Origin of the sequence: Rhodanobacter terrae (genome assembly GCF_042657005.1) — a bacterium.
Lineage (GTDB): Bacteria > Pseudomonadota > Gammaproteobacteria > Xanthomonadales > Rhodanobacteraceae > Rhodanobacter > Rhodanobacter terrae.
Window position 1 is genome coordinate 55860 of sequence record NZ_JBHSNG010000009.1, and the last position, 55520, is coordinate 111379.

A 55520-nucleotide genomic window follows, 5' to 3' on the forward strand; every position below is an offset into this window, starting at 1 on the left:
TCGTCAGCCACAGGTGATCGCTGAGCGCATTGACTACCGACACGCCCACGCCGTGCAGGCCGCCCGATACTTTGTACGAGTTCGCGTCGAACTTGCCGCCGGCATGCAGCACTGTCATCACTACCTCGGCGGTGGAGCGGCCTTCGTCGGGATGCATGTCGACCGGGATGCCGCGGCCGTTGTCGCTGACGCTGACCGAACCATCATCGCGGATGGTGACCACCACCGTGTCGCAATAACCTGCCAGCGCCTCATCGATCGCGTTGTCGACAACTTCAAACACCATGTGATGCAGACCAGTGCCGTCATCGGTATCGCCGATGTACATGCCGGGGCGCTTGCGTACTGCTTCCAGGCCTTTCAAGACCTTGATGTTGCTTGAGTCGTAGTGCGATTCGTTCATGGATTCGTTCATGCGTTGACCGTTTCCTGGCGCCAGCGACCCCGCCCGACACGGCGCCGTGAAAGGCCGGACAAGGGATATGCATCTTTGGATGAAACAACCCTTCGATTATAGCAGGCGTGTCAGCTGACCCTGTTCCACGTGGAACACGCGGGGATTCATCGACCGCAGCGCCTGCGGCAGCTCGGTACCGGTCAGCAGTACCTGCGCGTGCGCCGTAGTCAGTTGGGCGACCACGGCTGCCTGATGGGGCTGATCCAGTTCGGAGGCGAGATCATCCAGGCATACGATCGGCCATTCTCCCCGATGCTCGGCAAACAGTTCGGCCTGGGCCAGCATGCATGCCAGCGCGGTGAGTTTCTCCTGACCACGCGACAGGTGTTCGCGCAGAGGCGCCAGTTCGAACGCGATCGACCAGTCGGCACGATGCGCGCCCAGAGTGGTGTGGCCCCGGGCCATATCCCTGCTCCGCTGTTCGCGCAGCTGCTGGGCCAGTCCCTGGTCTTCGGACCAGCCGCGGCGGTAACGCAGATCCAGCGCACCCAGTTCCGGCAGCACACCGGCCACGCTGGCGAGCAGCTTTGGACGCAATAGATCCAGATAAGCGCTGCGCTGCTCATCGATCTGATGCGCGGATTGCGCCAGCTCCCATTCCCAAGGGGCGAACTCCGCATCGGTGACTGTCGACGCGGAGCGCAGCAAGCTGTTGCGTTGCTTTAACGCACGCTGATAGCGGCGCCAGCACGCCAGGAAGTCATGTTCCACGTGAAACACACCCCAGTCTAGATAGCGTCTGCGTTCTTCGGCCCCGCCGGCGATCAGCGCATGCGAACCCGGCTCGAAACAGACGACAGCGCATTCGCGCACCAGCTGCCCGATCGCGACGTTGGTGCCATCCACTTTCGCTTCCCAGCGCGCGCCTTCCCGGCCCAGGCCCAACCGGCCTATCCGTTCGTCGGCGTGGCGCAACTCGGCGAATACCGACAACCGCATGGTACCCCGCTGCAATAGCGCATCCTTTGCGCCGCTGCGAAACGAGCGGGCGTGCGAAAGCAGGAATACGGCTTCCAGCACGCTGGTCTTGCCGGCGCCATTCGCACCGACGAAAACGTTGATGCCGGGATCCGGCGCCACGCTCACATCCGTGAGACAGCGCAGGCCCCCCACCCGCAACTGTTCCAGTTTCATCCGTCGAGCGTCCACAAACAGCAACGCCGGAGTCCCTGGAGAGAACTCCGGCGTTGCCGGTGGTTGCCGTACATGGGCAAGGCCATGTGTTGCGCGTCAGAGCCGCAGCGGCATGATCACGTGACGGGCATGTTCGTTGTCGTGTTCCTGTATCAGGCAGCTGGACTGCGCGTCCCGCAGGCTGAGCCGCGCCTTGTCGCCGCGCAGCGCAGCCAAGGCATCGAGCAGGTAACCCACGTTGAAACCCACGGCCAAATCGGACACATGCGTCTCGGCCTCGACTTCCTCGACCGCTTCTTCCTGCTCCGGGTTGTGCGCCACGATGCGCAGCTTGCCCAACGACAGCTCCAGCCGTACGCCGCGGTATTTCTCGTTCGAGAGGATCGCTGCGCGCTGCAGAGCGCCGCGCAACACTTCGCGGTCCAGCGTGGCGGTCTTGTCAGCGCCCAGCGGGATGACGGCCTCGTAATCCGGGAAACGGCCATCGATCAGTTTGGAGGTGAACACCACGTCGCCACGGCGCACGCGCAGGTGGTTGCGCCCGAATTCCAGCTCGACCTGGCCGTCGCCGGTTTCCAGCAGGCCGACCAGTTCATTGACGCCCTTGCGCGGAATGATGATCTGGCGGCGCGTGCTGACCGAACTCTGCAGCTCGGTTTCCTTCATCGCCAGCCGATGGCCGTCGGTGGCCACGCAACGCAAGGTGTGTTCCTGCAGATCCAGCAGCATGCCATTGAGGTAATAGCGCACGTCCTGGTTGGCCATCGCGAACGACGTGCGCTCCATCAGGTCGCGCAGTGCTTCCTCGGGCAGGCTGACTTTTTCCACCAGTTCGATCTCGTCGACTGTGGGAAATTCGCTGGCCGGCAGCGTGGTCAGCGTGAAGCGGCTACGGCCAGCGGCAAGCGCTACACGATCGCCATTGAGCTTGAGATCGATCCGTGCGCCGTCGGGCAGCGCCCGCACGATATCGAACAGTTTGCGTGCCGGAATGGTGATTTCGCCGTCAGAAAGTTTTTCGGCATCGGTGGTGGCGACCATCTCGACTTCCAGGTCGGTGCCGGCAAGCGATAACCTGCCGTCAGCCACTTTGACTAGCAGGTTGGCCAGGACAGGCAAAGTCTGGCGACGTTCGACCACGCCAACCACCTGCTGCAACGGCTTGAGCAGAGCTTCTCTTTGGATGCTGAATTGCATGGCTTTGCTTCCCCTATACCTGCTGTTCTGTCTTTAAAAGAAGTTTAGTGGTTGTTGTTGGCTTTGTGGACAACTTTTATATCTCGATTATTTCTTTAAAATCAAGAACCTGAAACTATATTTGGCTGTGTTCCGGGACGCTGACTCGCTGTGTGTCGTTTGTGGATAACTTCGCGTGCCGATCCATCCACCCATTATCCACAGCTTGACCCTGCGCTTATCCATAATCTTTACGCATCGACGGATTCTGACGTTTCAACCCGTCAGTGTGCGTATCAATTGTTCCCAGTCCTGGCGCATCCGCGCGTCGGTTTCGACAAACTTCCGGATCGTCTTGCAGGCGTGCATCACCGTGGTGTGGTCGCGACCGCCAAACGCCTCGCCGATTTCCGGCAGGCTGTGCTCGGTGAGTTCCTTCGACAGCGTCATCGCGATCTGGCGTGGACGCGCCAGCGAACGCACACGGCGCTTGGACAGCAGATCCTGCAGCCGCACGTTGAAATACTCGGCAGTGATCTTCTGGATGTTCGGAATGGTGATCGCCTGGGCATGCGTGGCCAGCAGATCGCGCAGGGTTTCCTCGGCGAAGTCAGTGGTGATCGGCTTGCCGTAGAAGTTCGCGCGAGCCGCCAGCGTGTTCAAGGCGCCTTCGAGGTCACGCACGTTGGAACGGATGCGCTTGGCCAGCAGCATCGCCACGTTCTCGTCGACCGCCACCCCTTTCTCGTGCGCCTTGGCCAGCAGGATCGCCGCCCGCGTTTCGAAGTCCGGTGGCTCGATCGCCACCGAAAGACCCCAGCCCAGCCGCGACTTCAGCCGTGGCTCGAGCTTGTCCACTTCCTTCGGATAGCGGTCGCAGGTCAGGATGATCTGCTGCTTGGACTCGAACAACGCGTTGAAAGTATGGAAAAATTCTTCCTGTGTCGTGTCCTTGCCAGCGAAGAACTGGATGTCGTCGATCAGCAGCGCATCGACTGAGCGGAAGCGCTGCTTGAACTGGTCCATGCTCTTGGCGCGCAACGCCTCGATCATCGAGCCGACGAACTGCTCCGAGCGCAGGTACATCACCTTGAAGTCCGGGTTGCGCTCACGCATCAGGTTGCCGGCAGCGTGCATCAGATGGGTCTTGCCCAGTCCGGTGCCGCCGTACAGCAGCAACGGGTTGTAGGCGCGGCCCGGGTTCGTCGCCACCTGCATGGCGGCGGCCTTGCCGAGCTGGTTCGACTTGCCCTCGACGAAGGTCTCGAAGGTGTAGTGCGGATCCAGGTTGTGATGGAAGGCAGCCGCCGGCGCGATGGGCGCGGCTTTCGGCGCGGCCGCCGGCTTGGCCACGGCCACCGGTCGGGTCGAATTGGAGCCAACCTCCAGCCGCACCGGCCACGCCTTCCCGATCAACAGCAACAACACCGCCTCGATCCGCGGCAGATAACGCTCGCGCACGGTATCCAGGGTGTAGGAATTGGGTGCAAACAGCTGCAGGCCGTCGGCATCGTCGCGCGCCTGCAACGGCATCAGCCAGGTGTGCAGGTCTTCGGCGCTCAAATCGCCTTCGAGGCGCTCAAGGCAGCGCCGCCACAGATCACTCATGAATAATTTCAGCCACAGCTTTGAAGCGCTTGCGCGCATGGAATGGACTAGTCTAGCAGCAGCCCCCGCGCCATCGCCGTGCACATATCCACATGTGTATCCACAGGCAGGTGTCAAGCATCGTTTGACAGCAGTGGCGAATACCCGACATACTTTCCAACCTTTTTATCCACATTCCCTTCGGAGTAAGCCATGAAGCGGACCTACCAGCCCAGCAAGCTCAAGCGCGCACGCACGCACGGTTTCCGTGCCCGTATGGCCACCGCCGACGGTCGCAAGATCCTCAATGCCCGTCGCGCCAAGGGCCGCAAGCGCCTGATCCCGTAAACGGGACTAGCGTCGTGTCCACCGCCGGGCTGCCGCGCGACGCGCGGCTACGTCGGCCAGGTGACTTCGCCGCCTTGCGGACAAGCAGCGGACGCGCAGGCGGCCGCTGTTTTCATATGCGTTATCGCGACAACGAACTGGGCCATGCCAGGCTCGGCCTGGCGATTTCCAAGCGCGTTTCCAAGCGTGCGGTCGAGCGCAACCGGATCAAGCGGCTGCTGCGCGAATCGTTTCGCCGCATCCGTCACCAATTGCCCGCGGTGGACCTGATGGTGATGGCGCGCGAACAGGCCGCCGGTGTGCCTGGTTCGCAGTTGCTGGTCGAGATCGACGGGTTGTGGAAAAAACTGCTGGCCGACCGGCCTGGAACGTCCGAACCATTGAAGCGGGCTGACGACACCTCCACAATCGTGCGTTGACCCTTTCTTTTCTCTGTCTCCGCGGCGTTCAAAGTGTCGTGGCGTTACCTGGATTTGCTACGCGATGAATCAAACGCGCACCTTCCTCCTGTTCGCCCTGCTGGCCGTGGCCTACCTGCTGTTCACCGCCTGGGAGAAAGACTACGCACCGCCGCCGCGGGTCGCGACGACCAGCGCCTCCAGCGCGGCGACTCCATCAGCCGATGGCAGCGTGCCGGGAGCGATCCCGGCCACGGCAACGCCGACCGCAGCATCCGGTACGGCCGCAGCGATCGCTACCGATGTCGCGCATGCCGGGCAGGCGCCGTCGCAGCTGATCACCATCAACACCGATGTGCTGCGCCTGAGCGTGGACACGCGCGGCGGCAGCGTGGTACACGCGGACTTGCTGGCGTATCCCGACGCGCCGCGCACGCACAAGGCGCCGAATCCGCCGCCGACCGTGTTGCTGGCCAATGACGAAGCGCATTATTTCGTGGCCCAGAGTGGCCTGGTCAGCAGCAGCGATACCGCGCCGCAGGATCAGCCCAATCATCAGGCGCTGTTTCAGAGCGCGCAGACCGCTTATAAGCTGGCCGACGGCCAGAACGAGCTGAATGTCGACCTGACGTGGCAGGACGCGGCCGGCCTCAAGGTCACCAAGACCTACAGCTTCAAGCGCGGCAGCTATGTCATCGGCGTGAGCCAGCGCATCGACAATGGTGCAGCACAGGCATGGCTGGGCAATGCCTACCAGCAGCTGCTGCGGGTCGAGCCGCCGCATACCGGCAACTGGCTGACCAACATGTCCAACCCGGAGTCGCGCAGCTTCCAGGGTGCTGCGTGGTACACCGGCGAGAAGTTCCAGAAGCTGTTGTTCAAGGATTTCAAGGAACCGAAGGATAAGCTCGACAGCCAGATCAAGGGTGGCTGGGCAGCGATGCTGCGGCTGTACTTCTTCGCCGCGTGGATTCCACCGGCTGACCAGACCGACCACTACGTCACCGAGACGATCAACCCGGACAGTGCGCAGCCGCGCTACCTGATCCGTGCAGTCGGCCCCGCGCTGAGCGTGGCGCCGGGCCAGAGCCTCACCAGCCAGACGCGCCTGTATCTCGGTCCGAATGTGCAGGGCACGCTGGACGCGGTTGCACCGGGGCTGGATCTGACCATCGACTACGGCATGTTCAAGCTGATCGCCGTGCCGATGCACGCGGTGCTGTCCTTCCTGGATGGAATCGCCCATAACTGGGGCCTGTCGATCATCCTGCTGGTGCTGCTGATCAAGGGCGCGACCTGGAAGTTGACGGCGGTGCAATACAAGTCCAGCGCGAAGATGCGCAAGCTGGCGCCGCGGATCCAGGCGTTGAAGGAGCGCTACGGCGACGACAAGGTCAAGATGCAGCAGGCCACCATGGAGCTGTACAAGAAGGAGAAAGTCAACCCGATGGGCGGCTGCCTGCCGGTGTTGATCACCATGCCGGTGTTCTATGGCCTGTATTACGTACTGACTTACAGCCTGGAGCTGCGCCACGCCGCGTTCATGTGGATTCCCGACCTGAGCGCGCCCGATCCGTTCTACATCCTGCCGATCATTTACGCGGCGGTGATGCTGGGCACGCAGTGGCTCAACCCGGTTGCCGCGGGCATGGATCCGGCGCAGGCGAAGATGATGAAGGTGATGCCGTTGCTGTTCACGGTGATGTTCGCCTTCTTCCCCGCCGGCCTGTGCCTGTACTACGCGGTCAACGGCCTGGTCGGCCTGGGCCAGCAGTGGTGGGTCACCCATCATGTCGATCGCGAAGAGTCGCCCAAGGCCGCCTGAGGCTGATCCACATCGGAATGCACACCAGTCAGCCGCGATCGGGCAACCGTCGCGGCTGACTTCGTTTAGAGTCGTTACCTCATGACCGGACACGCCACCGATACGATCGCCGCCGTCGCCAGTGCGACCGGTGCAGCCGGTGTGGGCATCGTGCGGGTGTCCGGGCCGGCGGTGCCGGCGATCGCGCGCGCCTTGCTCGGTCGTGTCGCACAGCCACGGCACGCCCACTTCGCCGCGTTTCGCGATGCCGCCGGTGAGTTGATCGATCGCGGCCTGCTGTTGCATTTTCCGGCGCCCGCTTCGTATACCGGCGAACACGTGCTGGAACTGCAAGGTCACGGCAGTACGGTGCTGCTCGATCGGCTGCTGCGTCGCGTCTGCGAACTCGGCGCACGGCTGGCGCGGCCCGGCGAATTCACCGAACGCGCCTTCCTCAACGGCAAGCTCGACCTGGCCCAGGCCGAAGCCGTCGCCGACCTGATCGCGGCGCGCTCGCAGGCAGGCGCGCGCGCCGCCCTGCAGTCGATGGAAGGCGTGTTCTCGCGCAAGGTCGAGGCGTTGCTGCAGGCGCTGATCGCGTTGCGCGTGCATATCGAGGCGGCGATCGATTTTCCCGAGGAGGAAATCGACTTCCTCGCCAACCCGGCGATCACTGCTCAACTCGAAAGCCTGCGTGTCGAACTGGCCGAGCTGCTTCGTGAGGCGCAACGAGGCCTGCGTCTGAACGATGGCCTCAAGGTGGCCATCGTGGGCCGTCCCAATGCCGGCAAGTCCAGCCTGCTCAACGCGCTGGCCGGCAGCGACCGCGCCATCGTCAACGCCGCCGCCGGCACCACGCGCGACGTATTGCGCGAAAGCCTCAGCCTCGACGGCATCGCCCTGGAACTGGCCGACACCGCAGGCCTGCGCGAGACCGACGACGAAGTCGAACGCGAAGGCGTGCGCCGCGCCCATGGCGAACTGGCGCGCGCCGACGCAGCGCTGCTGGTGACCGATGCGCAGCATGTGCAGAACGATTTGTCATTGCTCGCCGGACTGTCGCCGAACGTCAAACGGCTGGTGCTGATCAACAAGATCGATCTCGATCACGCGAGCGCTCACCACGAATCACGCGACGGCATGATCTGGCTATGGGCGTCGGCGAAAACCGGTGCCGGCGTCGACGCATTGCGCGAACACCTCAAGCAGCTGGCGGGCGCCGGTGGCGGCGAAGGCAGCTTCAGCGCGCGCCGCCGCCACGTCGTCGCGCTGCAGCAGGTCGCGGCGCATCTCGATCGCACCGCTGCCGTACTCGCGACCAGCCGCGCCGGTGAACTCGCCGCCGAGGAACTGCGCCAGGCCCAGCACGCGCTGGGCGAAATCACCGGCAGCTACAGCAGCGACGATCTGCTAGGGGCCATCTTCGGCTCGTTCTGCATCGGCAAGTGATCAGCGGGCCTGCCGAGCCAGCAACGCTTCTACTTCGCGCAACGTGGGCATGCCGCCCTGTGCGCCGAGTTTGGTCACCGACAGCGCGGCTGCAGCGCAGGCCTTGCGCACGGCTTGCGGCAGGCCTTCGTGGAGAAACACGGCCAGCGCGGCGTTGAAAGTGTCGCCGGCGCCAGTGCTGTCGACTACGTCGACCTTGAAGCCATGCTGGTGGAGCGGTTCGCCCTGCTCGCGGTACCAGGCGCCTTCTCCGCCGCGGGTGAGCACCACGGGACAGGGCGCGCGTTGCATCAGGGCGTGGAAATCTTCTGCAGGATCGGCACCGAGCAGGATCGCGAGTTCGTGCTGGTTCGGGGTGACGTAGCGGGCGAGTTTCACCCATTCGGCGGGCAGCCGCTGTGCGGGCGCCGGATTGAGAATCACCGCTACGCCGAGCCGCTGGCCGAGTCGCAAGGTCGCTTCCACGGTTTCGAGAGGAATTTCCATCTGCACCAGAACCGCGTCGGCGCGGGCCACCATGGCTTGCGCCTGTTCGACTTGTGTCGGCGTAACGCGCGCATTGGCGGCAGGGATCACGATGATCTGGTTTTCGCCGCCGGCGACGGTGATCGAGGCGGTGCCGCTGGCGCAGCCGTCGAGCTGGACCGTATGCGTGAGATCGATACCTTCCGCGGCGAGACCCTGGCGCAGTTGCTGGCCGAACGCGTCAGCGCCGGTAGCGCCGACCAGCGCCACCTCCGCGCCGAGCCGAGACGCGGCTACGGCCTGGTTCGCGCCCTTGCCGCCCGGCACGGTGAGAAAACGTTCGCCCAGGATGGTCTCGCCGGGGCGGGGAAAACGCGGCGCCTGGGTCACCAGATCCATGTTGATGCTGCCGACGACGACGATGCGTGCCATGGGCGCTCCCCGGTTGCGGACTTTCAGCGCGAATCCCGAAAGCTTACCTGCTGGCGCTGCACTCGTAGGAGCCCGCTGGCGGGCGATGCTGCTGCTCTGATGTCAGGTAGGAAAAATCAAAACAAGAGCATCGCCCGCCAGCGGGCTCCTACACACGTACACGCCTACCATATGGGGGGACGAGCTCAGGGGGACGGCGCGCGGCCGATGCCGCTGTCGCCGGGCAGCAGCGCCGGTGCGGCGCCGGCCACGGCCAGCAGCGATTGCGCGTAGCTGTCCTCGATGCTGACGGTGGACACCTCGTCCCACGAGAAGAACGAGGCCTCGCGCATCCACTCCGCATCGGGGCTGAGTTCCTGCATGTGGAAGCCGTCTTCCTCGACGCTGACCAGCCGGCCGATGTAGCAGACCTCGGCTTCGTCCTCGCTGTCCACGTGCACGCCGATCACCGGTGCCTGCGCGCCGGCGGCCTGGATCACTTCACGGATGTTGTCCAGCGGAAAGCCGCGCGGCGGACGCGGCAGGATGTGCTTCAGCGCCAGCGCCTTCTCGAAGAACACATGGTGCTTGTCCGGCGCTTCCAGTTCGGAGATGTCACGATGGCGCATCACGTACATGCCATCGTAGGTGATGCCGTCGCCCACCACCCAGAGCAGGAAGAATTCCCGCCCTACACCGCCCACGTAGCCGCAGAAGCTGCCGTGCTCGAGATCCTCGCGCCACAACCGCACCAGCGCCTGCGTCTGCTGTGCTTCGCGCAACTGGGCGCGAAGGCCGGTGTTTTTCAGTTCGATGATGTTGCTCACGGCTTCCATTTTAACAGGTCGAGGTAATTGGCTTGTTAGCATCCTGGAAAACTAGAGGATGTAACGGCTGAGATCCTCGTCCTGGACCAGGCTGCCCAGAGTTTTGTCCACATGTTCGCCGTCGATCGTATAGTTTTCGCCGGATTTGTCTGCGGCTTCGTAGGAAATTTTCTCCAGCAGCCGCTCCATCACCGTATGCAGCCGGCGCGCGCCTATGTTCTCGGTGCGCTCGTTCACCTGGAATGCCACTTCGGCCAGCCGGTCGATGCCGCTGTCGACGAACTCCAGGCTCACGCCTTCGGTGGCGAGCAGCGCCGTGTACTGCTTGGTCAGCGCGTTGTGCGGTTCGCGCAGGATGCGCTTGAAGTCGTCCACGCTTAGCGCGGACAGCTCCACGCGGATCGGCAGGCGGCCTTGCAGCTCCGGGATCAGGTCGGACGGCTTGGCCAGCGAGAACGCGCCGGAGGCGATGAACAGCATGTGGTCGGTCTTGATCGGACCGTACTTGGTGGACACCGTGGAACCTTCGACCAGCGGCAGCAGGTCGCGCTGCACACCTTCGCGGCTGACGCCGGCGTGGCCGTGGTCGCCGCGCTGCGCCACCTTGTCGATCTCGTCGATGAACACGATGCCGTTCTGCTCGGCCGCTTCCATCGCCTGCGCGCGGATCTCCTCGTCGTTGAGCAGCTTGCCGGCTTCCTCGTCGATCAGCAGCGGGCGGGCCAGCTTGATCGCCAATTTGCGCTGTTGCGTCTTCGCGCCGCCGATGTTCTGGAACATCTGGCGCAACTGCTGGCCCATCTCCTCCATGCCGGGCGGCGACATGATTTCCACGCCCACGTTCATGGCGAAATCCAGTTCGATCTCGCGCTCATCCAATGCGCCCTCGCGCAGCTGCTTGCGCAGTTTCTGGCGGGTCTCGTTGTGCTCGGTGCCGGCCGGCGCCGCGTCGTGGCTCCAGTCGGTCGGCGTCTGCCGGCGCGGCAGCAAGGCATCGAGGATGCGATCCTCGGCGCGATCCTCGGCCTGCGTACGCACTCGCTTGATCGCCTGCTCGCGGGTCAGCTTGTAGGCCACGTCGGCGAGGTCGCGGATGATCGATTCCACATCCTTGCCGACATAGCCGACCTCGGTGAACTTGGTCGCCTCAACCTTCACGAACGGCGCGTTCGCCAGCGTGGCGAGGCGGCGCGCGATCTCGGTCTTGCCCACGCCGGTGGGGCCGATCATCAAGATGTTCTTCGGCGTCACCTCCTCGCGCATACCCGGCTCCAGCTGCATGCGCCGCCAGCGGCTGCGCAGCGCCACCGCCACGGCACGCTTGGCGTCGTGCTGGCCGATGATGTAGCGGTCGAGTTCGTTGACGATTTCGCGGGGAGTGAGTTCGCTCATGACCGGAGCCGGGAATGGGGAATAGGGAATCGCAAAAAGCGTGCGGGCTGCGGGAAGGTCGGCTGTCGACCGACTCATCATTCCCGATTCACAGCTCTTCGATCGACACGTTGTGATTGGTGTAGATGCAGATGTCGCCGGCGATCTTCAGCGCCTTCTCGACGATGGTGCGCGCATCCAGCTCGGTGTTCTCGAGCAGCGCCATCGCGGCGGACTGCGCGAACGGGCCGCCGGACCCGATGGCGATCAGGCCATGTTCGGGTTCCACCACGTCGCCGTTGCCGGAGATCAACAGCGAGGTCTCCTTGTCGGCCACCGCGAGCATCGCCTCGAGCCGGCCGAAGCGGCGGTCGGTGCGCCATTCCTTGGCCATTTCCACCGCAGCGCGGGTCAGGTTGCTGTTGTGCTTCTCGAGCTTTTGCTCGAACAGTTCGAACAGCGTGAACGCATCGGCGGTGGCTCCGGCGAAGCCGGCCACGACGTCACCGCTCTTGCCCAGCCGGCGCACCTTGCGCGCATTGCCCTTCATGACCGTATTGCCTAGCGTGACCTGGCCGTCGCTGCCGATCACGACGCGGCCTTCGCGGCGCACGCAGACGATGGTAGTGGCGTGAAAGGATTCCATGATGCTGTCTTGCTCCGGGAAGGAGCTGACTAGATAAGGACCGGCCGGGCCGATTGCAAGCGATGCCCTAGCTTCGGCGCGGCATCGCTTGCAGGAACGGCGCGGCCGCCGCGGCCACTGCGGCCGGTGCGCAGTCCGCGACGCAAAGGGCTGCATCGTGCGGGCCACGCGGGCGATATCGGGTCAGGTTGCCCCGCGTGAACAGTCCCAGCGTGGGTACGCCGGCGGCACTGGCCAGATGCATCACGCCGCAGTCGGCGCTGATGTAGCCGTCGCACTGCCCCAGTATGGCCGCCATCCGGCGCACGTTGCTGGAATAGAAGGCAGGAAAGCGGAGCTGCAGCTGCGACTGGCCGTGCGCGGGAAGCATCTCGATGAAGCTCAGGTGTGGATGCGCGGCCTTCAGCGCGTCGGCGAGCTCCAGCCACCATCCGCCGCAGAGGCGCTTGTTGCCGGTGGCATTCGGGAACAGCGCGATGACTTGACGGTCACCGTCCGGCGCATGTCCGAGCAGGTCGGCCAGCAACGCGCGGCCGCATGCCTGTTCTTCCGCCCGCAGGTGGATGCGCATGGATGGCCAGAGAGTGTCCTGATCCAGGAAAGGCAGTCCCATCGCGCAGCGCAACGCGTACACGCCATCCAGCGAAAAGTGGCTGGGCGCGTGGGCCAGGGCGCTCTGCCAGGCTGAACCGCCTTCGCGTACTTCACGTTTGCTCGAGGGCAACCCGAGCAGATGGCGGGCACCGCTGAGGAACAGCAGCAAGCGGCCGGAACGCGAGCCACGGGTGCTGTCGATGGCCAGGTCGTAGCGGCTCCGCCGCAGGCGCAGCAAGGTGCGCAACAGGCGCACGGGATGATGACCTGGCCGCCGCGTCAGTTGATGGATGTGGCGCACCTGGCGAAACCCGGCGAACACGTCATCGGCTGCTTCGCAGCCGGTGACCAGGTCGATCTCGGCGCCGGGATAGCGCCGTTCCAGCTCGGTCAGCAGCGGGGTCAGCAGCAGCGTGTTGCCAAGTCGGTGGTTGGGACGCAGCAGCAGGATGCGAAAAATGTCGCGAGGTGGCAGCTCACCCACACCCAGCAGGTGCCGATGCTTCGGTGGCACGGCGTGATCGATCACCACGGGTACTGTGACCGAGAGTGGGATTTCCGAGCGGGTCACGGTGGCGGCTGCCTAGTGGGTTGTCATGCTGCATTGTCGAGGAGGACTTTTTCCGCAGGCTTATGGCGGCTTCGTCCGGAGCTTGTCGTTTAGCGCAGAGTAGCAGTTCCGTATTTATTTGCGCCGCGCGCGGGGATGTGCGGCGTCGTAGACCTTGGCCAGGTGCTGGAAATCCAGATGTGTGTAGATCTGTGTGGTGGCGATGTCGGCGTGGCCGAGCAGCTCCTGCACGGCGCGCAGGTCGCCGGAGGACTCCAGCATGTGGCTGGCGAAGGTATGCCGCAGCAGGTGCGGATGGATGTTCTTGGGGACGCTCTGTTGCAGCGCCAGGGTCTTCAGACGCAGCTGGATCGCGCGTGGACTGATCGGCGCGCCGCCACGGCCGCGAAAGATCGGACTGTCGGCTTGCCTGCCCTCTTCGGCGCCCAGTGCGCGCAGTGCGGTTATCGCATGGCGCCCGACCGGCACGATGCGGGTTTTGCTGCCCTTGCCGAGTACACGTACCTCGCCGCCATCGAGATCCAGATCGATCCAGCGCAGGCCCACCAGTTCGGACAGGCGCAGGCCGCTGGAATAGAACAGCTCCAGCATCGCACGGTCGCGCACGGCCAGTTTGCCGCCGCTGTCAGTCTCGACCAGCGTGCCGGCCTCGTCGACATCCAGCACTTGCGGCAGCTTGCGGCGCACCTTGGGGCCGCGCACGCCGAGCAGCGGATCGCCGTCCAGCAGGCCTTCGCGGTTGAGTTGGCGGAACAGGCTGCGGCAGGACGACAACAGGCGCTGCAGGCTCTTCGGCGCCAGGCCGGCGCGATGTTCGCCGGCTACGAACGTCCGCATCCGGTTCGCATCCAGCGCGTCGAACGAGGCTAGCTGCTGCGCCTGCATGAAACGCAACAGCTTGCCCAGGTCGCGGCGATAACCGGACACGGTGTGCGGCGAAGCGTGGCGCTCCCCGGCGAGGCGGGCGAGCCAGCTGTCGACCTCTTGTTCGGGCGTCATCGCGGGCTCAGGACACGTCTCGCGAACGCGCCAACGCGGCGGCGATGGTGGCCGAGATCATCTTCAGGAACAGCGTGCCCATGCCGGGCTGGAAGCGGTCCGGATCATGGCTGCCGATCGCCAGCATGCCGGAGTCGCCCAGCCGCATCATCGCGACCGAGCGGATTTCCGTGGCGACCACGTCGAACAGCCGGCCGAGTTTCTCGGCCGACAGCCGCCCGGAGACCGGTTCGTTCTGGTTGAGGAACTCGGCGAACTCCGGCAACGCTTCGGGTCCGGCCACCTGCTGCAGCCAGGTGGCGCGCGGCAGGTGCGGCTCGTCGCCGAACAGCACCAGGCGGACATGCTCGGTGTGGAAGTCCGCGCTGAGTTTGGCGACCACGCTACGCGCCGTCACTTCCATCGTGTTGGCGCGCAGCAACGCCACGGTGAGTGCGTGGACGCGCTCCATCAGCTTCTCGTTCTCGGCGGCGATTTCGATCAGCTCGGCCAGCCGGCGTTCCAGCTCGGCGTTCTTGTCGCGCAGGCTCTGCAGCTGATACACCGCCAGCGACGATACCGCGCCCTGCTCGCGCGGCATCGTCAGCTTCGCGGCCAGATCGGGATATTCGCTGAGGAACTCCGGATGGCGCTTCAGATAGGCGGCGACCACGCGGGCCTGGGTGGCGTCATCGAGCAGGGTTGCGCTCATGTGGAGGTGTCCTCGGACCGTTACGGGGCGTGCGGAAGGAGCGCGCCGTCTGGCTGGAGTGTGCGATGGACGGGGGCGCGCTTCAACCGCTGCATCAGGCTTGGTGCGCCGGAACCGGCCATTCCCCCTCGAACGCGAACGCGGCCGGCCCGGTCATCCACAGTGCGTGGCCAGGGCCGGCCCAGTCGATCCGCAGCGTGCCGCCGGGCAGTTCCACCTGCACGCGGTCGTCGACTTCGCCGCGCTGATGCAGTATGGCCATCGCCGCGCAGGCGCCGGTACCGCAGGCCTGCGTCCAGCCGGCGCCGCGCTCGTGCACGCGCAGGCGCAGGCGGCCGCGATCGAGTTGCTGCACGAATCCGGCGTTGGCGCTCTGCGCAAAGCGCTCATGGCCCGACAGCAACGGGCCCAGCCGCTGCAGCGCCGGATCGGTCAGCTCGCCCACGATCACCACCGCATGCGGATTGCCCATCGATACCGCGCCGATCTGCAGCGTGTCGGCGCCCACGCGGATTTCATAGCGATCCGCCGCCTGTTCAGCCGCGAACGGAATCCGCGCCGGCTCGAAGATGGGTTCGCCCATGTCCACGGTGACCTCATTCGGGCCCAGCAGGCGTACCGTCACCGGCCCCGACGGGCTCTCGATCCTGGCGTTGTCGCCGATCGCCAGCTCGCCGGCGCGGTGCAGCCACGCCGCCACGCAACGCACGCCATTGCCGCATTGGCCCGACGGCGAACCATCGGCGTTCCAGATGCCGTAGTAGAACGCACACGACGGATCGCGCGCGGGCTCCACGCTCAGCAACTGGTCGAAGCCCACGCCGGTGTGCCGGTCGGCCAGCGCGCGGATCTGCGCCGTGTTCAGCGGCATGCCGTGGCGCCGGCCATCGAGCACGACGAAGTCATTGCCGATGCCGTGCATCTTGGAAAAGCGCAGCTGCATGATCGCGCCGTCGCTCAGGGCTGCCGGGCCGCCGGCAGGGGGCTGCTCGCGGCAGTGGCAGGTGCTGCCGGCGCCGGCAGCATCGCCGCCGGCCTGGCCGGCGGCAACGTCAGCGGGCCCTTGTTGCCACAGCCGGCAAGCGTGGCGACAACGAGACAGAATGGCAGCAGAAGGGATCGGCGCATGGTGACGGGTTCCTGGAGACGACCTCAGTATAACGATGCCCGTGGCGTCGGCCGTTATGATGTCGGTACTAATCGCCCGCCAAGGCGATGAGGGATTCACGATGGACTGGAGCAAACTGCTGCGCCTGCCGACCACCGTGCTGCTCCTGCTGGCAGCGGTCTTCGCGCTGATCACCCTGGTTCAGCTGGTGATGTTGCGCCGGCACCTGCACCGCCGCCGCCGGCTGGCGGCCAGTGGGCGTGCGTTGCTGTGCCTGGGCGCTTTTGCGCTCACCTTGTTGCTGGCCGGCGGCGGTTTCGCGCTGCGCGGCTATCGGCTGCTCGGCGAGGAAGCGCCGGTAGTCGACATCGATGCGCGCATCCTGTCTCCGCAGCGCTGGGCACTGGTCCTGACCTGGCCCGATGGCAGCTTTCGGCAAGTCCAGCTGGACGGTGATGACTGGCGCGTGGAAGCCGTAGTGCTGAAGTGGAAATTGCCAGCGCTGCTGGCCGGCCTACCGCCGCTGTACCGGCTCGATCGCTTGTCAGGCCGCTACGACGATGCCGCGCAGGAAACCAGTGCGCCACGTACCGTGATCGACTTCGGCGAAGCCGGAGCGTTCGATCTGCGCAGCCTCAGCAAGCAATATCCGCAATGGCTACCCGAGGTCGACACGGTTTACGGCAGCGGAGCGTTTCTGCCGCTGGTGGATCAAGGCCATTACAGCGTCAGCCTGATGCGCACCGGCGCCCTGGTGGCGCGCCCGGACGAGGCGACCGCGCGCCGCATCGGGCAACCGCTGGGCGACTGAGCCGCTGGGCCACACCGTCCGCCGGCGGCGGCGGGTTCACGCGAGCAGCTTCTCGTAACGCCAGCCATCGGCGCCATCCTGGTAGTAAGCCGTCAGTGCGCCGATGCGCCGGTAGCCGAGTCGTTCGTAGAGTTTGATCGCGTTGTGGTTGTCGGTGCGCACTTCCAGCCGAAGCGCGCGGCAGCGGCGCTGGCGGGCGGCCGCTTCGGTGGCTTCGACCAGCGCCGTGCCGACGCCCTTGCCGCGCGCCTCGGGCTGGGTGGCCAGCGAGTACAGCCGTGCCACGCCGCTGCGCTTGCGGAAGAACAGCACCGCGGTGCCGAGGAAGTTTCGGTGGTTCGCGCTGGCCACCAGCACCAGCGCGGAATCGCTGTCGAGATGGCGGCGGTACTGCTCGCGGCTCATGCGGTCGCTGTCGAAGGTGCGGCCCTCCAGCGTCACCAGGTCATCGAGATCGGACGTTTCGGCGCGGCGGACGCGCACGCTGGCGGTGGCGGGAAGCGGGTGCATGCCGGAGTCGGGAATCCTGCGCCGCGCGTCGCGCGGCGTCGTGGGGCTGAGGGGCGGAGTGATCGACACGCGCGGACTCTAACAGCCGTGGCCGGCAAGAGCCCGTAGTTTTTGATGCGGTCGACTGGCGTTTATTCGAGCTTCAGCGCTTTCGCTTGTGCAACCGCGGCCCTGTGCCAAACTGCGCGACTCGTGTGTTCCGCCCTGTCGCCGCAGGGCCCTCCCCCGCCGCAGCTGAATCGCCTGAGTGGTGTCATGACCCGTCTGGTCATCGTTGTCGAAAAAGCCTCCGACTGGAGTTCGTACTACCCGTCCGTCGACGTGATGAGCGCGATGGATTACCTGCGCGAGCCGGTCGGCGGCGACGACGAGCGCACCCACGTCATCAACCTGTGCCGCAGCTACAAGTACCTGGGCACCGGCTACTACGTGTCGCTGCTGGCCGAGGCGCGCGGACACAAGGTGATGCCGTCGGTGCGCACGGTGAACGACCTGCGCCGGCGCTCGCTGTACGGCGTGGACATCGACGACCTCAACCAGAAGCTGACCCATTTCCTGCCGGCCGGCGGCCGCGACACCACCGACTTCGGCATCCTGGTCTACTTCGGCGAGACCGCCTATCCGGCGCTGCAGGATCTGGCGCGGCAGGTGTTCGAATCGTTCCCCTGCCCGCTGCTGCGCATCGAGTTCGAGCGCGACCGCGTGTGGCAGGTGAGCGCGATCAAGCCGGTCGGCCTGCAGACGCTGGACGACGCCCAGGAGGATGCGTTCGCCGAGGAGCTCGACCGCTTCTCCAAGAAGCTGTGGCGCAAGCCGCGGGCACGAAAACTCTACCGCTACGACATCGCGATGCTGGTCGATCCGGCCGAGCAGATGCCGCCGTCGAACAAGAAGGCGCTGAAGGCATTCGTCGCCGCCGGCAAGGAACTCGGCATCGAGGTCGACCCGATCGGCAAGAACGACTACCAACGCCTGGCCGAGTACGACGGCTTGTTCATCCGCGAGACCACTGCCAGCGACAACCACACCTACCGCTTCTCGCATCGCGCGGAGAAGGAAGGCATGGTGGTGATCGACGATCCGACCTCGATCCTGCGCTGTACCAACAAGATCTTCCTCAACGACTTGATGGTGTCGCGCAAGCTGGCCGTGCCGCGCACCGAGATCCTCTACCGCGACGACAGCAAGGGCATGAAGGACGTTGTCGCCAAGCTCGGCTTTCCGCTGGTGCTGAAGATACCCGACGGCTCGTTCTCGCGCGGCGTGGTCAAGGTGGAAGACGAAGAAGCGCTGGCGCAGGCGGCCAGCAGCCTGTTCCAGCACAGCGCGCTGCTATTGGCGCAGGAATACGTCTACACCGAATTCGACTGGCGCGTCGGCGTGCTCAACCGCGAACCCTTGTACGCGTGCAAGTACTACATGTCGCGCGGCCACTGGCAGATCTATAACCACGGCGCCAAAGGCACCGCAAAATCCGGCGGCTTCGAAACGATCGCGGTGAACGGCGCGCCGGCCGAGGTGGTCAAGCTGGCGCTGAAGGCGACCCAGCCGATCGGCGACGGACTCTACGGGGTCGACCTGAAACAGGTCGGCAACAAACCGCCGGTGGTGATCGAGGTCAACGACAACCCGTCGATCGATGCCGGCGTCGAGGATGCCCATCTCGGCAGTGAACTGTACCTGCGCATCATGCAGGAGTTTCTGCGCCGGATGGAGCGCAAGCGGCAAGGCGTTACCGGCTGATTCGGGCGACCGATACCGTAGCCGATCCCGGCTCAGTGCCAGACCATGCCATGACGGGCGCGCCGCCGCGGCCGGCATAGCGTCAGCAGCCGGCGCGGCAATGCCGGCTCCAGCGCGAGCAACACGACCAGCGGTGCGCCGGCCAGCCAGCACGCCGGTGTCCAGCCGAGCAGTTCGGTGTGCGGTGGAACCAGCGTGGTCAGCAGCAATGCTCCGCCGCCCAGCAGCCACAGCATGGCGGCGTCGAGCAGGCGTTGATGGTGCGGGGAAGGCAGGGTTGGTGTGTGCATGGCGGTGTCCTTGCGATGGCGATGGCCGCAAATTGCGCGGTCGTCATCTCACAGGTTGCGACTTGTTTTGCTGTTGCCCATGGTGGGAGCGACTTCAGTCGCGATGCTCTTGCTGTTTTCGCGGCGAGAGCTATCGCGGCTGAAACCGCTCCCACAGAAAGTCGGCTTTCCTTGCGTGGGCGAATCCCGCAAAAGCTTCGGCCTGTAGAATGCATGCCAGGACGCCCGTCGCGGCGCCAGTCATCCTGCAGGGAATCCCGCATGCAACCCGCCCAGTTCGCCGTATTCGGCCATCCGATCGGCCACAGCCTGTCGCCGCAAATCCACCGCGCCTTCGCGCGGCAATTCGGCATCGAGCTCGACTACCGCACGATCGATGCGGTGCCGGCGGACTTTGCCGCGGCGGTCCAACGCTTCTTCGCCGACGGCGGACGCGGCGCGAATGTGACGCTGCCGCACAAGGCCGCCGCATTTGCCTTGGCAGATACGCGCAGCGAAGCGGCCACCCGCGCCGGCAGCGCAAACGTGCTGAGCCGGCTGGCCGACGGCCGGCTGGCTGCGCACAACACCGATGGTGCCGGCATGGTGCGCGATCTGACCGAGCGCCACGACATGGATCTGCGCGGTCATACCGCATTGCTGCTCGGAGCCGGCGGCGCAGCGCATGGCGTGGCGTGGAACCTGCTGGATGCCGGCGTAGAGACGCTGACCATCGTCAACCGCTCGCCGGAAGCGGCCGATGCGCTGGCCGACGCGATCGGCGAACCGGCGCGCGCACACACCCGCTACTGGGAAGATCTGACCAGCATCGGCAGCTACGACCTGATCGTCAACGCGACCTCGGCCGGCGTGCTGGGCGTGTCGCTGCAGTTGCCATTCTCGCTTATCGGCGCCCGCGCGCTGTGCTACGACCTGTCCTATGGGGCGGCGGCCGGCGGCTTCCTGGCATGGGCGAAAACGGCCGGCGCGCGCCACGCGTTCGACGGCCTGGGCATGCTGGTGGAAACCGCGGCCGACGCGTTCGAGCTCTGGCACGGCCAGCGGCCGGATACCGAGCCGGTCTATCAAGCCCTGCGCCGCCAGCCCGCTTGAGCGGGCTGGCCTGCCGGGCCGGCTGCGGCGCCTGCTGCATCGCGCCGTCGATCAGTTCGCCGATCCCGGGCATGCCCAACGGCAAGCCGGCCGGCGTGCGTTGTGTACAGCTCACCGGGGACAACCGTTGCGCGATCTTCGGCGATCCGCGCCGGCCGGCGGTATGCGCTAGCCTGCAGCCGGAACCGGCGATGTGCGGCACCGATCGGACGCATGCGCTGGCATGGCTCGCGTGGCTGGAAACGGCGACTGCCGGCGCCTGAATCGGCGCCCAGCGCCGCCGGCGCGCATTTGGACGGCTGTTTGCCCCACGCGGAACGGAGGCGTGCTAGCGTCGAACGACAGGGGGCACATCACTTGGGGATTTACCTATGTTGCCGAAAAGGTTCACTCGTCGTGGCCTGGTTTGCGCCGGGCTGTCTTTCGTGTTTGCCGGCAGCGCGTTCAACGCAGCTGCGGTAACTGACCCGATAGGTTCCACCAACGTCACTGTCGCCGATCCCACCGTGCCGCGCCCGCCGGGCACGCCTTGCGTGGTGCAGTTGTTCAGCGGCCTGACCTTCACCGATTTCAATACGCGCCCGTACACCTACACACCGCCCACCGGCTGCGGTACACATTGGGCCAAGGTGGTGCTGGAGGCGGATTTCTCGGTCACCGTCGGACGCCAGTACGACCGTACCGCCACGTTGTGGCTGGGCGGCGTGAACCTGTATTTCGGCACTACCCAGGAGCCCTCGGCCGCGGTCGCGCCGAGCTGGCATGTGGAACGCGATCTCACCGACTACAGCGCTTTGCTGCGCCAGGCCGGCAACGGTCAGGCGGTCATCGGCAATGTCGTGAACAGCACCTATACCGGCGTGATCGGCGGCAGCGCACGGCTGCTGTTCTACCCCGCTTCGCCCGGCGCACCTGCGGCGAAGGCGCCCGATGCGATCTATCCGCTGGGCAGCGATGCGGTGGGCAATACCGTCGCGCTGGGCAACTCCGACAGCCAGCTGGCGAAGGCGCTCAGCCTGCCGCGCAACGTCGAGCGAGCCTATCTGGACGTGTTCGTGCAGAGCCAGAACGCCGATGAGTTCTGGTACACCTGCGTGCCCGATCAGTATGCCGCCCAGGTGCAGGAATGCGGCGGCGGCAATTTCCGCGAGGCAGAGGTCAGCATCGACGGCCAGCCTGCCGGTGTGGCACCGGTGTATCCGTGGATCTATACCGGCGGCATCGATCCCTATCTATGGCGGCCGACCCCCGGCGTGCAGACGCTGAATTTCATGCCGTACCGGGTCGACCTCACGCCGTTCGCGGGAGTGCTCAGCGACGGCGCGCCGCATCAGGTCGCGGTGAGCGTCGCCGGTGCCAACAACTACTTCTCCGCCACCGCCAGCCTGCTGGTGTATCTGGACCCGCACCTCAAGCAGGTCAGCGGACAGATCGAGCGCAACACGCTGGTCGATCAACCGCCGACACCGACTATCAGCGATAGCTTGGTTACCGATGCTTCCGGCAACATCACCGGCGACATCAACACCGAGCTCAGCCGGCATTTCATCATCCAGGGTTACGCCAACACGTCGCACGGCCGCGTGCATACCAAGGTCGAACAGACGGTGAGCTTTGCCGATACCCAGGGCTTCACCATCAACGCGACCACCTACCGGCAGGTGAGCGACCAGCTCACTTCGGTCGACAGTGTCAGCCAGAGCAGCGTCGGCGCCTTTGTCATCGGCAGATATAGCGAGCAGCTGAGCTACCCGCTGCATCTGGACTTCACCCAGCAGGTGGCCGCCGACGGCAGCTTCGCGCTGGCCACCGTGGTGCACCAGAATTACGCGAAGCATGGCCAGCATCAGTTGTTCGACATCACGCTCTACTCGGCCGATGTGAACAATACGGTGGACAGCGCCGATACGCTGTACTTCGACGCCAGCGGACACCTGACCAGCCATACCGGGCAGCACAGCGCGCAGGCGTTCGCGTTCAGCGATTCGCTGGGCGGTTGCTATCGCCGCAACGTCACCGCGCAGAGCGGCGTGGTGACCGGCTACGCCAGCGGCAGTGGCTGCCGCAACAACCAGAACAGCGTGTCCTGGTTCAGCCATCCGGACGGCTCGCCCGACAGCGGCAATGCCGTGCTGGGTTGGTGAGTTTGACCGGATGAAATGTCGCCGTCGCCACCCGGGCCGGTGGCGACGGCGATGTCGTGCAACATGACTGACACACGGCTTGGCTACCGTGGCGACATCCGCTGGGAGCGTGCCGAAGGCGGCAACTTCCGTGCGCGGCCGAACGTCATGCAGCAGGTGCCATGTTCCGTTTTCTCTCCGTCGCGCCGCGCCGCAGCGCGCTTGCTTTCGTTTCGCTGCTGATACTCGCCGCCGCCGGCAGCATCTTCTGGTACAGCCACGCGACCGCAGCCGCGTCGTCGAACGGCGACGCAACTTCGTCCAGCCAGACGACGGACGCGTCCGCCAACGATGCGCAAAGCGGCACCCACATCCTGCTGGGGCTGGCGCGCGACGCCATGCACGACAATCGCCTGATCGCACCGGTAGGCAGCAATGCCTGGGAGTTCTATCTCAGCGTGTTGCAGCTGGAACCGAACAACCCGACGGCCCGGGACGCGCTGCGTGAATCGTTTCCGCGCGCCGCGGTGGAAATCGAGCGCAACATCAATGAGAACGAGCTGGACGAAGCGCGTCGCGAAATCGACCTGCTGCGCGAGTTCGACCGCGACAACTTCACGCTGGCCCTGCTTGGCGGCAAGCTTTCCGCGGCACGCAACATCGAAGCGAAGCGGCATGAAGCGGAAGCCGAGCGCATCCAGCGAGCAGCCGTCGCGGGCGCGGCGCGCTGAGCCAAATCCTCAGGCGGCTGCCAGGTACTCGTCTTTCAAGCGAACGTAGTGATCGGCCGAGTAATGCAGGTGCTCGATCTGGCGGTCGCTGAGCAGGCGCACGAACTTCGCCGGGTTGCCCAGCCACAGCTCGCGTTCGCCGACCACCTTGCCCGGCGGGATCAGCGCGCCGGCGCCGACGAAGCCGTACTTCCGAACCACCGCGCCGTCCAGCACGCTGGCGTGCATGCCGATCAGACAGTAGTCGCCGATCGTGCAGGCGTGGACCACGGCGGCGTGGCCGATGGTGACGCCCTCGCCGATCAGGCACGGGAAGCCCGGGCCGTACGGTCCGGCGTGGGCGACGTGCACGATGCCGCCGTCCTGGATGCTGGTGCGGGCGCCGACGCGGATGTAATTGACGTCGCCGCGCAGCACCGTGCCGGGCCAGATCGACACGTCGTCGCCGAGTACCACGTCGCCGATCACGGTGGCGGCAGGGTCGACGTAGACCCTTTTTCCGAGGGTGGGCGCGATGCCCTTGTAGCTGCGCAGGGGATTCATCCGCACATGGTAGCGGCCGCGGCATCCCGTGTGGCGCTTTGAGCGCGGTGCCGAAACCATCCCCTGGTCGCCATCAAATGATGGTGCTTGATTTCGTCCCGCGCGGTCGCCACGCTGGCAGCCTGAAAAGGAGCGTTCATGAGTCACGACAACCCCCTGCTGGCCGACGACACCTTGCCGGCATTCACGCAAATCCGCCCCGAGCATGTCGAACCGGCGGTCGACACGATTCTTGCCGACTACCGCGTCGGCATCGATGCGCTCACGGCGCCCGGTGCGCCGCGTGATTTCGCCACGGTCATGCTCACGCAGGAACGGCTGGAACAGCGACTCGCGCGGGCCTGGGCACCGGTCAGCCACCTGCATTCGGTGGCCGATAACGAAGCGCTGCGCAAGGCCTACGCCCCGGCCGAGGAAAAGCTGACCGATCATGCGATCGAGCTGGGCCAGAACCGCGCACTGTACGCCGCGGTGCAGGCGCTGGCCGATGCGCCGGATTTCGCCGCCTTGCCACGTGCCGAACGCGCGCTGGTCGAGCATGCACTGCGCGACTTCAGGCTGTCCGGCGTCGCGCTGGAAGAACCCGCGCGTTCTCGCTTTCGCGAGATCGGGGTGGAGCTGTCGAAACTCTCCACCGAGTTTTCCAACGCCGTGCTCGATGCCAGCGAGGCATGGCACGAACACATCGGCGACGAACGCGATCTCGCCGGCATCCCCGAATCCGGTCGCGCGGTGCTGCGCCAGTATGCCGAGGACCAGGGCCTGGACGGCTATCTGGTGACCCTGAAACAGCCCAGCGTGCAAGCCGTGCTCAGCTACGCCGACAACCGTGGCCTGCGTGAGCGCGTGTACTGGGCATACCAGACACGCGCCTCCGACCAGGGCCCGAACGCGGGCAAGTTCGACAACAGCGCGCGTATCGAGAAAATCATGGCGCTGCGCCACGAGGCCGCGCAGCTGCTCGGCTTCGCCAACGCGGCGGAAGAATCGCTGGCGACCAAGATGGCCGCATCGCCGACCGAGGTGATGGAATTCCTGCACGACCTGGCCACCCGGGCGAAGCCGGTGGCGCAGCGGGAGCTGGCCACGCTGCGCGAATTTGCCCGCACCGTGCTGAAACTCGACAACCTGGAATCGTGGGACGTCGGTTACGCCTCGGAAAAACTGCGCCAGCAGCAGTACACGCTGGACGAGGAACAGCTCAAGCCGTACTTCCCGATGCCTGCGGTGATCGATGGCCTGTTCGGGCTCACCGAAAAACTGTACGGCATCACGCTGGCCCTGCGCGACGGTGTCGACGCGTGGCATCCGGACGTGCGCTACTACGATGTGTGCGATGCGGATGGCCGCGTGTTCGCCGGCGTCTATGTCGATCTGTATGCGCGCAACGGCAAGCGGGGCGGCGCATGGATGGATGTCTGCCGCGCCCGTTTCGACGACGGCGAGCATCGGCAGCTGCCGGTGGCCTTTCTCACCTGCAACTTCGCGCCACCGACCGAGGGCAAGCCGGCCCTGCTCACCCACGACGACGTGCTGACCTTGTTTCATGAGTTCGGTCACGGCCTGCATCACCTGCTCACCGAGATCGCGCTGCCCTCCATCGGCGGCATCGACGGCGTCGAATGGGACGCCGTGGAGCTGCCCAGCCAGTTCATGGAAAACTTCGGCTGGAACCGCCAGGCGCTGGATCTGTTTGCCCGCCACTACGAAACTGGCGAGCGACTGCCGGACGAGCTGTTCGAACGCATGCTCGCCGCACGCCACTTCCACGCCGGCCTGTTCCTGGTGCGCCAGCTGGAATTCGCGCTGTTCGATTTCCTGCTGCACCTCGACTACGACCCTGCGCAAGGCGCCCGCGCACTGGCCGTGCTGGAGAACGTACGCAAGCAGGTCGCCGTGCTGCATCCGCCGGCATGGCAGCGTTTCCCACACGGCTTCAGCCACATTTTCGCCGGTGGCTACGCGGCCGGTTACTACAGCTACTTGTGGGCCGAGCTGCTGAGTGCCGATGCGTTCGGCGAGTTCGAGGAACGTGTCGGAGAAAACGGAAGCGTGATCGATCGCGCTACGGGCGACCGTTTCCGCCGCGAGGTCCTCGCGGTGGGTGCCAGCCGTCCCGCGCTGGAAAGCTTCATCGCGTTCCGCGGCAGGAAGCCCGAACCGGAGGCGCTGCTGCGCAGTCACGGCCTGGCCTGATGCTATCCACCGTGTCGCGCCGTCCGGCCTGGCGGCGCAACACGGCAAGTTCCCCCGGCGAAAAGAAATCCGGGGCAAAAGAAAAGCCCGCCGAAGCGGGCTTTTCAAGATCGCTCAAATCCCGAAGGATTTAGGCAACCTGGACTTCCTCAGCCTGCAGGCCCTTCTGGCCCTTGGTGACGACGAACGTGACGCGCTGGCCTTCCTGCAGGGACTTGAAGCCCGTGCCCTGGATCGCGCGGAAATGCACGAACAGGTCGTCACCGCTTTCCGGGGTGATGAAGCCAAAACCTTTGGCGTCGTTGAACCACTTGACTGTACCGCTCTGACGATCCGACATGTAACATTACCTTTGAAGCATGGATGATTTGCGGCTTGGAGCGTGATGCACTTGACCGCAATAGAAGCAGGAAATCGGAGTTGCCTCGGACTCTTGCTTACCCAGCATACACCGGAATGCAAGGTTTCGGTGGGTTTTCCACGCAAATTCCTGTATATCGGCCCTCCCAGCCATCCCGATCCGGCCTTTCGCCGAGGCAAACGGCACCGCAGCGCCGTTCCAGCCGGCGCTGCTCGCGGTTACTCCTCGCTCGAAGCAACCCGCCTGGACGCTTCCCTTACAATGCCGACATGAAAATCGCCTCGTGGAACGTCAATTCGCTGAAGGTGCGCCTGCCGCATCTCACCCAGTGGCTGGCCGATGCACAGCCGGACATCGTGGCGCTGCAGGAAACCAAGCTGGAAGACGCGAAATTCCCTGTCGACGAGCTGGCCGCGGCCGGCTACCACGCGGTGTATTCGGGGCAAAAGACCTACAACGGCGTGGCGATCCTGGCTCGCGACGAACCGCGCGACGTGGTCACCGACATTCCCGGACTGGCTGACCCGCAGCGGCGGATTCTCTCCGCCAGCATCGGCGACCTGCGCGTGGTGGATCTGTACGTGGTCAACGGCAAGGCCGTCGGCGACGAGAAATATGCCTACAAGCTGGACTGGCTGGCCAAGGTGCGCGAATTCCTGGCCCGCGAGCTGGAGCGTTACCCCAACCTGGTGGTGCTGGGCGATTTCAACATCTGCCCGGACGATCGTGACGTGTATGACCCGGTCGCCTGGGGCGAGGACATCTTGTGCTCGCCGCCGGAGCGCGCCGGGCTCAAGGCGATCACCGATCTCGGCCTGCATGACAGCTTCCGGCTGTTCGAAGCCGGTGCTGAACACTACAGCTGGTGGGACTATCGGCAGGCGGCGTTCCGTCGCAACATGGGCTTGCGCATCGATCTGATCCTGATCGGCGAAGCACTGAAATCCGCCGCCACGGCGGCGGCGATCGACCGCGAACCGCGTCGCTGGGAGCGTCCTTCCGACCACGCGCCGGTGACGCTGGAACTGGATATAAGAGCCCGCTCATAAATGACTTCAAAAACCGAATGGCCCAGCTCGCTGGACGACAACGAACTGGATGAACTGGATCGCTACCTGCGCGCGCATACCGGCGAAGGCGACCTGCTGCTGGATGGCGTGCACGGCCTGCTGAGCGCGCTGGCGGTGGGCCCGCTGCTGGTGCTGCCGGACGAATGGCTGCCCGAGGTGTTGCACGAACCGTTCGCCGACGAGGACGAAGGCAATCGGGTGCTGGCGCTGCTGGCCAAGCTCAACGACTCGATCAGCGCCGAACTCGATGTCGAAGCCTACGAACCGATCCTGGGCGAAATCGAGATGGAAACCGGTCCGATGCTGTCCGCAGCCGGCTGGTGCGAGGGCTTCAGCCGCGGCATCGACCTGCGCGCCGCGTTGTGGGAGAACCGCCTGGCCGAAGATCCGCAGCTGATGGAATTGCTCGGCCCGGTAATGGCGCTGGCGGTGGACGAAGGCGTCCTCAGTGCCGATACCGAGTTCGAGAAGCTCAGCGACGAGGAATACGACGAATGCCTGGCGCAGGTGCCGGCCGTGCTCGGCGCGGTCAATCAGTACTGGCAGGCCAAGCCGGCGACCGAGGCGGAAGTGGAAACGATGGTGCTGCAGCAGCGCCCCGACAAGGAAGAAGACGGCAACGCGCCGCCGCGTCAGCGCAGTGGCCATTGGGTGCATTGACCTTGCTCGCGTAGGAGCCCGCTCGCGGGCGATGCGGTTGCTTTGATGTCCGGATATGAAGATTCAAAGCAAAAGCATCGCCCGCTAGCGGGCTCCTACCGCATGCCGCGCCAGCGTGCGATGGTCGAAACAGTCCGTTCCCGCGCCGGTGCTTGGATAAGCGTGGGAAGGGAGTCATCTTGGCGGTCAGTCATTTCTTACCGGAGCAAGCCATGAGCGACCGCCACATCACCCGCCGCATCCGCGGCACCGGCACGTCCGACGGCGCCGGCGTGAAGCTCAAGCGCGTCATCGGCCAGCCGGCGCTGGATATGCTCGACCCATTCCTGCTGCTGGACGAATTTCGTTCCGACAAAGCCGGCGACTACATCGCCGGCTTTCCGGAGCACCCGCATCGGGGTTTCGAGACGGTCACCTACATGCTGGCCGGGCGCATGCAGCATCAGGACAACCACGGCAACCGCGGCGATCTCACCTCGGGCAGCGTGCAGTGGATGACGGCCGGCCGCGGCATCCTGCATTCGGAAATGCCGCAGCAGGAAAACGGCTTGATGTGGGGCTTCCAGCTGTGGGTGAACCTGCCGGCGAAGGACAAGATGACCGCGCCGCGCTACCAGGACATCGGCGCCGAGCGGATCCCGGTAGTGCATCCGGCCGAGGGCGTCGAGGTGAAGGTGATCGCCGGCGAACTGGCCGGCGCGATCGGTCCGGTCGAGGGCATCGCCACCGCGCCGGTATACCTGGACATCAGCCTGCAGCCGGGCGCCACTCTGACGCTGGATCTGCCGGTCGGACACCATGGCTTTGCCTACGTGTTCGAAGGCGAAGCGGCGCTGGTCGGTGGCGAGCAGTTGCGCCGCAGCGAACTGGGCGTGCTATCCGAAGGCGGGCAACTGCAACTGGCCGCCGGCGACACGCCGTCACGTCTGCTGGTGGTCGCCGGCAAGCCGCTGAACGAAAGCGTGGCGCGCTACGGACCGTTCGTGATGAACACGCCCGAGCAAATCCATGAAGCGATCGCCGACTTTCGCGCGGGCAAGTTCTGAGGTCGCTGACCCTACCTTGCAGGAGCCCGCTCGCGGGCGACGCTGTTGCTTTGATACTGGGAAGACCTGGAGCAACAGCATCGTCCGCAAGCGGGCTCCTACAGGACGATGCGCCGGGGAGCGGTCGGCGAAGAAGAAGCCCAGAACATGGTGCATAGCTCAGCCCTTCACACTCCCCAGCAGCAACCCTTCCAGGTAATAGCGCTGCATCGCCAGGAACAGCGCCAGCACCGGCAGCACGGTGATGACCGAACCGGCCATCATCAGTTCGCTATCCTGCGCGTGCTCGCGCGCCAGCGAGGCCAGCCCGATCGGCAAGGTGTAGTGCTCCTGCCCGGTCAGCACGATCAGCGGCCACATGAAGTCGTTCCATGCGGCAAGGAAACCGAAGACAGCCAGCGTCACCATGATCGGCTTCAGCAACGGCAGCACGATCTGCCCGAAGATGCGCCACTCGCCGGCGCCATCGATGCGCGCGGCCTCCAGCAGCTCGTCGGGAATGCCGCGCGCATACTGGCGCACCAGGAAGATGCCGAACACGGTCGCCATGCCCGGCACGATCACGCCGGCGTAGCTGTTGACCAGGCCGATGTACTTCAGCAGCAGGAACAGCGGCAGCATCGCCACCTGCGCCGGGATCACCAGCGCGCCGATCAGCGCCTGGAACAGCCGCTCGCGCCCCGCGAAGCGCAGTTTGGCGAACGCGTAGCCGGCCATCAGGTTGAATGCCAGCGACAGCGCGGTGATCACACTGGACACGGCGAGGCTGTTGAGCAGGTAGCGCCCCATGCCGGCGTGCATGAACAACTCGCGGTAGTTGTCCATCGTGGGATGCGCGGGAAACAGCGGCGGCGGCAGCGAGCTGGCTTCGCCCGGCGCCATGAACGACACCGACAGCATCCACAGCAGCGGGAACAGTGCCACGATGGCCGCACCGATCAAGAGGCCGTTGATCATGGCCTTCCCCAGCCGCGGATTCACGACTCGCCTCCACGCCGCGAGACCTTCAGCATCAACGCGGTCACCGCGAACATGATGATGAACAGCAGGAACGCCACCGCCGAGGCGGAGCCCAGGTTCCACCACTTGAAGCCTTCGTCGTACATCAGGTACAGCACACTGGTGGTGCTCTGCAGCGGGCCGCCCTCGGTCATCACGTAGGGTTCGGCGAACAGCTGGAAATAGCCGGACACGGTGAGGATAGCCACCATCAGCATCGTCGGCGCCAGCATCGGCAGAGTGATGTGGCGGAACTGCCGCCACGGGGAGGCGCCGTCGATGCGTGCGGCCTCGTACAGATCGATCGGAATCGCCTGCAACCCGGCGAGGAAGATGATCATGTTGTAGCCGAAGTTCTTCCACACCGCGAACGCGATGATCGTCGGCATCGCCCAGTGCGGATCGCCCAGCCAGTCGATCGGGTGGATGCCCAGATGGCCGAGCGCGGCGTTCGCCATGCCGTACTTGGTATTGAACAGATAGCGCCAGACCACCGCCACCGCCACCACCGTGGTCACCACCGGTGCGAACAGCGCGGTGCGGAAGAGCGGCTTGGCCCGCGCCAGCGGCGAGTTCAGCAGCAGCGCCGCACCCAGCGAAGCGCCGATCGACAGCGGCACGCCGACCGCCACGAAATACACGGTGTGCCCCAGCGCCGACCAGAACAGCGGCCGCTGCAGCAGCGCCCAGTAGTTGCCCAGCGCCACGAAGCGCAGGTTGCGGATGTCGGCCAGCGCATAGAGGTCGTAGTCGGTGAGGCTGAGCGCCAGCGCGGCGAGCACCGGCAGCAGGAAGAACACCCCAAGCACCAGCAGCGCCGGCGCGAGGAACAGCCAGGCCGCATGTTGCCGATTCATTTCCCGTCCTCCGCCGATGGCTGTGGATGATCGAGCACCCAGCGGCGCTTTTCCAGGATGAGGTCGGTGCGGCGGTCGATCTCGGCGGCAGCCTGGTCGATGGTGAGCTGGCCGGCGATCGCCCGCGCGGCAACCAGCTGCATCTCGTTGGCGATGCGCTCCCATTCGGGCACCGGCGGCGTCGGCTTGACGCGTTCCAGCTGGTCGCGGAACGCGCGTGCCTTCGGATCGTCGCGCAGCGCGCCGCCGGCCCACGACGCGCGCCGTGGCGGCATGTCGCCGAGCAGGTCGTAGAAGCGCTGCTGCACCGCCGGTTGCGACAAGTACTCGATCAGTGTCCAAGCGGCCCGCTGGTGCGACGAGTTGCGGAAGATCACCAGGCTGGAGCCGCCGGCCACCGCCGCACCGGGGCCATCGGGTCCGGGCAGCGGGGCGGTGGCCCAGTCGTCCTGCTGCGCAGCCGGCAGACGCGAGCGGAACTCGCCGATGTTCCATGGGCCGGACAGGTAGAACGCGTAGACCCCGTGGCCGAATTCCGACCACGGATTGCCGGCTTCCACGTTGGTGATTGCCGGGGCCTGGTGCAGCCGGAACGTATCGACGTAGAACGTCAGCGCGCGCTTGAAGCCGGCACTGCGGAAATTGCCGTAGCGGCCGCCATCGCGCAGCAGCGGGTCGGGTTGTTGCAGCGCCAGCGACATCAGCTGCTCGTACTCGTTGGTCGGCAGCAGGATGCCGTACGCATGGCGTTGCGGATCGCTCAGCGCGGCCAGCATGCGCCGCCATTCGGCCCAGTCGCGCGGCGGTGCGTCGAAGCCGGCGGCCTTGAGCAGGTCCTTGCGGTAGAACAGCAGTCGCGTGTCCACATACCACGGCACGCCGTAGAGCGTGCCGTCGATGACGTTGGTCGCCCAGATGCTGGCGAAGTAATCGTCCGGCCTGATCACGGCGGAACGGTCGACGCGCGGCTGCAGCGGCTGCAGCGCATGCAGCGCCACCATCTCCGGCAGCCAGGTGTTGCCGAGCTGGGTCATGTCTGGCGTGGAGCCACCGGCAAACGCGGTCAGCAGCTTCTGGTGCGCCGCGGTCAGCGGCAGCTGTTGCACCTTCACGTGGATGTCCGGATGCGCGCGCTCGAAATCCGGCAGCAGCTTGACGATCGCCTCGCCCTCGCGGCCGATGGTCCAGAATGTGAGTGGCCGCTCGGCCGCCGGCGTCCGTCCGCACGCGCCGCTCAGCACGGTGCACAGAACGACACCCGCCAACACCAGGCCGCGTCGCATCGAAGGCGCGCGCGGCGATGGATGCGGGCGGCCGCCGTGCTTCATGGCCTCGGCGTGTCCGCGCCCAGCCAGCCGCCTTCGAAGCCGGCGCGTTCGAGTCCCTTGCGGATGTACGGATTCTTCTTCATCACGTTCCACACGAAGCCGCTGCGCCAGTCCTCGACCATCAGCACGATCGGACCCTGGTCGATGCCCAGCTGCACGCTATCGACCCAGCCCATCGGCCGCAACTTGCCGGTGCGCATGGGGGTTTGCACATGGAAGCTGGGATTGAACGCATCGACGAAGCCGTACCTGTTGTAGATGTCGGCGCCGTAACGGCGCTTCATCTCCTGCAGCGCGGGTATCACGATTTCCGGCGCGAACGCGATCGAGCCGCCCGCCGCGGTCGGCGCGATGGTGCCGTCGTCGGAGATGTAGTCGAGCCCGGCGCCGCGCGCGGTATAGCCGTAGAACGTGCGATCGCCCGCGGCGCCCTTCACGACCAGGCCGCCGGGGCCGTTGCTGGCGGTGAGGCCCCAGACGTTGGCGCCATAGCCGGTCCAGCGGCCGGGGTTGGCGATCGCGTAGCTGCGCTGCGCATAGGTGGCGCGGCGGCCGTTCTCGAAATAATCCAGATCGTGCTCGCGGCTCCAGGCGTCGCGGATGCCGCGGAAATCGATCCAGATTTCGGTGTACTGGTGACCGAACAACGGCGCGAAGTTGAGAAAGGTCTGGCCGTAGAACTTGCCCCAGGTCAGCGGGTTGGTGGACAGCCACGCCTTCCAGGCATCGGCTTCGACCGGGTGGGTCGGCGAGCCTAGCGCGAGGATGTAGACCAGCATGCCTTCGTTGTAGCCCTTCCAGTCGGTCGGGATGAACTTGCCGCCCGGCGTCCATCCCATGCTGATCAGCGGCTTGCGCGGTTGCATCCAGGGCCAGTCGACGCGGCGGTAGATCGTGTCCGCCAGCTGCCGGATCTCCGCTTCTTGCGGCGTGTCGCGGTCGTAGTACGACTGCGCGAACAGCACGCCGCCGAGCAGCAGCGTGGTATCCACGCTGGACAGCTCGACGTAGCGCATCGCGCGCTTGCCGGTCTTCATGTCGATGAAGTGATAAAAGAAGCCGTGGTAGCCGGCGGCATCGTCCTCGCTGTCGTTCTGCGGCGCATTGGCGAAGAAACGCAGCGTCGCCAGGGTGCGCTCCGCTGCCTGCGCACGGGTGACGTAGCCGCGCTCGACGCCGACACCATAGGCGGTCAACCCGAAGCCTACCGCGGCGATCGAGGAAAACGACCGACCCGGATACGAATCCGGCACTAATCCGGTCTTCGGATCGGCACTCTGCCAGAACCAGTCGAAGGTACGCCGCTCCAGGTCGTCGACCAGCAGTTGCTGCTGTCTGGGCAGGGCGGTGTAGCCATGCTCCGCTGTCCTTGCCGCGGCCGACGACTGCCAGCCTGCACCGAGAGCCAGCAAGGCGGTCAGTACGGTGGCATGCAGGATCCGGAAAAGCTTGCTGGGCATGGTGTAGCGCTCTATCTCACGATGGGGAGGGCGATGCGGAGCCGTGGCATGGCCACCGGACGGCCTGGGGGAAGGTCAGGCGACCGCCAGACCGGGCGCGGCGCAATGGCGATCGATGAATGCCTGATGCGGCGGCATCGCATCGACGCAGCTGGCGACTACCTGGCTGACGCTGGCCATGAACCTGGCCAGCTCCTGATCCGGCATCTGGTCGACCAGCGGGTGGTAGCCCTGCGGCAGGATGTGCTGGCCCAGCATCACCTGCACCCAGCTCGTGGTCGCGAACATTTCCTCGGCGTCGCGGAAGAAACGCCCGCTGTCGCGGAACAGGCGGATGTTGTCTTGCAGCTGCGCCGGGATCGACATGGTGCGGCACTGGTTCCAGAACGGCGTGTCGTCGCGCTCGGTGGCGTGGTAGTGCAGGATCAGGAAATCGCGGATGTGCTCGTACTCGAATGCCGCCTGCGCGTTGTAGCGATCGATCACCACCTCGCTGAAATCGCGCTGCGGAAACAGGTTGAGCAGCCGCGCGATGCCCGACTGGATCATGTAGATGCTCGTCGACTCGAGCGGCTCCAGGAAGCCGCTGGCCAGGCCCAGCGCGACCACGTTCTTGTTCCAGAACTTCTTGCGCACGCCGGTGGTGAAGCGCAGCGGGCGCGGATCACCCAGCGGCCGGCCATCGAGATTCTTGAGCAGGGTCGCGGCCGCTTCGTCATCGCTGATGTGCGCACTGGAATACACATAGCCGTTGCCGGTACGGTGCTGCAGCGGGATGCGCCATTGCCAGCCGGCGCTGCGAGCGCTGGAGCGGGTGTAAGGCGTGGGCGGTCCGACTTTTTCGCAAGCAACGGCCAGCGCGCGGTCGCACGGCAGCCAATGGGTGAAATCGAGATAGCCGGTATGCAGCGCCTGCTCGATCAGCAAGCCGCGAAAACCGGAGCAGTCGATGAACAGGTCGCCTTCGATGCGTTCGCCGCTCTCCAGAACCACTGCTTCGACGAAGCCGTCATGTGGCCGCAGCACGGTCTGCGCGATCTTGCCTTCGGTGCGGCGTACGCCGCGCTGTTCGGCGTAACCGCGCAGAAACTTCGCATACAGACTCGCGTCGAACTGATAGGAGTAGGCGATGTTCGCCAGCGGTGAACTGGCGGGTACGTCGGTGGCCGAGGTCATGAACTTGCCGAGCGGCGCCGCCAGTGTATTTATCGAGTAAGCGCCGATATCGGAGGCCATCCCTTTCTGCATGGCCTTGATCCAGAACTGGTGAAACGGCAGCAGGCTCACGTCGTGGCCGATCGCGCCGAAGCCGTGGATATACGTATCGCCGAGGCGGCCCCAGTCATTGAACTGCACGCCGAGCTTGAACGTGCCCTGGGTATTCTTCATGAACTCGATATCGTGGATGCCCAGCAGATCGTTGAACAGCTTCAGGTGAGGCACCGTGCCCTCGCCGACGCCGACGGTACCGATCTCTTCGGACTCCACCAGCCGGATCGAATACTCGGCGCCGAGTACCTTGGCGAACGCCGCCGCGGCCATCCAACCTGCGGTACCGCCGCCGACGATGACAATGTTCTTGATGCGAGTGTCGGTCATAGGGAGCGTGCGAGTAACCAGAGAATGTTCATGACGATTGCCGCAAAACAAAGCCCGCACGTGCGGGCTTTGTATGAGGCCTGTGTACCGTTGCCGGCCAGCCCTCGGGACCGAGCCTCTAGAACTTCACGCCCACGCTCACGCGCAACGTGCGCGGATACCCCGTGATATCACCCGTAGGGTTGTACATCACTGGAGTCCTGTTCAACTTGCCATTGGAGCCGTAGTCCGTGATGTAGTCGACATAGTTGTTCCAGTTGAACAGATTGATCACGTCGATTCGCAGATAGGCGCTCAAGCCGTTATGGATCTCGAAGTTCTTGGTCGCCTGCAGGTCGATGTCGCGGTAGCCGAAGACCTTTCCGCCAAGCAGGAAGCGACCCTCGCCTGGCGGAAAGAATGACACCGCTCGACTGCCATTGCCGGCGACACCGCCACTATCCATATTGGTGACCGGGAGCCCGTAAAAGGCCTGCCCCAAGGACGGCGTTGTCGTGGCCAGGGTCAGCTTGCCTCCAAACAGGAAGCCCCACGGGCCGTCCAGCGAGCCAGTGACCACCAGGCGATGCTTCGGCACGTCGGCGGAGACGAATGGATAGTTGCCGGCCTTCTCGTAGTCGAACGCGTACTGGTCGTCCGGGTTGTTGTTGTTGTGGTTGTAGAGCGAGTGCGTATAGGTGTAAGCGATGCTCGCGCCCCAGCCGGATTCCTTGGTGTATGGCTTGTCGGCCGACAACAGCACCTGTTCGGTCTTGGTCTCCAATCCGTTGTCGGCAATGATCAGGCTGCCAAAGCCGGGGACGCCGTTACCCCATGGCTGGCTGCCGTTTTGCCAGAACGCGCCATTCGGATAGCGGTTGCCCAAATGGTAGTAAAGGCCGTCGTGGCTCCTGACGCTGGCAAAAGCGGCGCTCGTATTCCAGTCGCCGATCTTGTTGCGCATGCCGATGCTGATCTGATCGGAATATGGCGCCTTGATGTTGTTGTTGACCATGTCGACTTCCTTGCCGACATTGCTACCGGTGACCAGCGACTGCAAGGTGGGAATGTTCAAATAGGCCGGATTCCAGGCAAAGCAGGTGGGGTCTACCCCGACATTGCAAGGTACATCCGCTGTATTGAACTTGAGCGTCGGCTGCGACAGCGCCACTTTGGTTTGCTCGACCTGCAAGGCTTCGTACAGGTTGCGGTTGTACGAGCGGCCTATGCCGCCGAAGATCACATGGTTCTCGTCGCCATTGATGTCGTAGGAGAAGCCGAGGCGCGGCTGCCATTCATTGGTCTGTGCGTGGCGGTTATGTCCAGTGCCGATGTAGTCATTGATGTTGACGCCACCCTTGGCCAAGGTCTGTGCGTAGGTCTGGCCGGCCGTCGCGTTCGGATCCTGGCTGTTCAGCGCAGCAACTACATTGGCCGGGGTCACCCAGCTGAGATACGACGGAGTTTTCTCGTAGTCCCAGCGTACGCCCAGGTTCAGGGTCAGATGATCGTTGATGGCCCAGTCGTCCTGAATGTAGGTGCCGAACTGCTTGTCCGAGCTGGTCGCGGTCGGGTTGAAGCCCGGGGTCGGGCTGCCGAATTGCACCTGATACGGAATCGACTCGGTGCCGGCCCCGGTGACGGCGTAGCTGTACAGCGCGTTGCTGTCGCCGGAGTCCAGAGCGGTCAGCTTGACCGCCTTGTACTTCACGCCCATCTTGATGACGTGATCGCCGTGCCACTCCAGATCGTTGAAAGTCAGGTCGTCTTGCAGCGCGGGACCTTTCTGGCCCTTGTCCTGCTCCGATAACGGGCCTGCGCCGGTGACCAGGATCGTTTGCGTCTGCGAGAGGCCCGTGGCGACGTATTGACTGCCGTCGCCGGCAATTATTGGCGTCGGGTGATAGGAAGCATTTTCGTAGGTTGCCTGCAAGCGGTTGAACCAGTTGTCCGCGCTGTGATCCCAACGCAGATCGGCACGCTTGTCGGTATTGAGGGTGTTAACCGCAGCGCTAGCCGCGTTGGTGCCGCCGACGCCGCTGATCGCGGTTTCATCGCGATATTTGGCGCTCACTTCGAAACGGTCGCGATCGGACGGCTCCCAATCGATCTTGCCGAACCAGTTGTTTTCGCGGAACGGGTTGCTGGCCGGCCCGAGCAGCGCCTGGGCGCTGGCCGGGAGCAAGTTGTTAAAGCCGCTAACGCCTGGAACGACGGTGATCGGGCTATCGAATTCCTTGCCTTCATAGGCGATGTAAAAATGCGCCTGGTCTCTGATGATGGGTCCGCCCAGGTCGAAGCCATAGTCTTTTTCGTGCGATACCTGTTTCTTGCCGGCGAATTGTTCGGAGGGTGTTTCCGCACGCATTCTGGTGTTGGTGTAATCACCAAACACATCACCGTGGAATTCGTTGGTGCCGGACTTGGTCTCGGCGGTGACGGCTGCGCTGGAAATCTGATCGTATTCGGCTTTGTAGTTTGAGGTGATGACCTTGTATTCGGCGATTGCCAATTGCGGAAATGGATTGCCTTGGCTGTTGTTCTGGCCTGTGCCACCGCCGCCCAGCACGTAATTCTTCTGGCCTACGCCGTCGATGTAGATATTCGTGCCGCTGGCGAACTGGGCACCGGAGCGCAGGCTCGTGTTGCCATTGGCGCTCCGGGTGAAAATCATGCCCGGCACCGCATCGGCGAACTCGAGGAAATTGCGTGAGGCCTCTGGCGTGGCATTTATTTCACGCAACGAAACGGTATCTCCCACTTCAGAAGTCTTGACTTCAACCAGGCTGGTGGCGGAGACCGTCACAGCGTTGAGGTTCGTTGCGTTTGCAGTCGATGGCGCTGCGGCTGTCGCCGGCGCGGCGGTCAGGTCAAGCGATGCTGTGGAGGCCACGCTGAGTGTGACGGTGCGCTCGGTACCTGGCCCGGCATCGACCTGGTAAGTGCCGGGCGGCAGGCCGACCAGCGCGTAGCTGCCGTCGGTAGCAGCCTTGGTGCGACGCACGGCGCCGGTGGCAATCTGCTTGGCTGTCACCACCGCGCCGGCCGCAGCGTGACCGCGCAGGTTGGCATCGGCGCTGGCGGCAATCGAAAGCGCCGAGGTGCTGATGGTGAGCGCAGCTACCGATGCCTTGACCAGATTTGCGAGCAGTTTCTTTTTGAAGTTCATGGGCGTTTTCATGGTTCCCCTCCCGGATATCGACTGACCTGTTTTCGGTAGCTACTTTTTTGACGAACTGTCTGCGTGTGCGGGTGACATCTTGGTGAGATTCGCGCCGCAGGTGCCGCGGGCGACGATCTCGCAGTCGAGGGTGTGTGTGTGTGCCGCATCCTGGCCAGGCTCCTCCAGCATTGCCGCCAGTTGTTCGAGCGCGCTGCGGCCCAGATCGACGATGCGTACCCGCACCGTGCTGAGCGGTGGCGTGACATAACGCGCGATCGGAATGTCGTCGAAACCGGCCAGCGCGATCTCGCGCGGCACGTCCACGCCGGCATCCTTGAAGGCATAAAGGCAGCCCACGGCCATCATGTCGTTGGCGGCGAACACGGCTTTCGGTCGCTGCTTGCGCGCCAGCAATTGCTGTCCGGCGAGATAGCCGGACTCCTCGTTGAAATCGCCCGGCACCACATCCAGCGGCGCGTGCGGGGCGTATTTGGCCATGGCGGCGCGATAGCCGAGTTCGCGCTGCTGCGCGTCGAAGTTGCCGGCGGGGCCGGCGATGAAGGTCACGTCGGAACGGCCCGCCTCCAGCAGATGCCGCACCATGGCGTAAGCGCCGCCGTAGTTGTCGATATTGAGCACTGCGTACGAGGAGCTCTTTACCGCGCTGTTGAGCAGCACGGCCGGCACGCTGGCGGGGAGGTTGGCGTGCAGGAACGCCGTGTCCAGATGCGCGGACATGATCAGCAATCCGTCGACCCGACCCTGCATCGAACGCAGCGCCGCGGCCGCATCCTCGGCGCCATCGTGCGAACTGGAAACCAGCAGATGCAGGCCGCGCGCCCGCGCAGCCAGATCGATGCCGCGGATCAGCTCGGAAAAGAACTCGCCATACAGGTCCGGCAGCAGGGCGCCGATGGTATGGCTGCGACGGGTAATCAGCATGCGGGCCGCGGCATGCGGCATGTAGCGCAGGCGCGCCGCGGCCTCGCGGATGCGCTCGCTGGTCTCCGCGGTCACCCCGCGGCCGCCGTTCAATGCGCGTGACACCGAAGCCACCGAAACGCGGGCCTCACGTGCCACATCTTTGATGGTCGCTGTCGCCACGCGAGCTTGCTCAGGATCGCCGAAAACCCAGCAGTGGCGGCAACGTAAACGTTTTCATGGCGACATGTAAAGTGCCTGTAAAAAGAAAATTCTGCTGCGCTGCGGGGTTTTTTTGCGGCTCTACAAGCTCGCGATGGGACAAACCCAAGGCACGCCGACGGCGCACGGCGAACTGCGGCTGGAACAGGTGCTGTGGCAGTGCAGCAACCGTCATTCAGGCGGGATAGAAATCGCCAAGCCTCGAGGGGCAATGGCTCCTTGAGGAGAGGTGTTGGGCTGAAAGAGGAGACGTCCAGTATCGCCGGCAACGTTGCGGCTGGCCGGGATCCGTGCCCGATTCGGACAGATGGAATTGACCTCGGACGGCCATTTGTGACCTGGCGTTGTCGTCGAGACCATCGGCGGAAGCTCGCTCGATGGGCGGCCCCGCGGCGGTTACCCCGGCCACAGTCTTCAGGTCGACCGCCGTGAATCCTCCAGGTACGACGCGCGTCTCAGTTAGGCGTCACCGGACCGACTTTTATGCGTCCTACCATTTGCGGCGCGTCTGATGGCAGGACTTATGCTTTTGATTTCATGCTTCTTCAGGAATCGACGGGGCATGCGACAGACGTCTCACTTCAGCGTGCTTCAACCTCTTGTTAAAAATTACCGCATGTCGTTAAATCAAGGTTAATCTTCGCACACTCAAGCGACTGTATCCTCAAGTTCCCGCAACATTGAACGATATAGGGACAAGTCCCTGTTTTGAATATCATGATGACTCTCCTGACCTTACTGCTCGTACTACCTGCCGCGCTGATCGCCAGCGCCGTGAAGGTCGTGCCGGCCGGTCAGGTCTACAGTTTGTATCGGCGCGGCAAGCCGGTGCGGCTGTTGTCGTCGGGTACGCACCTGGTGCTGCCGGTACTGGATCGGGTGGCGCACAAGATCGATATGGCCGGACAGACGCTGCGCTTCGAGGAGCCGCTGGCCGATGCCCATGATGTCCGCGGCACGGTGTACTGGCAGGTGCTTGAGCCGGAACGGGCCGACGCCGTGTTCGAACAGGTCGATCAGCTGATTCGCCGCGGTGCGCAGGAAGCCTTGCGTGCCGAGCCGGCGGTCGATGACGCCCACCGCCGTGATCTGGGCGCACGGGTGAAGCAGTCCTTGAACAGTGCGCTGCGCGAGCGCGGCATGATGGTGACCCGGGTCGAGCTCGACGTGGCCTGAGCCTGGAAATTGCGTCAGGGCGACCGAGAGCGCCCACGCCACAGGGGATTTGTGAACCTCGCAACCCGCTTCGGCGGGTTTTTCTTTGGTCGGCTTGCATCCTCCGCTGGCATCGCCGCCGTCCGGCCGGGATACTGCCGCCCCGGATTACAGGAAAGCATGATGGCCTCGCGCGACGCCTTGCAGGTACGACTCGAACAAGGCATCGCCGCACTGGGGCTGAGCCTGCCGGCTGACGCCGTGCCGCGCCTGCTCGACTATCAAGCTCTGCTGGAACGCTGGAACGCGGCCTATAACCTTACCGCCGTGCGCGATCCGGCGGAGATGATTACCCGTCACCTGCTCGATTCGCTGGCGATTTTGCCGTACGTGCAAGGGCGTACCCTGGCCGACCTCGGCACTGGTCCGGGTCTGCCCGGCATCGTGCTGGCGATCGCCGCGCCGGGGCGCGAGATCCTGCTGGTCGATTCCAACGGCAAGAAGGTGCGCTTCCTGCGCGAGGCGATCCGCGCGCTCAAGCTCGAAGGCGTGCGGGCACTGCAGTCGCGCGTGGAAGACGTCGAGGGCAAGTACGACTGCATCACCGCGCGCGCGTTCGCCAGTCTGGCCGACATGCTCGGCTGGGGCGGCCACCTGCTGGCGCCGGAAGGGATCTGGCTGGCGATGAAGGGCAAACGGCCGGATGACGAGCTGCCCGGCATACCGACAGGGTTCGAAGTGCGCGGCATGCACGAGCTGGCCGTCCCGGGTTTGCCAGCCGAACGTCATCTGCTGATGCTCGGCCGCGCGTAGGAGCCCGCTAGCGGGCTCCTACCCTACGCGTCGTCGAGGACGCTGCCGTTGCTCTGGATCACTTGCGCATAGAGCTTTGCGGTGGCCTTGGGCGTGCGCTGCTGGGTGGCGAAGTCGACGTGGTACAGGCCGAAGCGCTTGGAGAAGCCCAGCGACCACTCCAGGTTGTCCATCAGCGACCAGGCGTAATAACCCTTCAGGTTGACGCCGGCCTCGATCGCCTTGTGCACGGCCTTGAGGTGCTTGCGCAGATAGTTCGTGCGCAGCGGATCGTCGACCACGCCGTTCTCGGCCACCGGCGGATCGTAGAACGCGGAGCCATTTTCGGTGACGAACAGCGGGATGTCGCCGTAGCGGTCCCTGAATCCAACCAGCGTATCGGTGAGGCCTTGCTCGAACACTTCCCAGCCGGTTTCGGTGTAGGTCTGGTTCGGCTGGCGCACCGGCACCGCCTTGAGCGGATAAGCATGCGGGTCGTGCTTTACCACGGCGCGGGTGTAGTAGTTGATGCCGACGAAGTCGACCTTCTGTCGGGTCAGCTTGAAATCGTCGGCGGGGAAGTCCGGCCACGCGTCGCCGAAGATTTCCTTCAGCTCCGGCGGATAGCTGCCGAGCAGCGCCGGATCGGCGAACTGCTGGTTCATGTAGGCGTGCGCGCGACGCGTTGCCGCCAGATCTTCGGCGCTGTCCGAATGCGGATACTTCGGCTCGATGTTGAACACCACGCCGATCTCATGTTTGCCATGCGCGCGATACGCCTGGATGCCGGCACCGCTGGCGCGCATCAGATTGTGCGCGGCGATCGGTGCCTCGTATCTGTTGCGGTGGCCCGGCGCCAGCGCGCCATGCAGGTAGCCGCCATCGGTGACCACCCACGGCTCGTTGAGCGTGGCCCAGCGCGGCACGCGGTCGTCCAGCGACTTGAACATCACCTCGGCGTAGGCGGCGAACCAATGCGCACTGTCGCGATTGAGCCAGCCGCCGCGGTCGTCCAGCGCCGCCGGCAGATCCCAGTGGAACAGCGTGACGTTCGGCGCGATGCCGTTTTCCAGCAATTCGTCCACCAGCCGCGAATAGAAATCCAGCCCCTTCGCGTTGACTCTGCCGGTGCCCTCGGGCAGCACGCGTGCCCAGTTGATGCTGAAACGGTAGCCGTGCAGGCCCAGCGCCTTCATCAGCTGCACGTCGTCCTTGTAGCGGCGGTAGTGGTCGCAGGCGACGTCGCCGTTGTCGCCGTTGCTCATCATGCCCGGCGTATGCGCGAAGCGCTGCCAGATGCTGGGGCCGGCGCCGTCGGCCAGGGGCGAGCCTTCGATCTGATAGGCGGACGTGGCGGCACCCCAGTGGAAGCCGTCGGGGAAGCGGAAACTGGGGCGTGTCATGGGCTGCCTGTGGCCAAGTGCTTGATGTAAACGGTTACATTGGCAGAATAGCCGAATGCCCCGCCGAAGTGTGCAGACCTGCGCACGCTCCGCCGGGACGGCCATCGTGGCCACCCGCACCGGAGATGTTGATGGCCGCCGTACAACTGGACCAGCTGCGCAAGGTCTACCCCAATGGCAATGTCGGCGTGGCTGGCGCCAGTTTCGAGATTGCCGACGGCGAACTGCTGGTGCTGGTGGGACCGTCCGGCTGCGGCAAGACCACCTTGCTGCGGATGATCGCCGGGCTGGAAACGATCAGTGGCGGCACGCTCAGCATCGGCGGTCGCGTGGTCAACGAGGTCGCCCCGAAGGATCGCGACATCGCCATGGTGTTCCAGAACTATGCGCTGTATCCGCACATGACCGTAGCCGAGAATCTCGGTTTCGGCCTGCGCCTGCGTGGGCACAAACAGGCCGACATCGACCAGCGTGTCGCCGCGGCCGCCAGGACGCTGGAACTGGAAGCCCGGCTCGGCTCGCGCCCGGCCGCGCTGTCCGGCGGGCAACGTCAGCGGGTGGCGCTGGGCCGGGCGCTGGTGCGCGATCCGAAGGTGTTCCTGCTGGATGAGCCGCTGTCCAATCTCGATGCCAAGCTGCGGCTGTCGATGCGGGTGGAAATCGCGCGGCTGCATCGGCAGCTCAAGGCCACCATGATCTACGTCACCCACGACCAGATCGAGGCCATGACTCTGGGCCAGCGTATCGTGGTGCTGGACGGCGGGGTGATCCAGCAGATCGACACGCCGATGAATCTGTACCAGAAACCGGCCAACCTGTTCGTGGCCGGTTTCGTCGGCAGTCCGGCGATGAACCAGCTACACGGCACGCTGCGCCACAATCATGGCTGGGTGCTCGCCACCGCGCACGGGGATATCGCGCTGGGCGATCCGCCGCAGGCGGCGGTCTGGCAACCGTGGCGCGATCGCGAGGTGGTGCTGGGGATTCGTCCGGAAGACCTGCAGCCGCGGGATGCCGGCGATGCCGCGCTCAGCGCCCAGCTGGAAGTGCTGGAACCGGTCGGCAACGAGGTTTTTCTCAACCTGCGCTACGGCGCGCAGGCACTGGTCTCGCGGGTGTCGCCACGGACCTTGCCCGAACCGGGCAGCACGGTCCCGCTGGGGCTGGCGGCGCCGCGGCTGCACCTGTTCGATGCTGCCGGCGGCGCTCGGATCGGGCCTTGAGGGTGGGCAGCGCTCGGCTGGACGAGGCATTACACTAACCCTCTCCCGCGTACGGTAGCTATCCATCCATGGCCCGCATCATCGCTGTCGCCAACCAGAAGGGCGGCGTCGGCAAGACCACCACTGCCGTCAATCTCGCCGCTGCGCTGGCCGCCGCGAAGCGCAAGGTATTGCTGGTCGACCTGGATCCGCAGGGCAACGCCACGATGGCCTCGGGCATCAACAAGCGCGATGCCAAGCCGGGCGGCTGCGAAGTGCTGCTGGAGGAAGTGGAGATCGCCGCGGCGATCGTGCCGACCGACGCGCATTACGACCTGCTGCCGGGCAACGGCGACCTCACCGCCGCCGAGCTGAAGCTGATGGATGCGCTGGCGCGCGAGCACCGGCTGAAGGATTTGCTGGTGAAGATCTCGGCGGACTACCACACCATCCTGATCGACTGCCCGCCGTCGCTGAACCTGCTCACCCTGAATGCGCTGACCGCCGCCGACGGCGTGCTGATCCCGGTACAATGCGAATATTTCGCGCTGGAAGGCCTGTCCAGCCTGCTCGACACGGTCAGGGCGGTGCGCCACCGGCTGAATCCAAAGCTGGAGATCGAGGGCTTGCTGCGTACCATGTACGACGTGCGCAACAACCTCGGCAACGAGGTCTCCGCCCAGCTTACCCAGCATTTCGGCGACAAGGTGCTGCGTTCGATCATCCCGCGCAACGTGCGCCTGGCCGAAGCGCCCAGCCATGGCCAGCCGATCCACCTGTACGACCGCAGCTCGCGCGGCGCGATCGCCTACATCGGCCTGGCCGGCGAGATCATCCGGCGCGAGCGTGCGCTGACGCGCACCGATCACGTCGATCCGGTCCAAGACATTGAAACGCCCGCGGCAGCACCCGCGCACGGCGACAGCGGCCCGACGCTCAAGGCGCCGGCCGCCAATCATCAGGAATGAGCATGGCAGCTGCAAAGAAACGTGGATTGGGGCGCGGGCTCGATGCCCTGCTCGGCGGCGACGGTGACGCTTTGCCGTCGATGATCGCGCAGGAAGGCGAGCTGCGCATGCTGCCGATCCAGCAGATCCAGCCGGGCAAGTACCAGCCGCGCCGGCACTGGAACGACGAGGCACTGGACGAGCTGGCCGCGTCGATCAAGGCGCAGGGCCTCATCCAGCCGGTGGTGGTGCGCGAGATCGGCAAGCACCGCTACGAGCTGATCGCCGGCGAGCGCCGCTGGCGCGCCGCGCAGCGCGCCCAGCTGGCCGAGATGCCGGCCCTCGTGAAGAACGTGCCGGAGGCGGCGGTGCCGGCGATGGCGCTGATCGAGAACATCCAGCGCCAGGACCTCACTCCGCTGGAAGAAGCCGATGCGCTGAAGCGCCTGATTGACGATTTCGACCTCACCCATCAGCAGGCCGCCGACGCGGTTGGCCGCTCGCGCGCCGCCGTGTCCAACCTGCTGCGTCTTACCGAGCTGCCCGCTTCGATCAAGAAGCTGCTCGACGAGGGCAAGCTGGAGATGGGCCACGCCCGCTGCCTGCTGACCCTGCCCGAGCGCGACGCGGAAAGGCTGGCGCTGGAAGCGGCGCGCAACGGCTGGAGCGTGCGTGAACTGGAAGAGGCTGCGCGCCGCGCGCAGCACGCGCCCAAAGGCAAGGCAAAGAGCGCGCCGTCGCGCGATGCCAACATCGCCGATCTGGAACGCCAGCTCAGCGAACGCTTCGCCACCCGGGTCGAACTGGCCCAGGGCCGCGCAGGTCGCGGCAAGCTGGTGATCCACTACCACAGCAACGACGAACTGGACGGGATTCTCGGCAAGATCCGCTGAGGGCACCCCCGATGTAGGAGCGCACCCTGTGCGCGATGCTCTTGGCCAACGCTGCTGAATGCCATCGCGCGCAGGGTGCGCTCCTACAGGGAGGCGGGATCGGCGATAATCGGGCGCTCATCGCATTCCTCGGACTGGCCCCATGCCGCAACTCTCCGTCGTCGTTCCCGTCTTCAACGAGCGCGACAACATTCCGCCGTTGCTCGCCGAGATCGCCGCCGCGCTGCGCGGCAAGGTCGACTACGAAGTCATCTACATCGATGACGATTCCAGCGATGACAGCCGCGCCGTGCTGGCCGCGCAGAAGCTCGGTCATCCGGAACTGCGGGTGCTGCACCACGTGACCCGCAGCGGACAGAGCACGGCGGTGTGGAACGGCGTGCGCGAAGCCCGGTCGCCGTGGATCGCCACGCTGGACGGCGATGGCCAGAACGATCCGGCCGATATTCCCAAGCTGCTCGCCGCCCGCGCCACCGCAGCGCCCGAGACGCGGCTGTTCGCCGGCTGGCGCACCACCCGCCGCGACAGTTTCAACAAGCGGATTTCATCGAAGATCGCCAACGCGGTGCGCTCGCGCATGCTGAAGGATGCCACGCCCGACACCGGTTGCGGCCTGAAGCTGTTCGAGCGCGAGGTATTCCTTCGGCTGCCCTACTTCGATCACATGCACCGCTATCTGCCGGCGCTGGTCAAGCGCGCCGGCTTCCAGAGCCAGAGTGTGCCGGTGGGCCACCGGCCGCGCATGGCCGGCGTGTCCAAGTACGGCATGCTGGACCGGCTGTGGGTAGGGCTGGCCGATCTGCGCGGCGTGGCGTGGCTGATGCGCCGCGGCAAGGTGACCAGGGTCGAGGAACTCTGACCCGTATCACGCCGGACCGATGCGGTCGTCGTATGCTGGGGATCTGCCTTGCGTGACATCGCCCATGAGCATTGCCGTCAAACGTGTCTACGAGCCCGCCGCGAAAGCCGATGGCTATCGCGTGCTGATCGACCGGTTGTGGCCCCGCGGCCTGAAGAAGGACGCCGTGCCGCTGGATTTGTGGGCGAAGGAATTGGCGCCGTCCAAGGCCTTGCGCCAGTGGTTCGGGCACGACCCGGTGCGCTGGGACGGTTTCCGTCACCGCTACGCCAGCGAGCTGGATGCCGCCGCCGAGCATTGGCGTCCGCTGGCCGAGCGGGCGGCGCGGCATCCGGTCACCTTGCTCTACGGCGCGCGCGACGAGGAGCACAACAATGCCGTCGCGCTGAAGGCGTACCTGGAAAACTGGCTGCACATGCACGGTCCGCGCTGAGAGTGCGGGCGGCCGGAGCCGTCGGTCAGGACGGGCGCAGCGGCGTGGCGGATTTCGACCAGCCGGCCAACGCTTCGCGGGCTTCCTCGCGACCGCGTTCGATCAGTTCGCGGGCGCGATAGAACTCGTAGGCGGTCGACATGTTGCGTGGCAGCTGGATCAGCAGATCCGGCTCGTAGGCCGCCAGCCGCATGCGCGAAAGGTTGGCCTGCATCAGATCCATCGACTGGTTGAGCAGGTCCAGCGCACTCGGTTCGCGCGGTTTGTCTTCGCTGTGCGGCAGTATCCGGCTGAAGAATTCGCCGACCTGGCGACCAAAGCCGCCCTCCTCGGTGCGGTCGGTCTCATCGGCCGCGGCGGGCGCGGTCCGCGCCGAACCGTCCATGCTGACGGCGAACAGATAATCGGCCGTATCGCGGATCAGAGGCGTCACCGGCACCGGATTCAGCAGTGCGCCGTCGACCAGCCGGCGGCCATCGAGATGGTGTGGCCGGAACACGGTGGGAATCGCGATCGAGGCGCGGATCGCGTCGAACAGCGAACCGCGGGTCAGCCATATCTCGCGGTCGCGATCGAGATCGGTGGCGACCGCGGTGAAGGCGAGCGGCAGCTCTTCGATGCAGACGTCGCCGATCAGTTCGCGCAAGGTGCCGATGATACGCTCCCCCTTGATCAGGCCGCCGCCGGAAAACGTCCAGTCGAGCAGCTTGAACACGTCGAATTTCGCCAGCGTGCAGACCCAGTCGCGATACACGTCCAGCCTGCCCATCGCATATACGCCGCCGATCAGCGCGCCCATCGAGGTGCCGGCGATGGCGGTGATCTCGAACCCCTGCGCCACGATCTCCTCGATCGCGCCGATATGCGCCAGCCCTTTCGCGCCGCCGGCACCGAGTGCCAGCGCCACGGTCGGCTTGCGCGTTCCGGTGGACGGTTCGGGCACGATCGACGGGGCGGAATCGTGGGCCTTCATGGTTTACCTTCAATCACGGATAGCATGCGTTGTCTTGCTCATGCTGCTCCTGTTTCGACACGCCGGGACGCAGAGGGCTTATGTCAAGACGAGCCAAGTCTGCGCCGGCTGGTTAGGATGAAGCCAAGCCGCTGTGGCAACAAGCCCCTGGAATCATTGCATGCCCTTCATTGACCGAGCGCTGTTCCGACCGCGATTCCGCCTTGCGTCGACGGGAGTTGCCGCATGAGCTGGCAGGGCTGGGCCACCATGGCGGTGATCGTGGTGGCGATGGGCTTGTTCGCCAGCGAGAAGCTGCGCATCGACCTGGTGGCGCTGCTTGTGCTGGCGGCGTTGGTGATCCTGGGCATCGTCAGCCCGGTCGAGGCGTTGAGCGGATTCAGCAATGAGGCCACCGTGACGGTGGCGGCGATGTTCGCGCTGAGCCTGGGCATCGAACGCTCCGGCGTGCTGGAGCCCTTGACCCGGCTGCTGATGCGGATCAGGCGGCCGTGGCTGCTGACCCTGGCGCTGATGCTGGTGATCGCCCCGCTGGGCGCCTTCATCAAGAACATCGCGCTGGTCGCCACCTTCGTGCCGCTGGCCTTGCGCGTGTGCCAGCGCACGCAGACTTCGCCGGCGCGCGTGCTGATGCCGATGGCCTACGCCGCACAGATGGGTGGCGTGTGCACGCTGATCGGCACGTCCTCGAACCTGCTGGCGGACAGTCTGGCGCAGGAGCACGGCATGGCTGCCTTCGGCGTCTTCGAATTCACCCGCATGGGCGTGGTGCTGGCGGTGGTCGGCATCGTCTATCTGGTACTGGTCGGCCGCTGGCTGCTGCCGCGCCAGTTGAATGCCGAGATGCCCGAACAGGAAGACATCGGCAAATACGTGACCGAACTCGAAGTGACCGGGCACTCATCGCTGGTGGGCAGCAGCATCGCCGACGCCAGGCTGGGCGAGCGGTTTGGCGTCTATCCGCTGGAGCTGCTGCGCGGCGAGAAGCGCATGTGGTCGCCGCGCAGCCAGAAGATCGCGGCCGGCGACGTGCTGCTGGTGCGTGGCGACTGGGAGAAGATCGAGGATTTCCGGCACGGCGCCGGACTGCGCAACGCACCGGACAGCCGCTACGCGCAGAATGCCGACCATTTGCGCGTGATGGTCGAGCTGATGGTCGCCCCGGCCAGTCCGATGGAAGGCCGCCGGCTGGAAGAAACCGGGTTGCGCTGGCGTTACGGCGCTGTGGCGCTGGCGATCCACCGCCGCGGCCAGCTGCTGCGCGACAAGCTCAGCGACGTCAGCCTCGCGGTGGGCGACGTGTTGCTGGTGCTGGTGTCCGAGGACGCGATGTCCAGCCTGCGCAACGACGAGGCGTTCATCGTGCTGAGCGAGCGCGAGGAGGCCCATCGCACCCCGCACAAGGCCTGGTACGCCGTCGCGATCATGTCCGCCGTGGTAGTCAGTTCCGCCCTGCACTGGCTGACGATCCCGATCGCGGCGATCTGCGGCGCCGCCGCGATGGCTCTGGCCGGTTGCTTTGGACGTAAAGACGTCTATGAGGGAATCGACTGGAAGATCATCATCCTGCTCGGCGCGATCCTACCGCTTGGCCTCGCCATCGAGCACAGCGGGCTGTCGCGCACGCTGGTGCACATGGGGTTTGGCGTGGTCGGCGAACACGGCCCGCTGGCCGGACTGCTGATGGTGTATCTGCTGACCGCACTGCTCACCGAGCTGATGGGACACAATCCGACGGTGGTGCTGATGGTGGGTATCGCCGTCTCGGTCGCACATGCGATGAACGTGGATCCGCGGCCGTTCGTGGTGGCTGTGGCGTTCGCTGCCGCCACCTCGTTCGCCACGCCGGTAGGCTATCCCACCAACACCATGGTTTATTACGCCGGCGGTTACCGCTTCACCGATTTCATGAAGGTGGGCATCCCGCTGATCCTGATCTTCTGCGCGCTGTCGATGTGGCTGATCCCGCAGTTCTGGCCGTTCCATCCGCCCCAATAGGACAGCGCGCTCTTCGCGTTTGCTCCCTCTCGCTCCGGGAGAGGGTTCACGGATCCAGCGCCGCTTATGCGAAACAGGCTCAGATGAAATTTCTGCGCGAGCGCCCGCCCCTCACCTCGATCCTCGGCAATTGCTCCCGACATTGCTCCACCTCCTGCATCCATGCAGTCCTCTCCCCAAAGAGGAGAGGAGGCGAACGTGCCGTGCAGGTTCGTTTCTTCGTGCAACCGGTTTGAATGGGGTCATTCGCCGGGACGAGACTCTCTTTATGCCTGGGCGTAGCCACCCAGGGCCAGTTGCAGCAGGATCTTCATTTCCTCGCGCAGCGGCAGCGGCGCCACCACTTCCGCATCCGGGCCGTACTTGAGCACGTCCATCAGCAGTTCCTTCGAGTTGGAGTAGGGCACTTTCAGTTCGTAGCGGCCGTCGCCCAGCCACTCGCCCTTCTGCTGCGAGTGCCAGTGTTCGTCGGCGACCCAGCGAGCGGCATGCGGCGAGAAACGGATGGTCGCCCAAGCCTTCGGCTTGCCCGCGAAGATGCCGTAGCTGGAGGCGAGCAGTTCGTTGAGATCGGTCTCGGCCACGTCGGTGGCGGCCGCGTCCAGCGACTGCGCCTCGACGATGCGATCGACCGCAAAACTGCGCAATGCCTCGCGGTCGTGATCCCATACGTCGAGATACCAGTTGTCGCGGTAATGGGTCAGCCGTTGCGGCGACACGGTGCGGCGGCTGTCGGCGTTGGTGGTGCGCGCGCGGTAGCGGAAGCGCAGCTGCCTGCGCTCCAGCACTGCGCCGGCGACGATTCGGAACACCTGCTGGTCCAGCTTGCGCTCGCCCCACGGGATCACCCGGATGCGTTCGATCGGCAGCGCCTTGCCGCTGCCCTGGTCGGACAGCAAGCCTTCGATGCGCGCCTTGAACGGCGCCAGCGCACCGGCCAGCACGCCGGGGCCGGAGCGGCTGATCAGTTCGTTCAGCGCCAGCAGCGCGGCCAGTTCGTCCGACGTCAGCCACAGTCCGGGCAGTTCGAACTTCTCGCCTTCGCCCACCTCGTAGCGGAACGCGGCCTGGTCGATTCCGGCGCTTTCGATCGGTGCGCCCAGCGCATCTCGCAGGAACGCCACATCGCGGTACAGCGTGGCGCGCGAACATTCCAGTTCGCCGAGCAGGCGCGACAGGGGAATCGGATAGTGCGCCGACTTCAGCAGGCGGTGCAGGGTCAGTATGCGTTCGTAGCGGTCCATGGCATTTCATCGAGGCATGCGTGGGTGCAGCGTTGTAGCATGGGAGCGTGCCGCGGTACTCGCAAGCCCGTCATCAGGATGACGGCACGCCTCCCTATCCTGACTTCACCGCTTTCAACCGGTCGATCCATGCAGCCTGTCCGCGAACTGCCGAATACGGTCAAGCCGGCCCATGGCCGGGACATACGGACGGCGTATTGGCGAGCCGAGTCGGTGGCGCCGTTGTGGCGGATATTGGCGGCCAGCGGCTACGGCTTGTGGGCCTGGCTGGGGCTGGCCTTGATGCTCGAGCTGTACCCGGCCGGCCGCAACGGTACCTTGTTGCCGCTGTGCGCGGGCACCGTGCTGGTGGGCATCGGCCTGCTGGCGGCCTGTCTGCCATGGCGCGGGGCACCGGATTGGTATGGCTGGTATCCGCGGCGGGACAGCCGCCCGAACCGCGCGGCACTGCTGGCGCTGGTCACATTCCTGCCGATGCTGGCCGTGGCCGGGCTGGTGCGCGGCGACAACATCTTCTGGGCGACCCGGCTGGCCGGTGCGATGCTGGCGCTGTGCAGCGTGGCCAGCCTCGCGTATGCGGGGCACCGCTTTCGGCATCAGCTGTCGCCCACCGTGCAGCGGGCGTCGGCGGCATTACCGCTCAGCAGGATGGTCTTCGCCGGCTACGCCGGCGGACTGTGGCTCTGGCTCTGCACCCTGGTCCAGGGCGACCTGGTGGCTCCACCCGGCCTTTATCCATGGATCTTGCTGCTGCTGACGCTTGCCTTGCTGCTGGGCTTGCTGGAAGGCCAGGGTTGGCGGTCGTTGGCAAGGCTGGGACCGCGGGAAGGCGCCGCCGAGCAGGCGCTGCAGCCGGCGCGCTTTGCAGCGGCATTGTTTATCTACGTATTTCCATGCATCGCCTTGTTGCTGGCCAGGCAGAATGGGGTCGACCTGATCGCGGCGGCGCTGGCGGTGCCCAGCTGCCTGCTGGGCAAATGGCTGGAGCGTTGCCTGTATGAATCGCTGCTGCGCGGCGCCGCAGCCTGACGGTCTGGCCGGCTTCGTTCATTGCGAGTTCAAGCCTTGCCGTTAAGGTAACGAATTACTGTTAATTAACAAACGGACTGTTCACCGATGAAAAAGACCTTGATCACCGGCCTGCTGCTGGCTGCCTTCGCCAGCTTCACCGCGCAGGCCCAGGATGCCACGAGCGACCCCGCCGCCAGCGCCAACAACGGCGGCTGGAGCGGATCGGGCGAGTTCGGCTTTGCCTCGGCCACCGGCAACACGCGTTCGGAGAACGTCAATGCCAAGCTCGGCCTGAACCAGGAAAACGAGCAGTGGAAGAACAACTTCTACGTCGATGCGCTGCGTTCCAAGAGCCAGCAGAAAGTGGTCGATGCGGCCGGCAATACGGTCGAGCAGTTCAATACCACAGCGAACCGCTATGACGGCGGCGCCTCGGTCGGCTACAAGCTCGATCCGCGCAGCTACATCGTCGGCGCCGCCCGCTACGAGCATGACGACTTCGGCGCGAACCGGTGGCAGGGCGTGGTCTCGCTCGGTTACGGCTACATCGCCCTGAAGGACGAGCGCAACGAGCTCTCGTTCGAAATCGGTCCCGGTTACAAGCGTTACCGCCCGGCCGACGTCAATGTACTGGTCAACGGCGTAATGATGCCGCAGCAGCAGACGACACAGGGCGAAGCCGTGGCCCGCGGCCTGATCAACTACAAGTACAAGCTCACCAGCAACACCGCGTTCGAGAACACGTTCCTGATGGAAGCGGGTTCGAAGAACACCTACCTGCAGAACGACGCCGGCCTGGCGGTCAGCATGACCAAGAAGATGGCGCTGAAAGTCGGCTTCCAGGTCCGTCACAACAGCGACGTGCTGGCGGGCGTCAAGAAGACGGACACGCTGACCACGACCAATCTGGTCTACAGCTTCTAAGCCGAGGTCCGCCAGGCGCGTCGGCGACGGCCCTTCCGTGCATGCGGGAGGGCCGTTTGCATTGGGGCGTCAGAGTCCGAGCAGTTCGCCGGCGCCCTGGACGAGCAAGGCCGCCGCGACTTCGCGGCCCAGCGCTTGTGCCTGATCGACGGGTCCGCTGCCGTTGGCATGCAGCAAGCGGCCGCTGGCCGCATCGCCGACCATGCCGCGCAGATGCAGGCCGTGTTCGCCCAATACGCACCAGGCGCCGACCGGCACCGTGCAGCTGCCGCCAAGCGCCTGGTTCATCGAGCGTTCGGCGCTGACGGTCAGTCGCGTGTCGGCGTCGTCGAGCGCGGCGAGCAGGCTCAGAACGCCCAAGTTGTTGTCACACGCCTCGATCGCGATCGCCGCCTGGCCCGGTGCCGGCAGCCAGTCCGGCGCGGCCAGCCGCGAGCGGATGCGGGCGGCCAGGCCCAGCCGTTCCAGGCCGGCGCAGGCCAGCACGATGGCGTCGTAGTCGCCGGCATCGAGCTTGCCCAGCCGGGTGCCAACATTGCCGCGCAGGTCGAGCAGGACCAGATCCGGCCGCAGCGCGCGCAGCTGCGCCTGCCGCCGCAATGACGAAGTGCCGACGCGCGCACCGTGCGGCAACGCCAGGAGATCCGCATGGTCGTTGCTGACGAACGCATCGGCCGCGTCCGCCCGCGGCAGGATCGCCGGCAGCACGAAACCCGGTTCCAGTTGTGCCGGCACGTCTTTCAGCGAATGCACGGCCAGATCGGCGCGGCCTTCCAGCATCGCCATCTCCAGTTCCTTCAGGAACAGGCCCTTGCCGCCTATCGTCGCCAGTGACTGGTCGAGGATCTCGTCGCCGCGAGTGCTCATCGGCACCAGGTCCACCGCCAGCCCCGGATGCGCCGCGCGCAGCAGGGCGGCGACGTGCTCGGCCTGCCACAGCGCGAGCGCGCTCTTGCGGGTGGCGATACGCAAGGTGGAGGGATTCATCGGAACTCCGCGGCATTCGGCAAGGTCGCATTGTCGCGTAGTTTCCGCGCCGCGGCCCAGCGGCGTATCCGCGCAGGGCGGGGTGCGCCGTCCGCGGCGGACGGTTACGATGGTTGGCATCTCACGGGAGTTCATCATGCAAAGCGGCAACCCGGCACTCAACAAGAACACTTTCCTCGACGCCGCCAGCGGTGCGGTCGTCGCGCATGGCGACGAGGCCATGACGATCAACGGCACGGTCAACAAGACCGGCTTTCTGCTGATTCTCGTCCTGCTCGGCGCGATGTTCAGCTGGAGCCAGTTCAGCGGTCCGGCCAGCATGCCGGCGATGCTCCCGCTGATGCTTGGCGGCGCGATCGGCGGCCTGATCCTGGCCTTGATCACTTCGTTCAAGAAGACCTGGGCACCGGTCACCGCGCCGCTGTACGCGCTGGTGGAAGGCGTCTTCATCGGCGCGCTGTCGGCGATCTTCGAGATGCGCTATCCGGGCATCGTGATCCAGGCGGTGGGGCTTACCTTCGGGACCATGGCGGCGCTGCTGCTGGCCTATCGCAGCGGGCTGATCCGCGCTACCGAGAAGTTCAAACTCGGCATCGTCGCGGCCACTGGCGGCATCATGCTGCTGTATCTGGCCAACATGGCGATGGGCTTCTTCGGCCACTCGATGGGCTTCATCAACGGCCACAGCGGCATCGGCATCGCGTTCAGCGCGGTGGTGGTGGTGATCGCGGCGCTGAACCTGATCCTCGATTTCGACATGATCGAATCCGGCGTCAATGCCGGCGCACCGAAATACATGGAGTGGTACAGCGCATTCGCGCTGGTGGTCACGCTGGTCTGGCTGTACCTGGAACTGCTGCGGCTGCTGTCGAAGCTGCAATCGCGCAACTGAGCGGCCCCGCCATCAGGCGGCGCATTGCACGGTCAATGCAAAAAGAAAGGCGCCGGTGACCGCGCCT

General features: G+C 65.1%; 53 protein-coding genes (1 of these 53 only partly in view). 25 read left to right on the plus strand and 28 right to left on the minus strand.

Annotated features, from left to right (window positions below):
- From gyrB to dnaA, 4 genes are all read right to left on the minus strand, one after another.
- Window positions 1–415, minus strand: the beginning of a protein-coding gene (gene gyrB, locus ACFPPB_RS10295; protein ID WP_377326717.1) for a DNA topoisomerase (ATP-hydrolyzing) subunit B. 2018 nt of this gene lie to the left of the window's left edge; only the first 415 of its 2433 coding nucleotides appear in the window; it begins with the start codon at window positions 413–415; its stop codon lies off the left edge, out of view.
- Window positions 416–511: 96 nt separating this feature from the next.
- Complete coding sequence (gene recF / locus ACFPPB_RS10300; RefSeq protein WP_377326719.1) at window positions 512–1591, minus strand: DNA replication/repair protein RecF; 1080 nt, start codon at window positions 1589–1591, stop codon at window positions 512–514.
- A gap of 96 nt (window positions 1592–1687) precedes the next feature.
- Window positions 1688–2788 (minus strand): DNA polymerase III subunit beta, encoded by a 1101-nt coding sequence (gene dnaN / locus ACFPPB_RS10305; RefSeq protein WP_377326721.1) that lies wholly within the window; start codon window positions 2786–2788, stop codon window positions 1688–1690.
- A 255-nt stretch (window positions 2789–3043) separates the two neighbouring features.
- Window positions 3044–4375 (minus strand): chromosomal replication initiator protein DnaA, encoded by a 1332-nt coding sequence (gene dnaA / locus ACFPPB_RS10310; protein ID WP_377326723.1) that lies wholly within the window; start codon window positions 4373–4375, stop codon window positions 3044–3046.
- 192 nt (window positions 4376–4567) lie between these two features.
- On the opposite strand from dnaA, the gene rpmH reads away from it, so the two are divergent.
- From rpmH to mnmE, 4 genes are all read left to right on the plus strand, one after another.
- Complete coding sequence (rpmH, locus tag ACFPPB_RS10315) at window positions 4568–4702, plus strand: 50S ribosomal protein L34 (RefSeq protein ID WP_045828244.1); 135 nt, start codon at window positions 4568–4570, stop codon at window positions 4700–4702.
- Between the two features lie 14 nt (window positions 4703–4716).
- Entirely contained in the window at window positions 4717–5121 is a 405-nt protein-coding gene (gene rnpA / locus ACFPPB_RS10320; RefSeq protein WP_377326726.1) for a ribonuclease P protein component, read from the plus strand.
- Window positions 5122–5185: 64 nt separating this feature from the next.
- Window positions 5186–6925 carry a membrane protein insertase YidC gene (gene yidC / locus ACFPPB_RS10325; protein ID WP_377326728.1) on the plus strand — a complete coding sequence of 580 codons (1740 nt, stop codon included), beginning with the start codon at window positions 5186–5188 and terminating at the stop codon, window positions 6923–6925.
- 81 nt (window positions 6926–7006) lie between these two features.
- Window positions 7007–8353, plus strand: a complete 1347-nt coding sequence (gene mnmE / locus ACFPPB_RS10330) for a tRNA uridine-5-carboxymethylaminomethyl(34) synthesis GTPase MnmE (RefSeq protein ID WP_377326730.1) — start codon at window positions 7007–7009, stop codon at window positions 8351–8353.
- Here mnmE and rbsK read toward each other — a convergent pair whose 3' ends face one another.
- The 9 genes from rbsK to lptM form a co-directional block, all read right to left on the minus strand.
- On the minus strand, window positions 8354–9250 hold the full coding sequence (rbsK, locus tag ACFPPB_RS10335) for a ribokinase (protein WP_377326732.1): 897 nt from the start codon (window positions 9248–9250) through the stop codon (window positions 8354–8356).
- Window positions 9251–9435: 185 nt separating this feature from the next.
- A complete protein-coding gene (locus ACFPPB_RS10340) occupies window positions 9436–10065 on the minus strand; it encodes a hypothetical protein (protein ID WP_377326734.1) in 630 nt (209 codons plus the stop codon).
- 42 nt (window positions 10066–10107) lie between these two features.
- Complete coding sequence (hslU, locus tag ACFPPB_RS10345; protein ID WP_377326736.1) at window positions 10108–11448, minus strand: ATP-dependent protease ATPase subunit HslU; 1341 nt, start codon at window positions 11446–11448, stop codon at window positions 10108–10110.
- Between the two features lie 88 nt (window positions 11449–11536).
- On the minus strand, window positions 11537–12073 hold the full coding sequence (gene hslV, locus ACFPPB_RS10350; RefSeq protein WP_377326738.1) for an ATP-dependent protease subunit HslV: 537 nt from the start codon (window positions 12071–12073) through the stop codon (window positions 11537–11539).
- Window positions 12074–12140: 67 nt separating this feature from the next.
- Window positions 12141–13238 (minus strand): glycosyltransferase family 9 protein, encoded by a 1098-nt coding sequence (locus tag ACFPPB_RS10355; RefSeq protein WP_377326739.1) that lies wholly within the window; start codon window positions 13236–13238, stop codon window positions 12141–12143.
- Between the two features lie 114 nt (window positions 13239–13352).
- Window positions 13353–14237, minus strand: a complete 885-nt coding sequence (xerC, locus tag ACFPPB_RS10360; protein WP_377326741.1) for a tyrosine recombinase XerC — start codon at window positions 14235–14237, stop codon at window positions 13353–13355.
- 7 nt (window positions 14238–14244) lie between these two features.
- On the minus strand, window positions 14245–14928 hold the full coding sequence (locus ACFPPB_RS10365) for a DUF484 family protein (RefSeq protein WP_377326743.1): 684 nt from the start codon (window positions 14926–14928) through the stop codon (window positions 14245–14247).
- Window positions 14929–15022: 94 nt separating this feature from the next.
- Entirely contained in the window at window positions 15023–15871 is an 849-nt protein-coding gene (gene dapF / locus ACFPPB_RS10370; protein WP_377326745.1) for a diaminopimelate epimerase, read from the minus strand.
- Window positions 15872–15885: 14 nt separating this feature from the next.
- A complete protein-coding gene (gene lptM, locus ACFPPB_RS10375; RefSeq protein WP_377326747.1) occupies window positions 15886–16056 on the minus strand; it encodes an LPS translocon maturation chaperone LptM in 171 nt (56 codons plus the stop codon).
- Between the two features lie 101 nt (window positions 16057–16157).
- On the opposite strand from lptM, the gene ACFPPB_RS10380 reads away from it, so the two are divergent.
- On the plus strand, window positions 16158–16847 hold the full coding sequence (locus tag ACFPPB_RS10380; protein ID WP_377326749.1) for a hypothetical protein: 690 nt from the start codon (window positions 16158–16160) through the stop codon (window positions 16845–16847).
- Between the two features lie 36 nt (window positions 16848–16883).
- Here the strand turns inward: ACFPPB_RS10380 and ACFPPB_RS10385 are convergent, their stop codons facing one another.
- Entirely contained in the window at window positions 16884–17357 is a 474-nt protein-coding gene (locus tag ACFPPB_RS10385; RefSeq protein WP_377326751.1) for a GNAT family N-acetyltransferase, read from the minus strand.
- Window positions 17358–17612: 255 nt separating this feature from the next.
- Between ACFPPB_RS10385 and ACFPPB_RS10390 the strand changes: the two genes are divergently transcribed.
- The gene (locus ACFPPB_RS10390) at window positions 17613–19100 is read left to right on the plus strand and encodes a RimK family protein (RefSeq protein ID WP_377326753.1); all 1488 of its coding nucleotides are present in this window, start codon (window positions 17613–17615) and stop codon (window positions 19098–19100) included.
- Between the two features lie 32 nt (window positions 19101–19132).
- Here the strand turns inward: ACFPPB_RS10390 and ACFPPB_RS10395 are convergent, their stop codons facing one another.
- Window positions 19133–19390 carry a hypothetical protein gene (locus ACFPPB_RS10395; protein WP_377326754.1) on the minus strand — a complete coding sequence of 86 codons (258 nt, stop codon included), beginning with the start codon at window positions 19388–19390 and terminating at the stop codon, window positions 19133–19135.
- A 261-nt stretch (window positions 19391–19651) separates the two neighbouring features.
- Here ACFPPB_RS10395 and aroE point away from each other — a divergent pair, with 261 nt between their 5' ends.
- The 4 genes from aroE to ACFPPB_RS10415 all read left to right on the plus strand — a co-directional run bounded on the left by aroE (window position 19652) and on the right by ACFPPB_RS10415 (window position 23336).
- On the plus strand, window positions 19652–20482 hold the full coding sequence (aroE, locus tag ACFPPB_RS10400; RefSeq protein ID WP_377326756.1) for a shikimate dehydrogenase: 831 nt from the start codon (window positions 19652–19654) through the stop codon (window positions 20480–20482).
- The gene (locus ACFPPB_RS10405; protein WP_377326758.1) at window positions 20479–20745 is read left to right on the plus strand and encodes a YkgJ family cysteine cluster protein; all 267 of its coding nucleotides are present in this window, start codon (window positions 20479–20481) and stop codon (window positions 20743–20745) included. The genes aroE and ACFPPB_RS10405 overlap by 4 nt, the downstream gene beginning before the upstream one ends.
- Before the next feature lie 108 nt (window positions 20746–20853).
- Window positions 20854–22626, plus strand: coding sequence for a peptide-N4-asparagine amidase (locus tag ACFPPB_RS10410; RefSeq protein WP_377326760.1), 1773 nt, complete (start codon window positions 20854–20856; stop codon window positions 22624–22626).
- A gap of 161 nt (window positions 22627–22787) precedes the next feature.
- Entirely contained in the window at window positions 22788–23336 is a 549-nt protein-coding gene (locus ACFPPB_RS10415) for an energy transducer TonB (RefSeq protein ID WP_377326762.1), read from the plus strand.
- Between the two features lie 9 nt (window positions 23337–23345).
- On the opposite strand, the gene ACFPPB_RS10420 is transcribed toward ACFPPB_RS10415, so the two are convergent.
- A complete protein-coding gene (locus ACFPPB_RS10420; protein ID WP_377326764.1) occupies window positions 23346–23879 on the minus strand; it encodes a gamma carbonic anhydrase family protein in 534 nt (177 codons plus the stop codon).
- Window positions 23880–24017: 138 nt separating this feature from the next.
- Between ACFPPB_RS10420 and ACFPPB_RS10425 the strand changes: the two genes are divergently transcribed.
- Window positions 24018–26075, plus strand: coding sequence for a M3 family metallopeptidase (locus ACFPPB_RS10425; RefSeq protein WP_377326765.1), 2058 nt, complete (start codon window positions 24018–24020; stop codon window positions 26073–26075).
- Window positions 26076–26205: 130 nt separating this feature from the next.
- Here ACFPPB_RS10425 and ACFPPB_RS10430 read toward each other — a convergent pair whose 3' ends face one another.
- Complete coding sequence (locus tag ACFPPB_RS10430; RefSeq protein WP_007809889.1) at window positions 26206–26415, minus strand: cold-shock protein; 210 nt, start codon at window positions 26413–26415, stop codon at window positions 26206–26208.
- 290 nt (window positions 26416–26705) lie between these two features.
- Between ACFPPB_RS10430 and xth the strand changes: the two genes are divergently transcribed.
- The 3 genes from xth to ACFPPB_RS10445 all read left to right on the plus strand — a co-directional run bounded on the left by xth (window position 26706) and on the right by ACFPPB_RS10445 (window position 29212).
- Window positions 26706–27485 (plus strand): exodeoxyribonuclease III, encoded by a 780-nt coding sequence (xth, locus tag ACFPPB_RS10435; RefSeq protein ID WP_377326768.1) that lies wholly within the window; start codon window positions 26706–26708, stop codon window positions 27483–27485.
- Window positions 27486–28166, plus strand: a complete 681-nt coding sequence (locus tag ACFPPB_RS10440; protein ID WP_377326770.1) for a YecA/YgfB family protein — start codon at window positions 27486–27488, stop codon at window positions 28164–28166.
- Window positions 28167–28378: 212 nt separating this feature from the next.
- Window positions 28379–29212 (plus strand): pirin family protein, encoded by an 834-nt coding sequence (locus ACFPPB_RS10445; RefSeq protein ID WP_377326772.1) that lies wholly within the window; start codon window positions 28379–28381, stop codon window positions 29210–29212.
- A gap of 159 nt (window positions 29213–29371) precedes the next feature.
- Here the strand turns inward: ACFPPB_RS10445 and ACFPPB_RS10450 are convergent, their stop codons facing one another.
- The 7 genes from ACFPPB_RS10450 to ACFPPB_RS10480 form a co-directional block, all read right to left on the minus strand.
- On the minus strand, window positions 29372–30169 hold the full coding sequence (locus ACFPPB_RS10450) for a carbohydrate ABC transporter permease (RefSeq protein WP_377326773.1): 798 nt from the start codon (window positions 30167–30169) through the stop codon (window positions 29372–29374).
- Window positions 30170–30189: 20 nt separating this feature from the next.
- Entirely contained in the window at window positions 30190–31068 is an 879-nt protein-coding gene (locus tag ACFPPB_RS10455) for a carbohydrate ABC transporter permease (protein WP_377326775.1), read from the minus strand.
- Window positions 31065–32396 (minus strand): sugar ABC transporter substrate-binding protein, encoded by a 1332-nt coding sequence (locus tag ACFPPB_RS10460; RefSeq protein ID WP_377326777.1) that lies wholly within the window; start codon window positions 32394–32396, stop codon window positions 31065–31067. Before ACFPPB_RS10460 ends, ACFPPB_RS10455 begins: the two co-directional genes overlap by 4 nt.
- Window positions 32393–33856, minus strand: a complete 1464-nt coding sequence (locus tag ACFPPB_RS10465) for a glucoamylase family protein (RefSeq protein WP_377326779.1) — start codon at window positions 33854–33856, stop codon at window positions 32393–32395. The genes ACFPPB_RS10460 and ACFPPB_RS10465 overlap by 4 nt, the downstream gene beginning before the upstream one ends.
- A gap of 75 nt (window positions 33857–33931) precedes the next feature.
- Entirely contained in the window at window positions 33932–35455 is a 1524-nt protein-coding gene (locus tag ACFPPB_RS10470; RefSeq protein WP_377326781.1) for a tryptophan halogenase family protein, read from the minus strand.
- A 118-nt stretch (window positions 35456–35573) separates the two neighbouring features.
- Window positions 35574–38615, minus strand: coding sequence for a TonB-dependent receptor (locus ACFPPB_RS10475; protein ID WP_377326783.1), 3042 nt, complete (start codon window positions 38613–38615; stop codon window positions 35574–35576).
- Between the two features lie 39 nt (window positions 38616–38654).
- Window positions 38655–39701: a LacI family DNA-binding transcriptional regulator gene (locus tag ACFPPB_RS10480; protein WP_377326785.1), complete on the minus strand. Its 1047-nt coding sequence runs from the start codon at window positions 39699–39701 to the stop codon at window positions 38655–38657.
- Window positions 39702–40457: 756 nt separating this feature from the next.
- On the opposite strand from ACFPPB_RS10480, the gene ACFPPB_RS10485 reads away from it, so the two are divergent.
- A complete protein-coding gene (locus ACFPPB_RS10485) occupies window positions 40458–40916 on the plus strand; it encodes an SPFH domain-containing protein (RefSeq protein WP_377326787.1) in 459 nt (152 codons plus the stop codon).
- A 162-nt stretch (window positions 40917–41078) separates the two neighbouring features.
- A complete protein-coding gene (gene rsmG / locus ACFPPB_RS10490) occupies window positions 41079–41708 on the plus strand; it encodes a 16S rRNA (guanine(527)-N(7))-methyltransferase RsmG (RefSeq protein WP_377326865.1) in 630 nt (209 codons plus the stop codon).
- Between the two features lie 23 nt (window positions 41709–41731).
- Here the strand turns inward: rsmG and ACFPPB_RS10495 are convergent, their stop codons facing one another.
- Window positions 41732–43090 (minus strand): GH1 family beta-glucosidase, encoded by a 1359-nt coding sequence (locus ACFPPB_RS10495; RefSeq protein WP_377326789.1) that lies wholly within the window; start codon window positions 43088–43090, stop codon window positions 41732–41734.
- A gap of 131 nt (window positions 43091–43221) precedes the next feature.
- On the opposite strand from ACFPPB_RS10495, the gene ACFPPB_RS10500 reads away from it, so the two are divergent.
- The 5 genes from ACFPPB_RS10500 (at window position 43222) to ACFPPB_RS10520 (ending at window position 47424) form a co-directional block, all read left to right on the plus strand.
- Window positions 43222–44313, plus strand: a complete 1092-nt coding sequence (locus ACFPPB_RS10500; RefSeq protein ID WP_377326791.1) for an ABC transporter ATP-binding protein — start codon at window positions 43222–43224, stop codon at window positions 44311–44313.
- 68 nt (window positions 44314–44381) lie between these two features.
- Window positions 44382–45260 (plus strand): ParA family protein, encoded by an 879-nt coding sequence (locus ACFPPB_RS10505; RefSeq protein ID WP_377326793.1) that lies wholly within the window; start codon window positions 44382–44384, stop codon window positions 45258–45260.
- A gap of 2 nt (window positions 45261–45262) precedes the next feature.
- Window positions 45263–46132, plus strand: coding sequence for a ParB/RepB/Spo0J family partition protein (locus tag ACFPPB_RS10510; RefSeq protein ID WP_377326795.1), 870 nt, complete (start codon window positions 45263–45265; stop codon window positions 46130–46132).
- A gap of 142 nt (window positions 46133–46274) precedes the next feature.
- Window positions 46275–46991, plus strand: coding sequence for a glycosyltransferase (locus tag ACFPPB_RS10515; protein ID WP_377326797.1), 717 nt, complete (start codon window positions 46275–46277; stop codon window positions 46989–46991).
- A gap of 64 nt (window positions 46992–47055) precedes the next feature.
- Window positions 47056–47424, plus strand: coding sequence for a DUF488 domain-containing protein (locus ACFPPB_RS10520; protein WP_377326799.1), 369 nt, complete (start codon window positions 47056–47058; stop codon window positions 47422–47424).
- 25 nt (window positions 47425–47449) lie between these two features.
- Here ACFPPB_RS10520 and ACFPPB_RS10525 read toward each other — a convergent pair whose 3' ends face one another.
- Window positions 47450–48397, minus strand: a complete 948-nt coding sequence (locus ACFPPB_RS10525; RefSeq protein WP_377326801.1) for a patatin-like phospholipase family protein — start codon at window positions 48395–48397, stop codon at window positions 47450–47452.
- A 225-nt stretch (window positions 48398–48622) separates the two neighbouring features.
- On the opposite strand from ACFPPB_RS10525, the gene ACFPPB_RS10530 reads away from it, so the two are divergent.
- Window positions 48623–50395, plus strand: a complete 1773-nt coding sequence (locus ACFPPB_RS10530) for an SLC13 family permease (RefSeq protein WP_377326803.1) — start codon at window positions 48623–48625, stop codon at window positions 50393–50395.
- Window positions 50396–50661: 266 nt separating this feature from the next.
- Here ACFPPB_RS10530 and ACFPPB_RS10535 read toward each other — a convergent pair whose 3' ends face one another.
- Complete coding sequence (locus ACFPPB_RS10535; RefSeq protein WP_377326805.1) at window positions 50662–51639, minus strand: helix-turn-helix transcriptional regulator; 978 nt, start codon at window positions 51637–51639, stop codon at window positions 50662–50664.
- Between the two features lie 129 nt (window positions 51640–51768).
- Between ACFPPB_RS10535 and ACFPPB_RS10540 the strand changes: the two genes are divergently transcribed.
- The gene (locus ACFPPB_RS10540) at window positions 51769–52668 is read left to right on the plus strand and encodes a hypothetical protein (protein WP_377326807.1); all 900 of its coding nucleotides are present in this window, start codon (window positions 51769–51771) and stop codon (window positions 52666–52668) included.
- Between the two features lie 87 nt (window positions 52669–52755).
- Window positions 52756–53574, plus strand: coding sequence for a DUF481 domain-containing protein (locus ACFPPB_RS10545; protein WP_377326809.1), 819 nt, complete (start codon window positions 52756–52758; stop codon window positions 53572–53574).
- 69 nt (window positions 53575–53643) lie between these two features.
- On the opposite strand, the gene hemC is transcribed toward ACFPPB_RS10545, so the two are convergent.
- Window positions 53644–54561 (minus strand): hydroxymethylbilane synthase, encoded by a 918-nt coding sequence (hemC, locus tag ACFPPB_RS10550; protein WP_377326811.1) that lies wholly within the window; start codon window positions 54559–54561, stop codon window positions 53644–53646.
- Window positions 54562–54697: 136 nt separating this feature from the next.
- Here hemC and ACFPPB_RS10555 point away from each other — a divergent pair, with 136 nt between their 5' ends.
- Entirely contained in the window at window positions 54698–55453 is a 756-nt protein-coding gene (locus ACFPPB_RS10555; RefSeq protein WP_377326813.1) for a Bax inhibitor-1/YccA family protein, read from the plus strand.
- Window positions 55454–55520 lie beyond the last annotated feature (67 nt).

Excerpts from the sequence above, each read along its gene's own strand:
- ACFPPB_RS10430 (WP_007809889.1), bottom strand. The coding sequence starts at position 26,415 with ATGTCGGATCGTCAGAGCGGTACAGTCAAGTGGTTCAACGACGCCAAA.
- ACFPPB_RS10470 (WP_377326781.1), bottom strand. The coding sequence starts at position 35,455 with ATGACCGACACTCGCATCAAGAACATTGTCATCGTCGGCGGCGGTACC.
- ACFPPB_RS10410 (WP_377326760.1), top strand. The coding sequence starts at position 20,854 with ATGTTGCCGAAAAGGTTCACTCGTCGTGGCCTGGTTTGCGCCGGGCTG.
- ACFPPB_RS10340 (WP_377326734.1), bottom strand. The coding sequence starts at position 10,065 with ATGGAAGCCGTGAGCAACATCATCGAACTGAAAAACACCGGCCTTCGC.
- ACFPPB_RS10485 (WP_377326787.1), top strand. The coding sequence starts at position 40,458 with ATGATGACTCTCCTGACCTTACTGCTCGTACTACCTGCCGCGCTGATC.
- aroE (WP_377326756.1), top strand. The coding sequence starts at position 19,652 with ATGCAACCCGCCCAGTTCGCCGTATTCGGCCATCCGATCGGCCACAGC.
- ACFPPB_RS10420 (WP_377326764.1), bottom strand. The coding sequence starts at position 23,879 with ATGAATCCCCTGCGCAGCTACAAGGGCATCGCGCCCACCCTCGGAAAA.
- hslU (WP_377326736.1), bottom strand. The coding sequence starts at position 11,448 with ATGAGCGAACTCACTCCCCGCGAAATCGTCAACGAACTCGACCGCTAC.
- ACFPPB_RS10385 (WP_377326751.1), bottom strand. The coding sequence starts at position 17,357 with ATGCACCCGCTTCCCGCCACCGCCAGCGTGCGCGTCCGCCGCGCCGAA.
- ACFPPB_RS10545 (WP_377326809.1), top strand. The coding sequence starts at position 52,756 with ATGAAAAAGACCTTGATCACCGGCCTGCTGCTGGCTGCCTTCGCCAGC.
- ACFPPB_RS10520 (WP_377326799.1), top strand. The coding sequence starts at position 47,056 with ATGAGCATTGCCGTCAAACGTGTCTACGAGCCCGCCGCGAAAGCCGAT.
- rsmG (WP_377326865.1), top strand. The coding sequence starts at position 41,079 with ATGGCCTCGCGCGACGCCTTGCAGGTACGACTCGAACAAGGCATCGCC.
- rpmH (WP_045828244.1), top strand. The coding sequence starts at position 4,568 with ATGAAGCGGACCTACCAGCCCAGCAAGCTCAAGCGCGCACGCACGCAC.
- dapF (WP_377326745.1), bottom strand. The coding sequence starts at position 15,871 with ATGCAGCTGCGCTTTTCCAAGATGCACGGCATCGGCAATGACTTCGTC.
- ACFPPB_RS10390 (WP_377326753.1), top strand. The coding sequence starts at position 17,613 with ATGACCCGTCTGGTCATCGTTGTCGAAAAAGCCTCCGACTGGAGTTCG.
- ACFPPB_RS10445 (WP_377326772.1), top strand. The coding sequence starts at position 28,379 with ATGAGCGACCGCCACATCACCCGCCGCATCCGCGGCACCGGCACGTCC.
- ACFPPB_RS10495 (WP_377326789.1), bottom strand. The coding sequence starts at position 43,090 with ATGACACGCCCCAGTTTCCGCTTCCCCGACGGCTTCCACTGGGGTGCC.
- ACFPPB_RS10555 (WP_377326813.1), top strand. The coding sequence starts at position 54,698 with ATGCAAAGCGGCAACCCGGCACTCAACAAGAACACTTTCCTCGACGCC.
- ACFPPB_RS10440 (WP_377326770.1), top strand. The coding sequence starts at position 27,486 with ATGACTTCAAAAACCGAATGGCCCAGCTCGCTGGACGACAACGAACTG.
- ACFPPB_RS10500 (WP_377326791.1), top strand. The coding sequence starts at position 43,222 with ATGGCCGCCGTACAACTGGACCAGCTGCGCAAGGTCTACCCCAATGGC.
- hemC (WP_377326811.1), bottom strand. The coding sequence starts at position 54,561 with ATGAATCCCTCCACCTTGCGTATCGCCACCCGCAAGAGCGCGCTCGCG.
- ACFPPB_RS10465 (WP_377326779.1), bottom strand. The coding sequence starts at position 33,856 with ATGCCCAGCAAGCTTTTCCGGATCCTGCATGCCACCGTACTGACCGCC.
- dnaA (WP_377326723.1), bottom strand. The coding sequence starts at position 4,375 with ATGAGTGATCTGTGGCGGCGCTGCCTTGAGCGCCTCGAAGGCGATTTG.
- hslV (WP_377326738.1), bottom strand. The coding sequence starts at position 12,073 with ATGGAATCCTTTCACGCCACTACCATCGTCTGCGTGCGCCGCGAAGGC.
- ACFPPB_RS10365 (WP_377326743.1), bottom strand. The coding sequence starts at position 14,928 with ATGAGCGCAACCCTGCTCGATGACGCCACCCAGGCCCGCGTGGTCGCC.
- ACFPPB_RS10380 (WP_377326749.1), top strand. The coding sequence starts at position 16,158 with ATGGACTGGAGCAAACTGCTGCGCCTGCCGACCACCGTGCTGCTCCTG.
- mnmE (WP_377326730.1), top strand. The coding sequence starts at position 7,007 with ATGACCGGACACGCCACCGATACGATCGCCGCCGTCGCCAGTGCGACC.
- ACFPPB_RS10415 (WP_377326762.1), top strand. The coding sequence starts at position 22,788 with ATGTTCCGTTTTCTCTCCGTCGCGCCGCGCCGCAGCGCGCTTGCTTTC.
- xth (WP_377326768.1), top strand. The coding sequence starts at position 26,706 with ATGAAAATCGCCTCGTGGAACGTCAATTCGCTGAAGGTGCGCCTGCCG.
- ACFPPB_RS10455 (WP_377326775.1), bottom strand. The coding sequence starts at position 31,068 with ATGAATCGGCAACATGCGGCCTGGCTGTTCCTCGCGCCGGCGCTGCTG.
- xerC (WP_377326741.1), bottom strand. The coding sequence starts at position 14,237 with ATGACGCCCGAACAAGAGGTCGACAGCTGGCTCGCCCGCCTCGCCGGG.
- ACFPPB_RS10525 (WP_377326801.1), bottom strand. The coding sequence starts at position 48,397 with ATGAAGGCCCACGATTCCGCCCCGTCGATCGTGCCCGAACCGTCCACC.
- ACFPPB_RS10395 (WP_377326754.1), bottom strand. The coding sequence starts at position 19,390 with ATGCACACACCAACCCTGCCTTCCCCGCACCATCAACGCCTGCTCGAC.
- ACFPPB_RS10515 (WP_377326797.1), top strand. The coding sequence starts at position 46,275 with ATGCCGCAACTCTCCGTCGTCGTTCCCGTCTTCAACGAGCGCGACAAC.
- yidC (WP_377326728.1), top strand. The coding sequence starts at position 5,186 with ATGAATCAAACGCGCACCTTCCTCCTGTTCGCCCTGCTGGCCGTGGCC.
- ACFPPB_RS10425 (WP_377326765.1), top strand. The coding sequence starts at position 24,018 with ATGAGTCACGACAACCCCCTGCTGGCCGACGACACCTTGCCGGCATTC.
- ACFPPB_RS10530 (WP_377326803.1), top strand. The coding sequence starts at position 48,623 with ATGAGCTGGCAGGGCTGGGCCACCATGGCGGTGATCGTGGTGGCGATG.
- ACFPPB_RS10540 (WP_377326807.1), top strand. The coding sequence starts at position 51,769 with ATGCAGCCTGTCCGCGAACTGCCGAATACGGTCAAGCCGGCCCATGGC.
- recF (WP_377326719.1), bottom strand. The coding sequence starts at position 1,591 with ATGAAACTGGAACAGTTGCGGGTGGGGGGCCTGCGCTGTCTCACGGAT.
- ACFPPB_RS10505 (WP_377326793.1), top strand. The coding sequence starts at position 44,382 with ATGGCCCGCATCATCGCTGTCGCCAACCAGAAGGGCGGCGTCGGCAAG.
- ACFPPB_RS10475 (WP_377326783.1), bottom strand. The coding sequence starts at position 38,615 with ATGAAAACGCCCATGAACTTCAAAAAGAAACTGCTCGCAAATCTGGTC.
- ACFPPB_RS10450 (WP_377326773.1), bottom strand. The coding sequence starts at position 30,169 with ATGATCAACGGCCTCTTGATCGGTGCGGCCATCGTGGCACTGTTCCCG.
- dnaN (WP_377326721.1), bottom strand. The coding sequence starts at position 2,788 with ATGCAATTCAGCATCCAAAGAGAAGCTCTGCTCAAGCCGTTGCAGCAG.
- ACFPPB_RS10535 (WP_377326805.1), bottom strand. The coding sequence starts at position 51,639 with ATGGACCGCTACGAACGCATACTGACCCTGCACCGCCTGCTGAAGTCG.
- ACFPPB_RS10510 (WP_377326795.1), top strand. The coding sequence starts at position 45,263 with ATGGCAGCTGCAAAGAAACGTGGATTGGGGCGCGGGCTCGATGCCCTG.
- lptM (WP_377326747.1), bottom strand. The coding sequence starts at position 16,056 with ATGCGCCGATCCCTTCTGCTGCCATTCTGTCTCGTTGTCGCCACGCTT.
- ACFPPB_RS10460 (WP_377326777.1), bottom strand. The coding sequence starts at position 32,396 with ATGAAGCACGGCGGCCGCCCGCATCCATCGCCGCGCGCGCCTTCGATG.
- rbsK (WP_377326732.1), bottom strand. The coding sequence starts at position 9,250 with ATGGCACGCATCGTCGTCGTCGGCAGCATCAACATGGATCTGGTGACC.